Source organism: Bosea vestrisii (assembly GCF_030144325.1).
In the GTDB taxonomy this organism is placed as follows: domain Bacteria; phylum Pseudomonadota; class Alphaproteobacteria; order Rhizobiales; family Beijerinckiaceae; genus Allobosea; species Allobosea vestrisii_A.
Genome location: NZ_CP126307.1, coordinates 5545539 through 5601514, shown reverse-complemented (window position 1 = coordinate 5601514; position 55976 = coordinate 5545539). Strand labels below are relative to the sequence as shown.

Below are 55976 nucleotides of genomic sequence, written 5' to 3'. Positions count from 1 at the left end.
GCGCGAAGGGTTCGAGCGCGAAGCCCTGGAAGGCAAAGCCATAGCCGAGCTCGGCGAAGCCCTGCGCCACTGCGCCCGGGCGCTGCAGGCGCAGGCTGTCGCCAAAGCCGCGGATCTGGACCTGGCGGCGGATGTCGCTCTCGCTCCAGCTATAGGCCAGGCCGGCGTCGAGACGTAAGGCTCCGAAGCGGGCGCCGGCATAGAGCGCGGCATGGCCGCTCTCCAGCTTGCCGGATGAGCGGCGGGCGTCGAGGTCGAATCGCGACTGGCTGTAGCCGCCGGCGACGCCGACCTTCAGTGACGAGCCGGGCGCGTCGTAGAGCATCAGATCGGCGCCGAGCAGGGCGCCACCCGTGCGGCGCGACTGGCTCGCGGCATTGCCGTCGGCGTCGCTGTTGCCGGCGCCGCCGAACGCCTCGCCCCAGAGGGCGTAGCGCGGCTGCGGCGCGTTCATCAGCACCGCGCCCCTGCGGCCGGGCAGGTCGGCGCTGAAGGCGGCCGCGACCTGCCCTGCCGGAGCGGTCAGCAGCGGCCCGCGCAGGCGGTTGAGGATGGTCTCGCGCACCAGCCGGCTCTCGTCGATCATGACGCTGACGGCCTGAGCATGCGCCTCGCCCGAGAGCAGGTCGAAGCCGGCACGGGCCTCGGCCGCCGTGCCCGAGAGCAGCGTGTCGTAGACCGGATTGCCAGCACCGAGACGCTCAGCCGCATTGGCGATGAAGCCCTGGTTGCGGGTCGCGGCAACGGAATCGCCTGCCGCACCGCCTTCCGGACCGAAGCTGGTCGCGTTGCGGGTCATCGTCAGAACAACATTGTTGCTGTCATAGACGAGCGACGGCTCCAGGAAGACCAGATTCGAGGTCGCATCGGCGAAGCGGCCGGTCACGCCGCCCGCAGCGGTCAGAATGGTGTAGGTGGTCGAGGCCGCGTAGTTGCCGTTCTCGGCCAGGACCTCGACCCTCCCACCGTTGAGCGTCGCCGCGCCCGAAGCGACGATCCTGTCGCTCTGGCCGGCGGCGTTGACCTCGACCTGGTAGGTCGAGCCCGAGGCGAAAGCGACGTTGCCCGAGACCTTGAGTGTCCCGATCGAGTTGCCCGGCGCGACCGTCCCACCGCTCACGACCGCCAGCTCGCCGACTGTGCCGGAGCCGCCGAGCGCGCCGCCACTAAGCGTCACCGCGCCGGTGATCGAGCCGTTCACCACGAGCTTGCCACCCGACACTGTCGTACCGCCGGTGTAGGTGTTCGTGCCGGTCAGCGTCAGCGTGCCGGTGCCGGTCTTGTCGAGCGCGCCATTGCCGCTGATCACCCCGGAAAAGATGGTCGAGGCGTTGGTCGCGCCGGCCTTCAGCGTTGCGCCGGAGCCGAGCTGGACGGCGCCGGCGCCGGCGAGCGAGCCGACCGTGGCAACGATTCCCGGCACGTCACTGACTTCGAGCGTCGCGCCGGCTGAAACAATGAAATTCGAGCTCGCCGAGAACGCCGTCGACGAGCTGCCGACCAGCGTTCCGGCCTCGACCAGCGTATCGCCTGAGTAGGTGCTGGTGTTCTGCAGGGCGAGCGTACCACCGCCGCTCTTGCTCAGCCCGCCCGTGCCGGTGATGGCGCCGGTCCAGAGCACGCCGCGGCCGGCATCGACCTCGATCCCGCCGCCGCTGCCCGACAGCGTCACCGTCCGCGCCAGGGTGATGCTGTTCGTCACCTGCAGCGTACCACCAACCAGCGTCAGCCCGCCCGCCGCATCGCCGAGATTGCCGTTGGACGACACCGACAGCTTGCCGCCCAAAATCGTCGTGCCGCCCGTGTACGTGTTCGCGCCCGTCAGCGTCAGCGTGCCGGCACCCGACTTCTCGAAGGAACCGGAGCCGGAGAAGGACTGCGACACGATGAAGGTGTTGCCGGCATCGGCGATATCGAAGCCGCCGCCATTGGCGCCAAAGAAAATGCTCCGCGAGAGGCTGGTCAGCGCCGTGCCGGTCACCTGCAGCACACCGCCATTCAGGGTCAGTGCCCCCGAGACATCGCCGAGATTCGCGTCGGCTGAGATCGAGAGCTTGCCGTCGGAGATCGTCGTGCCACCGACATGGGTGTTGGCGCCCGACAGGGTCAGCTGGCCGGTTCCGGCCTTGTCGAGTCCGCCACTGCCGCTGATCACACCCGAGAAGGTCGTCGAGGCATTGCTGCTGCCGGCCTTCAACGTTGTCCCGGAACCGATCTGGACCGTGCCGGCGCCCGCGATCGACCCCGCTGTGACGGTGCCCAGCGTACCGTTGATCGCCAGCCCTGCGCCGCTCGCGATGGTGTAGTCGGACGCCGCCGACATCGCCTGCGAGCCGGCGATGTCGAGCGAACCAGCCGCGACCGTCGTCGCCCCGGAATAGGTGTTCGTACCCGACAAGCTCAATTGCCCGGCGCCCTGCTTGGTCAACCCGCCGCTGCCGTCGAAACTGGTCGCCACGCCGATGACGAAGCCGTTGGTGTCGAAAAAGGCGCCGTTCGCGCCAATGGTCAGCGCCGAAAAGCCGGACAGGAAATTACTCCGGTCGGCCCTCGCGCGCAGGATGCCGCCGTTCAGATTGAGGGTGGCGGTGCCGAGGCCCTTGGAGATCTGATTGGTTTCGAGCACGCCGCGACCGCTTGCGGCGTCGCCGAGCAGATTGAGTGTGCCGTTCGATGCGAGGGCGTTGGCCATCGATGTTGTTTGCGTCCTGACCTCACCGCCCGCGGCGATGGTCAGGCTGCCGGTCCCGCCATTGTTCGCGATACTGAGGGTGCCCGAATTGCGCCAGTTGGAGCCGGCGCCGGTCACCGTCACCGCGCCGTTGGCGCCAGCCGAACGGCCAATATAGCCGGAGACGCTGGTGACGCTGCCGCCAGCCGCGATGGTCAACGTCCCGGTGCCGGAACTCCCGACAGTGAGAATGCCGCTATTGGTCCAGGCTGAGCCGACGCCGGTCACTGTCACCGTGCCGACACCGCCAGCAACAAGCCCGACAGAGCCGTTCGCGCTGGAAACACCACCGCGATCGGCGACGATCAGGCTGCCTGTGCCCCAGAGCCCGATGAGGATGTCAGCCGCATTGGTCCAGCTGGAGCCGGCGCCGGTGACCGTCGCCGTGCCGTTGCTACCGGAAACGAAGCCGAGCGCGCCAGAGTTGCTGCTGACGCTGCCACCACTCGAAATGGTGATGCTGCCTGTGCCACCGTTCCCGACAAGGAGCGTACTGCCCGACAAATTCCAACTGGCAAGCGGCGGCGCTGGAATGCCCGGATTGAGATCGCCCGTTCCGGTCACCGACTGGGCGTCGGCCAGCGAAGTCGCGGCGACGAGCGCGAGCCCTGCCGCCAGTGTCAAGATTGCCGAACGCCGCCACGCGGCCCGCCCACCAACGAGCAGGACAGCGGCCGCGCGCACCTCGATGGAACCAGGGTACCGCAGCGCGAGCAACTCCCGACTCGCGCTTGTCCTCGATATGTCCTGCACGTTTTCCACCCCGGCCGTGGCGCAACTTACGTCACGGCGCTGCTGGCGCAATGAATCGCTTTTGAGACCGTGACGAACAGGCGCAGTGTTGCAGATCGGTCGCAGCATTCGGGCTCAGCCCGAAGATCGGACAAAATCCCGGATTGGAGGTCCTGCCCGATCGCTTCGGCTGCGGCCTGCCGAGCGCCGATCTTGCCCTCGCCGCATCAGCCTGATACCGCAGCGCAAGGGCCGGCGTAGCACAGCGGTAGTGCAGCGGTTTTGTAAACCGAAGGTCGGGAGTTCGATCCTCTCCGCCGGCACCACCCTGATCCCTGTGGCCTGTCGCTTGCTAAGGCATGCCGCCGCGACGGAGACGATCGGAGCCTGCCGAGCGATGACTTCTGCCGACCAGCGCGACCAATTGCTCGCCCTCGCGCAACGCTGCGAGCACACCGGTCGTCCCGACCGCAATCTCGACGCCGACATCTATGAGGCGCTCGGCTTCACCGTGCGCCGCAAGCCGACCAACCTGCTCGCCCCGCGCACCCCGCCCGGCGGCATTTACCAGCAGGGCTCGCTCTGGAAGGCGATCGGCCGGGTCAGCGCCGAGATCGACGTCGCGGTCAGCATCATCCGGCAGAAGGCACCGGAGTGGAACTGGAGCCTGCAATCGGTCGCCACCGAGGAGCAGACCTTCGAGGCGCTGGTCGCCGGTTGCTCGGGCCAGGGCGCCCTGGCCTCGCTCGCGCTCTGTGCCGCTCTGCTCAAGGCCTTTGCCAGGAGCCGCGCCGATCAGCCGAGCACGCAGACCGAGCGCTAAAAAGAGTTTCCATTTCAAAGGCGAAGCCGATTCACCGGACAACTTGAGTCAACCAGCCTGGCTGAAGCCCCGGCAGGAGCGGCAGGCTCACGGAAAGTTGACCCATGGCAACCACACGAGGGTTGAAGGCATTGTCGCGACAGCTAGTTTGACCCTGGGCCGAGCCGAGGCCCAGGGCATGATGCCGGCTGGCGGGGCGCCATCCGGGGGAGGTCGTGCCCTTCTCGTTGTTGGAGCCTGATCATGGCCCGTTTCGAACCCTCGCGCCGCACCGTGATGGCGGGGGCCGGTGTGCTCGCCACTGCAGCCGCGCTCGACCTGCCCGCCGGCATCGCGCCGGCCCACGCGCAAGGAGCTGCCTTGAACCAGAATCCGGGTTTCTATCGCTACAAGGTCGGCGACATCACCGTCACCGCCCTGAACGACGGCTTCGCCAAGCGCCCCCTGGAAGGCTTCGTCCGCAATGCCGAGCTCGCCGACGTCAAGAAGGCAATGGAGCAGGCCTATCTCCCGGCTGACGCGCTCTCGATCACCTTCACCACGCTGGCGCTGCAGATCGGCGACAAGCTCACCCTGATCGACACCGGCAACGGCGATTCCGGCGCGCCGACCTCGGGCGCCTGGATGAAGAACTTCCAGGCAGCCGGGCTCGACCCGAAGAACGTCTCGACCGTGGTCTTCAGCCATTTCCACGGCGACCACATCAACGGCTTCCGGCTGAAGGACGGCACCGCCGTGTTCCCGAACGCCGAGGTCATGGTGCCGGCGGCCGAATGGGCGTTCTGGATGGACGACGCCAAGATGAACGCCGCCCCCGAGGCGATGAAGGGGGCTTTCGCCGGCGTGCGCCGCGTCTTCGGCCCGGTTGCCAAGGATGTGAAGCAATACGAGGCCGGCAAGGAAATCCTGCCGGGCGTGACCGCGATCGCCGCGCCTGGCCATACGCCGGGCCACACCGTCTATGCCGTCTCCTCCGGCAGCGGCAAGCTGATGGTGATGTCGGACACCACCAATCACCCGGCCCTGTTCGTGCGCAATCCCGACTGGTCGGCCGTGTTCGACATGGACGGCCCTCAGGCAGCCGCGACCCGCCGCAAGCTGCTCGACATGGCCGTGGCCGACAAGATGCAGGTCTGCTTCTACCACGCCCCCTTCCCGGCCACGGGGCATATCGCCAAGGCGGGCAATGGTTTCGAGCTTGTACCGGTGCAGTGGAGCAGCGCGGTCTGAGACCCTCGCGCCATCTACTGGAGAAAGGCCGGGGCACGCGCCTCGGCCTTTCTTTTTTGCGCCCCGCTTCCGGGCGGCTCGCGATCAGCCCCACCAGCGTGCTAGACCGGTTCGCATCATGCCTATCGGATACCAGCGATGACCGAGCGCTTCGCCGCCATCTCCTTCGTCGCCAGCGACACCGCCGAGGCCCAAGCCGCGCGGCTGAAGCTGGTCGAGCGCTATGGCGACGCCGATCCGGCTGAGGCCGAGGTGGTCGTCGCGCTCGGCGGCGATGGGCTGATGCTGCAGACGCTGCATCGCTTCATGGGTACCGCCAAGCCGATCTACGGCATCAACCGCGGCTCGGTCGGCTTCCTGATGAACGAGTTCCGCGAGCGCGGCCTGCGCCAGCGGCTCGAGGCGGCGCACCGCAGCGTCGTCCACCCGCTGACGATGACGGCGGTCGACTGCAACGGCAAGCGGGTCGAGGCGCGCGCGATCAACGAGGTCTCGCTGTTCCGCCGTTCCTATCAGGCGGCGAAGCTGCGGCTCTCTGTCGATGGGCAGGTGCGCCTGTCCGAGCTCGTCGCCGATGGCGTGCTGCTCGCGACCCCAGCCGGCTCGACCGCCTACAATCTCTCGGCCAACGGCCCGATCCTGCCGCTCGACGCGCCGTTGCTGGCGCTGACCCCGCTTTCGCCCTTCCGGCCGCGGCGCTGGCGCGGGGGCGCTGCTGCCCGACCATGCCAAGGTGACGATCGCGGTCATGGAGGCCGACAAGCGCCCGGTCAGCGCCGTCGCCGACCATACCCAGATCGACAATGTCGTCTCGGTCTCGATCGCGATCGATCGCTCGCTCGACCTCGTCATGCTGCACGATCCCGGCCACAGCCTGGACGAACGCATCCTGCGCGAGCAGTTCGGCTATTGAGACCGCGCCGGTGGTCGTGCCTCGCAGCAAGCTCGGCCGACGGCCTATAGCCAACTCCGCTCACCGGCCTTCGAAGGGCTCGAATCTTTGTCGGGGACAAACCTCGGAAAGACCTTGAACAAAACATGAACATCATTGATAGTGCCCGCATGGCCGGCTAGGGTCCGGCTCCGGTCGATCGGCCGGGTTTGTAGTGAAGTGCGCAGGAAACGGAGCCTGTCATGGCTGGTAGCGTCAACAAGGTCATTCTGGTCGGCAATCTCGGGCGCGACCCCGAGGTGCGGCGCCTCGGCAGCGGCGAGCCGGTGGTCAATCTCAGGATCGCCACCTCGGAAACCTGGCGCGACAAGCAGTCGGGCGAGCGCAAGGAGCGCACCGAATGGCACTCCGTGGTGATCTTCAACGAGAACCTCGCCAAGGTCGCCGAGCAATATCTGAAGAAGGGCTCGAAGATTTACATCGAGGGCCAGCTGCAGACCCGCAAATGGCAGGACCAGCAGGGCGTCGAGAAGTACACCACCGAGATCGTGCTGCAGCGTTTCCGCGGCGAGCTCACCATCCTCGACAGCCGCGGCCAGGGCGGTGACGAGGCCGGTGGCGGTGGCGGCTATGGCGACGAAGGTTCGTCGGGCGGTAGCGGTTCCTTCGGCCGGTCGAGCCCGGTCGGCGGCGGCTCACGCCAGCCGGCGATGGCGAGCGGCGGCAGCAGCAGCGGCGGTTCGCGCTCGTCGAGCCATCTCGACGACGACATCCCGTTCTAGGACGACTGCCCGGCGAGACCGGGCGTCATTCCGGACGAGCCGCGAGAGCGGTGCGCGCCGGGATCCATCATGGGCTTCGTGCTCCATGATGGATCCCAGCGTTTGTTTTAGTCTGGCCCTACGGCACTTCGCCCTCGAAGCGCACGCCGAGCGAGCCGAGCGCGCGCCAGTAATCCGGATAGGTCTTCGCCACGCAGCCAGGGTCGAGGATGGTGATGCCACCGATCTTCAGCCCCGCCAGCGCGAAGCTCATGGCGATGCGGTGATCGGCGAAAGTATCGATCTCGGCGGGAAGCGTCTGGCCGGCCAGCGCCGGATCCGAGGCGACGAGGAGATCGTCGCCCTCCTCCACGCCTAGACCCGGACGGATACGTGACAGCCCCTGCGACAACGCCGCGACCCGGTCGCATTCCTTGACGCGCAGGTTGGCGATACCGGTGAAGCGTACCGGCGTCCGGTTGAAGGCGGCGAGCACGGCCAGCGTCGGCACCGCGTCCTGCATCTGCGAGCCGTCGATCTCAGCCGGCAGGTTCGGGAAGGCGGCGATCAGCGCATGCGCCTTGGCGTCGGGCTGGGTGAAGGCATCCGCCGGCACGCCGAGATCGATCGCGCCGCCGGTCAGCACTTCCGCCGCCCAGAGATAGGTCGCGGCCGAAGCGTCCGGCTCGATCAGGTAGTCGGTCGCAGTGTAGCCGGTCGGCGCGATCCGCCAGCCGCCGCCCGCCGGCTCGGACACCTCGGCCCCAAAGGCGCGCATCGTCGCCAGCGTCAGGTCGACATAGCCGCGCGCGCCGATCTCCTGGCCGGTCAGCACGACATCGACCGGATTTCGCGCGCAGGCGCCGGCCATCAGCAGCGCCGAGACGTATTGGCTTGAGAGGCCGCCATCGACCTCGACCAGCCCCCCATCGAAACCGCCCTGGCCCTCGATCGCGACCGGCGGACAGCCGCTCGGCGCGCTGATCGCGACGCCGAGCCGGGTAAGCGCTTCGACCAGCGGCAGGATCGGCCGCTTGCGCATATGCTCGTCGCCATCGACGACGACCGGGCCGTCGACCAGCGCCGCCGCCGCCGTCAGGAAGCGGGTCGCCGTGCCGGCATTGCCAAGGAAGAGCGGCGCTTTGGGCGCCCGCAGCCGGCCGTCGCTGGTGACGATGAAGCTGGTTTCGTCGGGCTCGGCGATCTCGACGCCCATGTCCCTGAGCGCCTGCGCCATATAGCGGGTGTCGTCGCTCTTCAGCGCGCCGCTGAGCCGGCTCGTGCCCTTCGCCAACGCCGCGACCAGCAACGCCCGGTTGGTGATCGATTTCGAGCCAGGCGGCATCACCCGGCCGGCCAGCGCCGCCGTCGTCGGCAGGATGGTGAGTTTGCTCAAGGCGGATTGGGTCATGGCAGGCTCTCGGCTCGGTCGCGAGGGTCTTAGACCGTGCGGCCGGCGAGCGGAAGGCGGCTGCTGGTGTGACCGCTGCCCTCAGCCCTTCACCAGCCCGAACCCGCCGACCGGCTCTGTGACGACATGGCTGTCGAAGCCGGCGATGATCGGCTTGGCCTTGGCGATCGCCGCCTGCACGGCCGGCAGAGCGAGCGAGGCCTTGTGGCTCTCCTCGCGATCCCAGACCTCGGTCACCCAGATCGCGTCGGCATCGTCCGGATCGCGGGCGACCACATAGCTCAGGCAGCCGGGCATGGTGCCGCTGCTCTCGAGGATGTAGCCGATCAGCGCGTCACGCTCGCCGGGCTTGGCTCGCATCTTCCCGATCAATCCGTACATGGCAGCGCCCTCTCGTTTCGGCCGGCACCGTGCCCAAGCGCCAAGCAGGGCGCAACCGGGCGACTGACCGAATCCGTCAGCAGCCTCCGCTCACGCTGGCGGCCGCCGTTCCCCCAGAATCGCCTGTGCCATGCGGTCGAGCAGGATCGCGAGCGCGACGATCGCAAGCCCGCCGACGAAACCAAGGCCCGGATCGGCACGCTGCAGGCCGAGCAGCACGACTTCACCCAGCCCTTTCGCCCCGATCATCGAGGCGACCACCACCATGGCGAGCGCCAGCATGATCGCCTGGTTGAGACCTTGCAGGATGACCGGCCGCGCCAGCGGCAATTCGATGAGCAGAAGCGTCTGCCGCGGGCGAAGGCCGAGTGCCTGGGCGGCCTGAACCATGCCGATATCGATGCCGCGCAAGCCGAGCTCGGTCAGGCGTGCGAAGGGCGGCAGGGCGTAGATCAAGGTCGCGAGCAGCGCCGGCGCACGTCCCAGCCCGAGCAGCATCGCCACCGGGATCAGGTAGACGAAGCTCGGAATGGTCTGCATCAGGTCGTAGACGGGCGCGAGCACCCGCCCGAGCCGTGGCAGGCGCGCCGCGGCGATGCCGAGCGGCAGGCCGAGGACGACGACCAGCACCACCGCGACGGTGACGAGGGCGAGCGACTGCATCGCTTCGGTCCAGAGGCCGAGGCCAGCGAGGACGAGTGGGAGGACCGCCATCGCGAGCGCGAAACCGACCTCGCGCCTCGAGAGCCAGGCACCTGCGGCCACAGCCAGAACGAAAACCGGCACGGGGATGTGAAGCAGAGCCGTCTCGACGGCGCGTACCGGCGCCGTCAGCAGCCTGCTGAAGCCGTCGAGATCGTCGCCATAGCCTGTGACGACGGCATTGACCGCCTGGTTGACCAGCCTTTGCAGTGCCTTGCCAAAATCCGGCAGCCAGTCCGGAGTCACAGGCCGGACGCGACCTTGCTGGCGACATCGGCCGGCAGCCACGCCTTCCAGACATCGGGCTGCGTCTTCAGGAAGACGAGCGCCTGCTGCTCCGGCGACTGGCCCTTCTCACGTGCCTCGGCGAGCATCCTGGAGGTCAGCTCGCTGGTTGTGGTGTACTTCCTGAAGAAGCCGGCGAGCTGCGGCGCCTTCTTCGCGAGCTCGATATTGGCGCCGATGACGACCCGGCTCACCGGATAGGCGCTGGCGCGCTTGGGCGCATCGCTGGCCTTGAGCTCGTCCCAGATCGCTTGATCGAAGGCCGGCTCGTCGAGCTTGACCAGATCATAGGCACCGAGCAGCCAGCTCGGCCCCCAATAATAGAACACGACCGGCCGCTTGCGCTTCAGGGCGGATTCGACGGCGGCGACGATCGCCTCGCCGGAGCCGCCGCGGAGATTGTTGAAATCCCCGGCCAGCCCATAGGCGACGAGCTTCTTGCTGTTGATGCCCTCGCAGACCCAGCCCGCCACGCAATTGTAGAAGCGCCCCTTGCCGGGCTCGTCGGGGTCGGCGAACAGGTCCTTGTAGCGCTTGAGGTCCTGCACCGATTTCAGCTCGGGCGCCTTGGCGTCAGCGCCGGAGACCAGATAGCGCGGCACGAACCAGCCTTCGTTGGCATCGGGGAATGTCGTGCCGAGCGGCTCGACCTTGCCGGCGGCGGCCTCCTTGACCCAGGCCTCGACCGGGTTCGCCAGCCATATCTCCATGACGATGTCGACATCGCCGCGGCCGAGGCCGTTGACCAGCGGCGCGATCACGCCCGGAACGCGTTCGACCTTGCAGCCGAAGCCCTTCTCGGCGATGGCGCTGGCGACGGCGGTGTGGAAGGCGGCAGAATCATAGTCGAGCCCCGCCATCTTCAGCGGGCGGTCGAGCTCGCAGGCGAAACCGGGAACGGCCAGGCCAAGGCCGAGCAGCAGCGCGGCCCCTCGCAGAACGGCTTTCATCGTGAGATCCCCCGCTGGCTGCAGTACCCGATCGTGCACCCGGACGATCGGTCATGTCCACGAACCGCAAAAGGCCGGGAAATGTTCCGCCCTGAAGGGCGTCTCGGACTCCGGCGATTGCACCGGAGAGCAGGCGGGTAGGCTCCTGCCCTGACCAGGCCTGTCAGCAGCGCAGTGAAGCCGAGCGCAATCACACACTGAGCCCTCATCCTGAGGAGCCGCGAAGCGGCGTCTCGAAGGATGGTCCAGCTGGTTCCGGAGCCTCCTGAAGCATCCTTCGAGACGCAGCCTGAAGGCTGCTCCTCAGGATGAGGATTTTGGTTCCGAATGGCGATCGGCCAACGTTCCGAGAGATCGCAGCGCCTTCAGCGTCTCGCGCAGGCCGCGATGCAATGGCTTGTCCTTGCGCAGGACGAGGCCGAGCGTGCGATGCACGCGCGGCGACAGGGAGCGCACGACCAGCCCGTCGCTTTCGCCGCGCACCGCCATGCCCGGCAGGATGGCGCAGCCGAGACCGGCACCGACCAGCCGCTTGATCGCCTCGACGCTGCCGAGCGACATCACCGGGCGCAGCGTCACGCCGGCGCGGGCGAACCATTCGTCGGCGATGCGCCGGGTGATGCCGCCCGGCTCGAACAGGAGCACGGGCAGCCGCGCCAGCGCCTCCGGCGTCAACCGCGCCGGCAATTCCATGTCCGGCGGCGCGATCACCGCGAACTCGTCCTCCAGCAGCGGCGTCACATCGAGGCTGCGGCCGGCGGCCGGCAGCGAGACCAGGCCGATATCGATCTGATTGTCCTCGATCGCCTTGACGATGTCGGAGGTGTTGCCGGTGCTGACGGTGATCTCCAGTGTCGGATGGCGCTGGCGCAGTTCGCGCAACACCGGCGGCAACAGGAAGATGCAGGCAGTCGCCCCGGTGCCGATCCGGACACGGCCCATGGCCCCGGTCGCGTGCCGCGCCATGGCTTCGCGCGCCGCCGCCACCGCCGCCGCGATCCGCCCGGCATGGTCGAGCAATTCGACGCCCGCCGCCGTTGGCTGGGCGCGGCGCCCGACCCGCTCGATCAGCAGCGTGCCGAGCCGGCGCTCGAGCTCGCGGATCTGCAGGCTGACCGCTGGCTGGCTGAGGCCCAGTCTCTCGGCCGCCGCCGAAAAGCTGCCGAGCGCGATGACCTGGCGGAAGCTGTCGAGCTGGTCAAGGCGGAGGTCACGCATCTCAAAGAATCTCTTATGCTCTGCATAATTCCGAGAAGCTTCATTTATGAGACGGCAAAGCGCAAGCTGGCCTCGCGGCTGAACCCGGCCGTGGCGAGACGCGGGGATATTTCGAGCCCGTTCCTCTAACCCTCATCCTGAGGAGCCGCGTAGCGGCGTCTCGAAGGATGGTTCAGATATTTCCAGAACCATCTGGAGCATCCTTCGAGACGCAGCCTGCGGCTGCTCCTCAGGATGAGGGCTGAAAGAGATTTTTGCCGTCACGCCGATATCGGCGTGACAAGATGGAAAGGCGGCCCTGCCGGGCCGGAGCGATGACGATGACGATCTCTGAATTCGCCGGCGTGGCGCCGCTCATCCTTGTCCGCGATGCGCAAGAGGCGGACATGGGCGCGATCCAGGCGATCTACACCCACCACGTCCTGCACGGCCTCGCCAGCTTCGAGGAGACACCGCCGAGCGTCGATGAAATGCTGGCACGCCGGCAGGCGGTGCTGGGGCTCGGCCTGCCCTATCTTGCGGCCGAGCTCGATGGCCGGATCGTCGGCTACAGCTATGCGACGGCCTATCGCCCTCGCCCGGCCTATCGCCACACCATCGAGGACTCGATCTATGTCGCCGACGGTCTTGGCGGCCGCAAGATCGGCTCGACCTTGCTCGGCGCACTGATCGACCGGTGCGAGGCCGGCCCCTGGCGCCAGATGCTCGCCAATATCGGGGACAGCGGCAATGCCGGCTCGATAGGCCTGCACCGCCGCTTCGGTTTCGAGCCCGTCGGTACCTTGCGCTCGACCGGCTTCAAGTTCGGCCGCTGGGTCGACGCTGTCCTGATGCAGCGCAGCCTCGGCCCCGGCGACGAGACGCTGCCCAGCGGGGCGAGGTAGTGCCATCGAGCCCCAAGCTCGGGTCATCCCGGACGCAGCGAAGCGGAGATCCGGGATCTATGCCTGATCCCCGGAGGAGGTTCCTCCGCGAAAGCATGCGAGACGCTAACCCCTCCCCCTTGTGGGGAGGGGTAGGGGTGGGGGCGAAAAGTCAAAGTGACCCGCTTACAGATCAATCCCGCCGGCCAGTACAAGCAGCGTTGTACCCGGTCGGCCGCCCCCATCCCCATACCCTTCCCCGCAAGGGGGGAAGGGAGGCGCCTCCCCTCCGCCGCGGTTGTCCAGGACCAACCGCCGATGAGCCCCACATGATCCCTCGCAGCACCGTCTTCTGCCTCGGGCTGGCGCAGCTCATCTCCTGGGGTATCTCCTATTATCTGGTCGGCGCCTTCGGCGAGCGGATCGCAGCCGAACTCGGCTGGTCGCAGGCGATCATCCATGGCGGACTCTCGGCCGGCCTGCTGGTGATGGGGCTGACCTCCGGCGCGGTCGGCCGATTGATCGACCGCCATGGCGGCAGGGCGGTGATGTGCGCCGGGTCGCTGCTCACCGCCGCCGGCTGCCTCGGCCTCGCCTTTGCGCAGACGATTCCTGCCTACTATGCCGCCTGGGTCTGCCTCGGCCTCGCCATGCGGCTCACGCTCTACGACGCCGCCTTCGCCGCGCTCGCCTATATCGGCGGCAGCGCGGCGCGACGGCCGATCGCGCAGATCACTTTGCTCGGAGGCCTCGCTTCGACGGTGTTCTGGCCCCTCGGCCATGCGCTCGCCGAGCAATTCGGCTGGCGCGGCGCGCTCATCGCCTATGCCGGCTTCGCGCTGCTCACTTTGCCCTTGCACCTGACGCTGCCGGCCGGCTCGGCACGGCCTTTGCCCAGTGCGGCCACAGCGAAACCCAGCACCACACTCAGCCCGGCGGATACCCGCTTCGCCGGCATCTTGTACGCGCTGATCGTCACCTTCGCCGGCATCCTCAACGCCGGCATGTCGGCGCATATGATCGGCATCCTCGCCGGGCTCGGCCTGCCCGCCGCTGCTGCGGTCTGGATCGGCGCGACGCGCGGCATCGGCCAGTCGCTGGCGCGGCTCGGCGAGGTGCTGTTCGGCTCCCGCACCAGCCCGTTCGACCTCAACCTCGTCGCCTGCCTGGTGCTGCCGCTCTGCTTCGTCGTCGGCCTCGCCGGCGGGGCGAGCGCCATCGCGGCACTCGCTTTCGCCTTTGCCTATGGTGCCGGCAATGGCGTGCTGACGATCACGCGCGGCACGCTGCCGCTGATGCTGTTCGATCCCAGGAGCTATGGCGCCTATGTCGGCCGCCTGCTGGCGCCGGGCTTCTTCCTCTCGGCCGCTGCGCCGCTCGGCTATGCGCTGCTTATCGAGCGTTACGGAGCCTCGGCGGCGCTGATCCTCTCCGGGGTGCTGGCGCTCGCCATGCTCGTCGCAGCGATCCTGCTCCGGCAGCGCTTCCGCAGCCTGCCACGCTCCTGACAACCGCTGTCAGCACACCGCACCGGAACAATGCGGCAACATCCGCGGTTGCGTGCTACTCATGCCGGCCTCCCGCCCGGCCGCACTGGCACGGCACGGCGATTGCCCTATCTGTACGGCTTAGCTCAATTCGGACACCACCATGGCTCGCAAGACCACGCTCGCCGAACAGGCCGCGACGCTGGAAGACATGTTCGACCGCAACCGTGCGGCCGATCCGAACGCCCGCGTCATCTCCGTGCGCGGCGCGCGCGAGCACAATCTGAAGAATGTCGATCTCGCGATTCCGCGCGACAAGCTGGTGGTATTCACCGGGCTGTCCGGCTCGGGCAAGTCCTCGCTCGCCTTCGACACGATCTATGCGGAGGGCCAGCGCCGTTATGTCGAGTCGCTCTCGGCCTATGCCCGCCAGTTCCTCGAGATGATGCAGAAGCCCGATGTCGACCAGATCGACGGGCTCTCGCCGGCGATCTCAATCGAGCAGAAGACGACCTCGAAGAACCCGCGCTCGACGGTCGGCACGGTCACCGAGATCCACGACTATATGCGCCTGCTCTGGGCGCGGACCGGCATCCCCTATTCGCCGGCGACCGGCCTGCCGATCGAGAGCCAGACCGTGCAGCAGATGGTCGACCGGCTGGTCGAACTACCGGAGAAGACCCGCGGCTACCTGCTGGCGCCCGTCGTCCGCGGCCGCAAGGGCGAGTTCCGCAAGGAGATGGCCGACTGGCTGAAGCGCGGCTTCCAGCGCGTCAAGGTCAATGGCGAGTTCTACGAGATCCCGGATGCGCCTGTTCTCGACAAGAAGTTCAAGCACGACATCGACGTGGTGGTCGACCGCATCGTCATCCGTCCCGATCTCGGCGCCCGCCTCGCCGACTCGCTGGAGCAGGCGCTCGACCTCGCCGACGGCATCGCCGTCTTCGAATATGCCGACGAGAAGCAGGAGAACGGCGAGGCTCGCCGCGTCACCTTCTCCTCCAAGTTCGCCTGCCCGGTCTCCGGCTTCACCATCCCCGAGATCGAGCCCCGGCTGTTCTCGTTCAACAACCCGTTCGGCGCCTGCCCGGTCTGCGACGGCCTCGGCCACGAGATGCGGATCGATCCCGAGATGATCGTCCCGGATCATGGGCTCAGCCTGAAGAAGGGCGCGATCGCGCCCTGGGCCAAGTCGACCTCGCCCTATTACGGCCAGACGCTCGATGCGCTTGCCAAGCATTTCGGCTTCTCGACCACCAAGCCCTGGAGCGAGCTGCCGCAGAGCGCCCGCGACGCGATCCTGTTCGGCACCGGCACCGAGGCGGTGCGCATGGCCTACAACGACGGCCTGCGTGCCTATGAGGTGAAGAAGCCCTTCGAGGGCGTGATCACCAATATGGAGCGGCGCTGGAAGGAGACCGAGAGCGACTGGGCCCGCGAGGAGATCGGCCGCTTCATGTCGGAGACGCCCTGCGCCGCCTGCGCCGGCTTCCGGCTCAAGCCCGAGGCGCTGGCGGTCAAGATCGACATGCGCCATATCGGCGAGATCTCGCAGCTCTCGGTCAAGGACGCGCTCGCCTGGGTCAGCGCCCTGCCCTCGCGCCTCTCGCACAAGCAGAACGAGATCGCCCCGCGCATCCTGAAAGAAATCCGCGACCGGCTGACCTTCCTGCTCGATGTCGGCCTCGAATACCTGACGCTGGCGCGGGGCTCGCGCACACTGTCGGGCGGCGAGAGCCAACGCATCCGGCTGGCGTCGCAGATCGGTTCGGGCCTCACCGGCGTGCTCTATGTGCTCGACGAGCCCTCGATCGGCCTGCACCAGCGCGACAATGAGCGCCTGCTCGGCACGCTGCGCCGCCTGCGCGACCTCGGCAACACCGTGATCGTCGTCGAGCATGACGAGGACGCGATCATGACCGCCGATTATGTCGTCGATGTCGGCCCCGGCGCCGGCATCCATGGCGGCGAGATCGTCGCCAAGGGCACGCCGCAGGACATTTTGGACGACCCGAACTCGCTCACCGGCAAATACCTCACCGGCGAGATGAGCGTCCCTGTCCCGCTGAAGCGCCGCAAGCCGCAGAAGGGCCGCTCGCTAAAGATCGTCGGCGCCCGCGGCAACAACCTCAAGGACGTCACGGTCGACATCCCGCTCGGCCTGTTCACCTGCATCACCGGCGTGTCGGGCGGCGGCAAGTCGACGCTGATCATCGACACGCTCTACAAGGCGATCGCGCGCAAGCTCAACGGCTCGATCGAGCATCCGGCGAGCCATGACCGCATCGAGGGCATGGAGCATCTCGACAAGGTCATCGACATCGACCAGTCGCCGATCGGCCGCACCCCGCGCTCGAATCCCGCGACCTATACCGGCGCCTTCACGCCGATCCGCGAATGGTTCGCCGGCCTGCCCGAGGCCAAGGCGCGCGGCTACCAGGCCGGCCGCTTCTCGTTCAACGTCAAGGGCGGTCGCTGCGAGGCCTGCCAGGGCGACGGCGTCATCAAGATCGAGATGCATTTCCTGCCCGACGTCTACGTCACCTGCGATGTCTGCAAGGGCAAGCGCTATGACCGCGAGACGCTCGAGGTGAAATACCGCGACAAGTCGATCGCCGACGTGCTCGACATGTCGGTCGAGGAGGCCAAGACGCTGTTCAAGGCCGTGCCCTCGATCCGCGAGAAGATGGTGACGCTCGCCCGCGTCGGCCTCGACTATGTCAAGGTCGGCCAGCAGGCGACGACGCTCTCGGGCGGCGAGGCGCAGCGCGTCAAGCTCTCCAAGGAGCTCAGCAAGCGCGCCACCGGCCGCACCCTCTACATCCTCGACGAGCCGACCACCGGCCTGCATTTCCACGACGTCGCCAAGCTGATGGAGGTGCTGCACGAGCTGGTCGAGCAGGGCAATTCCGTGGTGGTGATCGAGCACAATCTCGAAGTGATCAAGACCGCCGACTGGGTCCTCGACCTCGGCCCCGAAGGCGGCGATGGCGGCGGCACGGTCGTGGCGCAGGGCACGCCGGAGGACATCGTCCGGATCGGCAAGGGCCACACCGCGCGCTTCCTCAAGGAGGTGCTGGAGCGGCGGCCGTTGAAGGGCAAGGGGGCAAGGCAGGCGGCGGAGTGACATGAAAAGGCGGCACTGACAGACTTTGGCCCGTCCAAGCGGTCTGTTCGTGTCTCAGCCCAGCTACCTATAGCGCACTTCGTAGTCAGGCTCTAAGCTGGAGCGCTCACGTCTAAATCCGTCTATCTCAGAGCGAGAAGTTGATGCCGACCCGAATTCTCCTTTTTAACCACAAGGGCGGGGTCGGCAAGACGACGTCTGCCTATAACATCGGCTGGAAGTTAGCTCAGCGCGAACACCGTGTTCTCTTGGTTGATGGCGACTCGCAGGTCAATCTTACAGCACGATCGCTGGGTGACAGATTCGAAGACTATTACGATGAAGGAAGCCCTACTCGACTCAACAATATTTACGATGCCGTAAGGCCAGTATTCGAAGGCCGTCCGACGCCGATTGAAGCTTTCGACTGCCCTGAAGCTGAAAATGGGAGCAATCTATTTGTTCTTCCGGGCCACCCTGACCTGTCGTCTCTAGAAGGACAAATCAGCCTCGCGCAGGAAACGCGCGGCACGCTGTCCGTGACGAAGAATTTGCCGGGCGTCCTGCACCGATTGATCGCCCTTGAGGAAGAACGTCACGGTATCGATTTCAGCATCATCGACATCAACCCTGGCCTCGGCGCTCTGAATCAGAATTTCTTCATGATTAGCGACGCCTTCATCGTCCCGACCAACCCCGACCCCTTCTCGCTTATGTCACTCAAAACCTTGGGCCTTGAGATAGAACGATGGGTCAATTGGAAGGAGACATTTGGCTCAGCTTTCAAAGATGCAACTTATCCATTGCCAACAGGCGTCACGAAATTCCTCGGAGCGCTTCATTCCCGTTTTAACCGCCACAAGAGTAAGGCGGCCGGTCGCTACCACGATCGGATCAGCCAAATCGATAACCGTATCGAAGCCGAGCTCGTGCCCGCGCTCCGCATGTCTGGATGCCTTTTCCCTCTAGCGGCCTACGAAGCTGCCGCGAATGTTGCTCTGCCCGAGGCTGCGACCGACGCGGATAAGCGACGGCTCTATGCGCTTGCTCGAATCCCCGACTTTGCTCAGGTGAGCCACATCGCTGCAGAGTTTGGAAAGCCCGTCTTCAACATCGATGACGACGACCTTCGAGAAGCGGACTTGCGCGGTAACGTCAAAACTAGCGTGCAGGATAACATCGCGACATTTGACGCGATTTTCTCGGCCATCTGTCAAAAAATCGAGATCATTTCCGGATATGACGGAGGCTAAGGCGCGATTTGATCGACACGTGGCCGAGGCCCATGAGTGCCTCTCCACTTTCGACGCTACCGGCAATGTGTCTGCGCTCCGGCACGTATGGAGCCGACGGAACGACTTCTTTTCTTCAAGGACCGTATCTACGCGACGGTTCAATACAAGTCATTCTACAAACCTGACAAGGTGTCAGAGGCTCTAAGCTATATCTGGACATGCCCTCCAAAGGAAAAATGGGCAAGAATATTAGCTCGATTGAAAGAAACAGGCCGACACGTCGGGCGTACTGAAGAGAATGTGAGGGATGAGCTAACTCTGATTGGAGACCGGCGCGACCTGATTGCCCATTCGGTCGATACGCCTCCAGGTGCCGAAGGGCCAAATCCAGTCGAGCGCGCAGATGCGGTCAGTGTAATTGAGTTTATCGTCGATCTTGCGACGGGTGTTGACCTTGAAACAGAAGCGCAGTTCGCTTGATCCCACTCGTCCTCAGGACGTATCCAAACGCGGGCCTTCCGAAGGTCCGCGCCTGCGGGCAGGGGTTACGCCGCTCCGGGGAGGCTTCGGGGCACCGCACCTTCAGGATAAAGCGCCGGGAACCCCTCTCCCGAGTGGGCGAGGAGCAGGAGTGAGCGCCCGCCGCTGATTGCTAAGGGCGCAACGGAGCCCGCCGCGCCCTTCTACAGTAAGAACAGGCCCTCATCCGGCGCTCCGCGCCACCTTCTCCCATCCGGGAGAAGGCTAGGTCGTGGTTGCCTCGCCTTCCCGTCATGCTCGGGCTTGTCCCGAGCATCCACGTCTTGGGACGCGCATGGTCGGTGCAGCCCGCAAAGCGCCGCTCGCCCGGTCGCTCCGTCACGAAGACGTGGATGGTCGCCACAAGGGCGGCCATGGCGGAGGAGCGGCTATAAAGATAAGGAGCTGTCCGATTGGTCAGGCCAGCTCGTCGTAGAGGTCGTTCCAGTCGGGATTGCGAGCCATGATCGTGCGGGTCTTGTAGGCACGGTACCAGCGCTTCATGGAGGTCTCGCGCTGGATCGCGCCTTCGATCTCGTCGTGCCATTCGTACCAGACGAGACGTTTCAGCCCGTAATGCTTCGTAAAGCCGGCAATCAGGCCTTCGCGATGCTCGTGAACGCGCCGACCAAGGTCGCTCGTCACGCCGATATAGAGCGTGCCGTTCGGTCGGTTCGTCATGATGTAGACCCAGCCGCCCTTCTGCTTCATGGCGTCAGGATGCGGTGACGCCAAGGCATCGACAAGGGCTCCATCGTCATGGTCGGGCTTGTCCCGACCATCCACGTCTTGCGACGCAAACGGCAGGCGAGGCCCTGCGACGCGCCGCTCGCCCGGTCGTTCCAACGCGAAGACGTGGATGGTCGCCACAAGGGCGACCATGACGGGAGAGGCTAACTTATCCCCGCCGCCAAAACCTCCCGTATGATCCCCTCGCCCATCACCCATACGGGGCGGCCGTCCGGAGGTATGCCAGAGGCTGGGTGAGGGTCGGCGCCTGCGGGCGGGGGGTTACGCCCCGCTCCCGGGAGGCTTCGGGGCACCGCCCTGGGGACATTACGATCCCTGTGCGAGGAGCTCGCTAGATGGACGGCCCGCCAGGTGCCGCCCTGCTCAACCGCCGGCGCGACCACCCGTTGAGGGGCACTGGCGCCGGCAGGAACGGGACGGACGGGCGGGCCAACCGCAGAAGCGCGGCCCGGAGACTTGAAGAAGCCGAAGGCGGAGCGCCACGGGGCGTGCGGATGGGGACCATCCGCGCCGCTTCCTGGCTCAACGGAAGCGGATACGACAACGCGCCTCGCGGCGCTCCGCCAGCCCCGTATTGGTTAGCGCCCGCAGGCAGGCCTGCGGGCGGGGTTGGCGCGTGCGTGAAGCAAGGGCGCGGGATCCCCTCTCCTGTAAGGAGAGGGGGTAGGGGTGAGGTGTTCGGACTGGAATCGTTGGCCTGAACCCGACCGCGGTCGGCGCTCGCGGAACTGGTCCAACGGCCTACACCTCACCCTGCTTTCTCCTTACAGGAGAGGATTCCCCGCGGTTCGCTCGCCTTCTTTCATCGACGAGAAGGACGCCCCCGCGCCCTTCCGTCGCACGGCATTGTGAGGGTCTTGTTTACGCCTTGTTAAACCGCTCTTGGACATCCCTGCGATGCAAACAGGAGATGAACCGATGATCAGACTGGCGCTTCCCGCGGTCCTGAGCCTTCTCGCCGCCTCGGCCCCGGCTTTCGCCGCTCCGGCCCAGCCAATGGGCCAGTTCAAGCAGTGGAATGCGGCGGCCTATGACGGCAGCAATGGCAAGCGTTGCTATATCGTATCGTCACCTGGCACCGAGAAACCTGATACCTTGCGTCATGGCGACGTGTTCTTCTTCGTGCAGACCGCGCCGAGCGCCCAGAGCCGCACCGAGTCGAGCTTCCAGACCGGCTACGATTTCGCCAAGGATTCGACCGTCACCGTGACGATCGGCGACGACAGCTTCCGCATGCTGACCTCGGGCAACAATGCCTGGCTGCAGCGGCTGGAGCGCGAAAGCGAGCTGCTCGCGGCGATGAAGGCCGGCGACGAGATGGTGCTGGCGGCGCGCTCGGCCCGTGGCAACGAGACCAGCTACACCTTCTCGCTCGAAGGCGTGACCGCGGCGTCACGGCTGCTGGAGCGCTGCAGCTGACGCGTCGCTACAAGACGCCGTGGCGCTCGAAGACCGAGCGCAGGCTTTTCCCGGCTAGCAGCTCCTCGCGGGTCGAATCCTCGGCCTCGATCTTGGCCAGCGCCAGCCGGATCGCCTCGGGCGCGATCGCCCGCGGCACGATGACGACGCCGTCGACGTCGCCGAAGATGAAATCGCCCGGCGCGACGCGGGCGCCGCCGAGCTCGACCGGCTCGTCGGCGGCCATCATCTCGGCCCGGCCCTTGGTGTCGAGCGGGCCGATGCCGCCATGGAAGACCGGGAAGCCGAGCTCGCGGATGCGGCGGACATCGCGCACCAGCCCGTCGGTGAGGCAGCCGGCGGCGCCTCTCACTGTCGAGGCGGTGGTGAGCAGTTCGCCCCAGGGCGCGATCCGGTCGGTCGGCCCGTCGCAGGCGAGCACCGCGACCTCGCCGGCTTTGAGGCTGTCGATCAGGTCCATCTCCAGCGCATAGGGGTTGTGCCCCTCAGGGAGATGGTAGCGTTTCATGTAGAGCCCGGTGCGGGCGAAGCCGCAGAGCACCGAGGCGTCATCGAGCGGGCGCACGAAGGGCTTCACCGCCTGGTCGGGATAGCCGAGCTCGTCGAGCACATCGGAGAGCACGGCCGAATAGAGCCGGCCCTTCAGGCTGGCGAGATCAAGTTCCTGGGCCGGATCCGGCATGCGCGCTTCCCCTCTCTTTATTATAGGGGAGCTTCCGGGCGCATCGGCGGCGGGTCAAGCCATCGCCGCTGCGTGGGATGGAACGGCGCTCAGGGCGTCATGTCGTCGAGGCGGGCATAGCTCGCCTCCATGCCATGCTCCATGCCGCTCGCAAGCATGGCCTCGCGGGTGGCGGCGTCCGGCACAGTCATGCGCATGGTCATCAGCGTGCCCTCGCCATCGGCTTCGAAGCGGGTCTCGACGTGGTTATCCGGGCACGGATCGGGCAGGTGCATGCGCTCGACATGCTCGATGCGGCTGAACGGCTCGAGCAAGACATATTCGCCGGTGAGGTGGAAGCCGTTGCCCTGCCCGTCGCTCCATTCATAGCGGATCCTGCCGCCGGGCCTGGCTTCGTTGATGCAGACCGGCATGGTCCAGCCTTCGGGGCCGAGCAGCCACTTCTGGATCAACGCCGGTTCGGTATGGGCGCGGTAGACCGCCTGCGGCGAGGCCTTGAAGCGGCGGGTGACGACGACATGCGTATCGCCCTCGGTCTGCAGGGTGAGCCTGGTCATGTCTGGTCTGTCTCCTTGCCTGGTTCCATCTCGGCCAGAAGCTGGTCCAGCCGGTCGTAATTCGCTTCCAGGGCCCGCCTGAGCATGGCGAGCCATTTGTCGATCTCCTCGAGCGCGCCGGGCGCGAGCCGGCAGGGCCGCTTCGTCCCTTCGATCCGCCTTGCGATCAGCCCCGCCTCCTCTAGCACCTTGAGGTGCCGCGACACCGCCGGCTGCGACATCGCGAAGGGCTCGGCGAGTTCCATCACCGTGGTTTCGCCCAGCGCCAGCCGCGCCAGGATGGCCCGGCGCGTCGGATCGGCGAGAGCGGAGAAGGCTGAGTCCAATCTGTTCATGTCGATGTTCCTATATATCCTATATGTTATATAACTAAATAAACATGGTCAAGCGCCTTTTCCGACGCCCCCGCAAAACGGTGATGAGGTTTAGGCGCGCGGCGCGAGGATGGCTGCCCGCAGCAGTAGATAGAGCAACAGCCCGTTGAGCAGGTGCCAGCCCCAGTGTAGGCCCAACGGAACCGCGCCACACAGGACGGAATCGAGCGAACGGAAGCTCAGCGACACGGCAAAGACGAAGCCGGTGACGGCGATTCGCCTGCCCGCGATGACATCACCGCGCAGCCTTGCCGTAAGCGCGACGCCGGAGAGGCCGATGAGGAAGCCGGCATAACCGGCCGAGCCGCGCATGCCGGCCGGCAGCAGCGGAGCAAGGCCGGAGGCTAGACCGAAGCAGGCCGCGAGGAAGAGAAGCGCCCCTATTGAAGCCAATAAAGGCGACAGTCCCAGGAACCGGTTGAGCGCCAGGCCGAAATAGCAGAGCGCGAAGAGCTGGATTGGCACGACATCGGCCAGCAGCGTCCAGCGCTGCGGCATGGTGTGGAACAGGAAGGAGCCGACGCCGATGATCGCGACCAGCGCCGTCAGCGCTTCGGCCGGCCAGTCTCGGCGTCCCTGCCAGCGCAGCAGGAGGAATGCCGTCAGCGCCGCCAGCAGGAAGGCGGCATTGCTGACCGCATTGAGCGGCTCGGCCCAGAAGGCGCCGCTCAACCGCTCGCAATAGCCCGCGCCCTGCATGCCCTGCTCCGCCTCGCCGGAATCATCGAATCATGCCGCTTGCGGCGCTGCAGCCGCGTGACAGCCTCATCGATGAAACGGACCCAATTTTCCGCGAATCCACGCATGGTGAACAGCCCGTTACACCCCGCTTCGGCCCGGCAACCAATGTTGCGGTGCAAACCGCATGGCAAACTGCATCGATTCTGCACGAAATCGCGGCATTTAATGAAGCCACACGAGAGCGAAGCTTCAATCGCCTAAAATTTAGGCCAAATTTTCACTGTTCTGACAAAATCGTTAAGCGCTCTGCGCGGGGCAGCGGCTCTTTCCAAACGATCTCTTAATTTGTCATGCGCAAGAAGCATAACAGAACTGACGCCGCGCCCCTGTGATAGGCACTATGGTCGCTCTATATGCAGTGCACAACGAATTCATCGCTGTCGGGGCCAAACCCCGAAAAACCAAAAGGTTATCGCCATGTTCCTGTCCATGATCGCTTCCAAGATTCGCTCCTATCTTCGCTATCGCGAGACCGTCCGCGAGCTGTCCCGCCTCACCGACCGTGAGCTTGACGATCTCGGCCTGTCGCGCTCGGACATCCAGTACGTCGCCCGCACCCACGCGACTGCCTGATTTCTGCTCGACTAGTTTCTCCTAGGCCCTGTGTTCCTCCCCTCAGGGTCTGGTCGAAGAGCGAATGCCCGCTTTCGAGCGGGCATTTTGCGTTTCTGGAGCTGGATTAGCGTTGCACCCTTGACCTTGGGCGCTGCCGCGGACACATCGCGGCCATGACAATCGCACCCATCCACATCGTCGGCGGCGGCCTCGCCGGGTCGGAAGCCGCCTGGCAGATCGCCGAGGCCGGCGTTCCGGTCGTCCTGCACGAGATGCGCCCCGAGCGCGGCACCGACGCGCACAAGACCGAGAGCCTCGCCGAGTTGGTCTGCTCGAACTCATTCCGCTCGGACGATTCCTCCTCCAACGCCGTCGGCCAACTGCATTGGGAGATGCGCCAGCTCGGCTCGCTGATCATGGCCAAGGGCGATGCACACCAGGTTCCGGCAGGCGGCGCGCTCGCGGTCGACCGAGACGGCTTCGCGGCCGCGGTCACCGCCGCGCTCGAAGCCCATCCCAACGTCACAATCGAACGCGGCGAGATCGCCGGACTGCCGCCGGCCGATTGGGACAAGGTCATCGTCGCGACCGGCCCTCTCACCTCGCCAGCGCTGGCCGAGGGCATCCGTTCGCTGACCGGGGCGGGCGAGCTCGCCTTCTTCGATGCGATCGCACCGATCGTCCATTTCGATTCGGTCGACATGGACGTCGCCTGGTTCCAGTCGCGCTACGACAAGGCCGGGCCCGGCGGCACAGGCGCCGACTACATCAACTGCCCGCTCGATCGCGACCAATACGAGGCCTTCATCGACGCGCTGCTGGCGGCGGAGAAGACCGAGTTCAAGGAATGGGAAGGCACGCCCTATTTCGATGGTTGCCTGCCGATCGAGGTGATGGCCGAGCGCGGCCGCGAGACGCTGCGCTGGGGGCCGATGAAGCCGGTCGGGCTGACCAACAAGCACAATCCGACGGTGAAGGCCTATGCCGTCGTCCAGCTCCGGCAGGACAATGCGCTGGGCACGTTGTTCAACATGACGGGCTTCCAGACCAAGCTGAAATATGGCGAGCAGGCCGCGATCTTCAGGATGATCCCGGGCCTGCAGAACGCCGAGTTCGCCCGGCTCGGCGGCATCCACCGCAACACCTATCTCAACTCGCCGGAGCTGCTCGATCCGCAGCTGCGGCTGAAGGCCGATCCACGCCTGCGCTTCGCCGGGCAGATCACCGGCTGCGAGGGCTATGTCGAGAGCGCCGCGATCGGATTGCTGACCGGCCGCCTTGCCGCGGCGGAGCGGCTTGGCCGGCCGATCGAACTTCCGCCGGCGGCGACGGCGCTGGGCGCGCTGGTCAACCACATCACCGGCGGGCACATCGTCACCATCGACGAGGGGCCGCGCTCCTTCCAGCCGATGAACATCAATTTCGGCCTGTTCCCGCCTATCGAGGGCGTCGCGACGCAAGGGCCGGACGGCAAGCGCCTCAAGGGCCCGGCCAAGAGTCTCGCCCGCAAGCAGGCGCTGACGGCGCGGGCGAAGGTTGAACTCGATGGCTGGATTGGCGAGGCGAACGCGCAGGCGGCGGAGTAATCCGCGGGATTCCCTCTCCTGGAAGGAGAGGGGTAGGGGTGAGGTGTTCGGGGGAAATCATAAGCCTGAATCTGGCCGCGTGGTGAGCGCCCGCGGAACTGGTCAAACGGCCGACACCTCACCCTGCCCTCTCCTTACAGGAGAGGGTTTCCCGCGCCTTATTCCATCACGGTGAGGCCTACCGCCCTGCCATCCGAGCCGCTCGCCACAGCGTCCATTGCCGCTTGAGCGGCGACAGGCCGATGATCGTGCGATAGGGGTCGTAGCCACGTCGCTCCATCTGCCCGAGATAGGGCTCGACCAGCGCAGCCGGGAGGAAAGCTGGCCTGATTGCCGCCGGCACGGTGGCGCTGAGATCGTTGAGCTTGCGCAGATGGATGCGGGCCAGCGCCCGCATCTCCTTCAGCGAATAGATCAGGCCCGGCCCGCCGCGCCCACGCACAATGTCCTCGCGGGTGACGCCGTTGCGGGCGAGCAGATCGGCCGGCAGATAGACTTGGCCACGGGCCGCATGCCAGGGGAAGGCGCGCATCAGCCCCGACAGCGCATAGGCGACGCCAGCATGGCCGGCAGCGGTGGCGCCGCCCGGATCGCGGCCTTGTGCCAGCACCAGACAGGCGAGGCGGATCAGCGCGCTCGAGGTCTCGCCGACATAACCTTCAAGGTCGGAGAGCGACGGCATCGGATCGTCGTAGAGATCGAAGACGCGCGCCTCGATCAGACCAGAAAGCGGGGCGATGGGCAGACGAAAGCGCCTGACGGTATCGAGCAGCGCCTGCGCGACCGGATGGCCCGGCGCGGGCGCGTCCGGCCCGGTCTCGAGCACGTCGCGCCACCATTGCAGGCGGACTTCGCCCGGCAGCGGCTCGCTGACCTGCTCGCGCACGCGCGCGACCTCATGGCTGAAGGCATAGAGCGCGAAGAGTCCGGGCCGCAGCGCCTCGGGTGCATAGAGCGAAGCGATATAGCGGTCGGGATCGTGCTCGCGCACCAGCGCCAGGCAATGGCCATAGGCCTGCGAGAGCGGGCCCGGCGCAGTGCCGGCGCGGTGCTCGGTTTTCGTGGTCATGCGTCCTCCCCGCTCCCGTCGTCACACGGGCCGAAGCGCCGGCAGTCTAGGCCGGGTCGGCAGCCTTGGCTACGCGGGAGCGACATGGGTGATGGGATTTGATCGACGCTAGTCGACCGCGATCAGCGCCGCGGCGACCCGCCGCTCTTCGCCGACGAGGACGTTGTAGGTGCGCGCTGCGGCCGGCGTCGCCATCGCCTCGACGGTAATGCCCACGGCCTTGAACGGGTCACGCAAGGCAGCCGGCAGGAAAGCGATCTCGCGGCCGATGCCGAGGATCAGGAAGTCGATCGCCTCGGCTTCGTCGAGAACGGGTTGCAGGCTGGCGAGGCTCACCTCGGCGAAGGACGCAACCGGCCAGATTCTGACACCCGAGGGCGTCGCGAGGATCGAGCCGCGATGGCTCATCTCGGCGAAGCGAAAGCCGCCGGCGCCAAAGGCATCGATCTGGTGCCGGCCAGGGACGAAGCCGTCGAAGCGCCTCTCGACCATCAGCGCATGGCTCGGAAAAGTGGAAACCGGTTTTCCGACAAAGCCATGCGAAAAACCAAGAGCCCTAAACCCGTGCCTTGGCCTCGGCCAGTTCCTCGCTCTGGTCGAGGCGGCCGGCACGGACGTCGAGATAGAGCAGCACCGGCGTCGAGACGAACATCGCCGAATAGGTGCAGACCACCACGCCGAACAGCATGACGAGCGCGAAGCCTTCGATCGCCGAGCCGCCGAAGAAGACCAGCGCGATCAGCGCCAGCACGGTCGTGGTCGAGGTGATCGCGGTGCGCGACAGGGTCGAGTTGACCGAGAGGTCGAGCAGTTCCGGGATCGGCATGGTCTTGTAGCGGCGGAGCAGTTCGCGTGTGCGATCGAATACCACCACCGTCTCGTTCAACGAGTAGCCGACGATTGTCAGGATCGCCGCGATCGAGGTCAGGTTGAATTCGAGCTGCGTGATCAGGAAGAAGCCGAGCGTCAGTACGATGTCGTGCATCGTGCCGACGATCGCGCCGATGGCAAGCTGCACCTCGAAGCGGAACCAGAGATAGACCAGCACGCCAATGATCGCGAGCACGACGCCGAGCGTGCCGGCCTGGACCAGTTCGCCCGAAACGCGCGGGCCGACCGTCTCAACCCGGCGGAATTCATAAGCCTCGGAGAAGGTCTCGCGCGCCTTGGTCACCACGCCCTGCTGGGCGATCTCGCCGCCCGGCTGAACAGCAAAACGCATGGAGAGCTCGCCGGCACTGCCGAACTCCTGGACCTCGACCTCGCCGAAGCCGAAGCCATTGGCGGTCTGGCGCACCTGAGCGATGTCGGGCTTGCCGCTCTTGGCCTGCATCTCCATCAGCGTGCCGCCGCGGAAATCGATGCCGAAATTGAGGCCGACCGTCAGGAACAGCACCAGCACCAGCACGGAGTAGGCGGCCGAGAACGGATAGGCGAGACGCCGCCAATGAACGATGCGGAAGCGGGTGTTGTCGGGAACGATGCGAAGCAGGCGCATGGTCTGTTATCTCCTGGCCTGCGGCCTTAGCATGTTCCGCAAAAGTGGAAACCACTTTTGCGACAAGAACATGCTCAGCTTTTTAGTTGCGCGAATTCTTATCGTTCGGCCGATTCCGGCCGAACGGAAAGCGCGCTAGAAAGGGAGGGCCTTCGGCCGCGCCCAGCGATACCAAAGCGCGATCAGCATCCGCGTCAGTGTCACCGCGGTGATGACCGTGGTCAGGATACCCAGGATGAAGACCACTGCGAAGCCGCGCACCGGACCGGAGCCGAGCGTGAACAGGGCGACCGCCGCGATCAGCATGGTGGCGTTGGAGTCGATGATCGTGGCGAAAGCCCGCTGGAAGCCGGCCTCCAGTGCCGAGACCAGCGATCGTCCCATGTGGGATTCCTCGCGCATGCGTTCGTAGATCAGCACGTTCGAGTCGACAGCCGTGCCGATGGTGAGCACGATGCCGGCGATGCCCGGCAGGGTCATGGTCGCGCCCAGGAGCGACATCAGCCCGAGGATCAGGCAGACGTGCACGAGCAGCGCGATGCTGGCGATGATGCCGAACAGCCCGTAATTGCCGATCATGTAGAGGATGACCAGCACGGTCGCGATGATGGTCGCCATCTTGCCGGCCTGGATCGAATCCTGGCCGAGGCCGGGACCGATCGTGCGCTCCTCGACGATCGTCATCTTCGCCGGCAACGCGCCGGCACGCAGCAGGACGGCAAGATCGTTGACCGACTGGACCGTGAAATTGCCCGAGATCTGACCCGAGCCGCCGGTGATCGGCGACTGGATCACCGGAGCGGAGATCACCTTGTTGTCGAGAACGATGGCGAGCTGGCGGCCGAGATTCTCGGTTGTCGCCTGGCCGAAGCGCTGGGCACCGCGGATGTTGAAGCGGAAATTGACGATCGGCTGGCTGGTGCGTTGATCGAAGGCAGCCTGAGCATCGACGAGATCTGCGCCTTCGACGATGACCTGCCGGCTGATCGGGATCGGCTGGCCGCCCTGATCCTGCGAGGGCAGCATCTCGACATCGCTGGCGTTCTGGTCGGCCACCAGGCGGAACTGCAGCTTGGCGGTTTGACCAAGAAGGCGCTTGATCTCGTCCGGATTGCCTCCTGGTACCTGCACCAGGATGCGATCCAGGCCCTGGCGCTGGATATTGGGTTCGACGGTGCCGCCTGGATCGATGCGTCGGCGAACGACTTCAATCGCCTGACCGGAAACGCGGCTGATCCGATCGTTGATCCCCGCTTCGCTGATCGACACCTGGACGAGCCCGTTGGGCTGCTCGGAAATATCCATCGTCGAGCCGCCGGTACCGCCCAAGGCACCAAGCGCGCTCAAGGGCTGCGCGAGTTCCCGCAGTTTCGGCAGAAGTTTGACGCGATCTGCCTCGTCCGGCACCCGCACCTGCACACCACGCGCCGTTGTCGCAATGCCACCCTGAATATTGATGCGCTCATCGCGCAGAATGCGGCGAACATCGTCGCGCAATTGCGTCACCTGGCTGCGCAGCAAATCGGCTCGATCGATCTCGAGCAGAATATGCACGCCGCCCTGCAAATCGAGGCCGAGCGTCATCGCATGGATCGGCAGCAGGAAGCGCGGAATCCAGGCCGGGGCGCCCTGCTCGATCGCCTTGCGGGTCTCGGGCGAGAACAGGTTCGGCACGGCGAGCCCGCAGCCGAAGACCAGCACGAGCAGAACGAGAATGACCTTGCGGGCCTGGAGACGAAGCATCTTTATGGACAGCCTTGTTGGCGGGCGCGGGCGCGTTCAAGCCCCCGCGCCTCACGGCCTTCAGCTCTTGACCGGCTCGCCCTTGGCGCGCACGTCCTGGACCATGCCCTTGACGATGCGCACGCGCACGCCGTCGGCGATCTCGGCCTCGATCTCAGTGTCGTCGATCACCTTCGAGACCTTGGCGATGAGGCCGCCCGAGGTGACGATCGTGTCGCCGCGGCGCACGTTCTTGATCAGCTCCTGATGCGATTTCACCCGCTTCTGCTGCGGCCTGATAATCAGGAACCACATGATGATGAAGATCAGGACGAACGGGACCAGCGACATCAGGATGTCGTTGGTGCCGCCGCCTCCAAGGCCCTGGGCGAAAGCGGGGGTGATCACGGGAAGGCTCCTTCACGTCGCCGCCGATTGACGGCCGGCCGGCGCGGGGGTTGGTAAAATCGCGCGGACTATAGCCAGCGATGTCGTGAAATCAATCGAAAGCGGCCGGTTTCCCGACCGCCTCCCCCAGCTAAGCTGTCCCTGCCCCGCGCGCAATGGCCTTGCCTTCGCATAGGCAGCGGCGTTATGAGCGTACCGTACCGTTCGGTACACCATTATCATGCGGACATGCCTGCGATGACCGACACCGCCCCCGATCCGACGCTCGCCACCCTGCTGCGCATCGCCGACGCGCTGGAGCGCCTTGCTCCGCCGGCCCGGCGCGCTGCCGATCTCACTGCCGCAGACGCCTTCGTCTGGCACGCCGCCGGCCACGAGCTTGCGCCGGTCGCCAAGGTGAACCGCGTGGCGCTCTCGCTGCTGCGCGGCGTCGACCGCGTCCGCGATACGCTGGCCGAGAACACCGAGCGCTTCGCCCGTGGCCTGCCGGCCAACAACGTCCTGCTCTGGGGCGCGCGCGGCATGGGCAAATCGTCGCTGGTCAAGGCGGTGCATGCCGATACCAACCAGCGTCTGGCGGCCGGGGCCCTGCCCCTCAAGCTGATCGAGATCCATCGCGAGGACATCGAGAGCCTGCCCGTGCTGATGGGGCTGCTCAAGGCCGATCCGCACCCTGCCATCGTCTTCTGCGACGATCTGTCCTTCGACGGCCAGGACACTTCCTACAAGTCGCTGAAGGCTGCGCTCGACGGCGGCGTCGAGGGCCGGCCGGACAACGTCGTGTTCTACGCCACCTCGAATCGCCGGCATCTGCTGCCGCGCGACATGATGGACAACGAGCGCTCGACCGCGATCAACCCCGGCGAGGCGATCGAGGAAAAGGTTTCGCTCTCGGACCGCTTCGGCCTCTGGCTCGGCTTCCACAAATGCAGCCAGGACGAGTATCTTTCGATGATCGACGGCTATGTCGGCCATTTCGGGCTGGCAATCGAGCCCGAACAGCTTCGTCGCGAGGCACTGGAATGGGCGACGACACGCGGCTCGCGCTCAGGCCGTACGGCGTGGCAGTACATTCAGGACCTGGCCGGGCGGCTGGAAAAGCGGCTCGAGGGGTGAGTCGTCCTTCTCCCCCGAGGGGAGAAGGAAAAACAGAAAAACGGGGCGGCCTTTCCTGGGACCGCCCCGCCTGGTTCGACCGGTGGGGTCTCGCGATTGCCGGTCGAAGTCTGACCGGGATCAGTTGCTGCTGAGGTAGGGCATCGGGTCGACCGGGGTCGAACCCTTGCGCAGTTCGAAGTGCAGCTGGGGTGAATTCACGTTACCGGACTGGCCGGACTTGGCGACGACCTGGCCACGCTTGACCTGCTCGCCGCGCTTGACGCTGAGCTCGCCGTTATGGGCGTAGGCCGAGACATAGCCGTTCGGATGACGGATCAGCACGAGATTGCCGTAGCCCTTGAGCTCGCTGCCGGCATAGGCGACGACGCCGCCCTCGGCCGCCTTGACCGGCGTGCCTTCCGGCACCGCGATGTTGATGCCCTCATTGCCGCCCTTGCCGGCATAGCCGGTGATGACGCGGCCGCGGGCCGGCCAGCGGAACTCGGCGCCGGACGATGCCGGCTCCTCGGCCTTGGGCAGGCTCGCCGTGGTCTGCGGCTCGGGCGCCTTCGGCTCCGGAGCGACAGCTTTCGGCTGCGCGGTGATCTTGTCGGCCGGAGCGCTGGCGACGAGCGGGGCGGCAGCTTTCGGCTTGGCCGCAGCGGGGGCTGGAGCCGGCAGCGCCGCGATCTTGGTCTCCGTGCCGGCCTTGGCGGCCGCCTTGGCCTTAGCCTCGGCAGCAAAGCGGGCTCGCGCCTCGCCCATGCGCTTGGCGTCGGCGGTGGCCTTCTCTTTGGCGTCGGCGGCCTGCGTCCTGGGATCGACAGCCGCGACCTTCGGAGCGACGCCAGGCTTGGCCGGCACAGACGCGACCGGACGCGAGACCGGCGGCGGCGTGAGGCGCGGCTGCTCGAAGCGGTTGTCGGTCGGCGCCGGCTGGCGCGCGGCGGTCTGGGCGCCAGCGCCATTGTAGACTGGAACGACGATGCGGGAGCCCGGGGTGGCCTCACCCGACAAACCATTGGCCTGCATCAGCGCTGCGCGCGGCACACCGTAGCGGCCGGAGATCACCTCGAGCGTCTCGCCCTGGGCGACCACGATCGGCGTGCCGCCCTGAGCGCTCCAGCCCGAGGCCGAGCCACCGACGGACGGGGCTGGTGCCGCAGGCGGCGTGGAGCGGAGCGCGACAGAGGAGGTCGGCGGCGGCAACGGCTGACTGCGCACACCCGGATTGCCGGTGGCGGAGGCCGTCTCGTAGGACTGGCGCGGCGCCCCGCGCCCGATCGAGCCGGTGGTCGCCGGATCGCGCTGGGAAGCCGGGGCCTCGGCGGTCTTGAAGGGGCTGCTGAAGGGCGCTTCGGTGAAGCGCAGCGCCTCCGAGGAGCAGGCGCCCAGGCCCGCCGCAAGGGCGCAGACCGACACGACGCGAACCACGGATTTCGGCACGGCCAACTCGACTTGCTTACGCATGGATTCAGCACTCGCGAACAACGCAACTTAACTGTCAGCATTAAAGAGCCGGTTAGGTTAAGAAGGCGTTGCGCTGCTGACAGGTCAGGTGAATTTCCTGCGTGGCCGAAAACGTCATTCTCGGACGGAGCGCAGCGGAGATCCGAGAATCTCAGGACGAGTGCATGGTGACCGGAGCTCATTCGGCCTGAGATGCTCGGGTCAAGCCCGAGCATGACGGCAGCGGCAGCCGCCTACAGCGCCTGCGACAGGCCCGGCGCCAGCGGCGGGATGCGCACGACCCCGCCGAGCGCATGGTCGAAGCCGTCCTCGTTGCGTGTCACCACGACCAGCCGCCCTGCCCCTTCGACGCGCAGCGCTCCCACCAGCCGGCCGCCAGCCTCGAGCCGGGCGAGCAACGCCTCCGGCACCGCCTGCATCACGCCGTTGACCAGGATGCGCTCGAAGCGGCCAAGCGTGCGGTCGGGCTGTAGGCCGTCGGCATGGCGCAATTCGACCAGCTTGGCGAAGCCGCCTCCGGTCAGCCGCTCATGCGCGGCGAGCGCGAGCGTGCGGTAGCGCTCCAGCGAGACGACCTTGCCACCCATCGCGGCGAGCAGGGCCGCGACATAGCCGGAGCCGGAACCGACTTCGAGCACGCGGCAATCCGGCTTCATTTCGAGCGCGCCGACGAGCGCCGCCACAGTGTGCGGCGCCGTCATGGTCTGGCCGCAGGGCAAGGGCACCGAAACATCCTGCCGGGCAAGGTCGGCGAAGCGGGACGGCGCGAAATGCTCGCGCGGAACGCGCTCCATGGCCCGCAGCAGCGCGATGTCACGCACGCCGCGCGCCCGCAGCGACAGCAGGAAGGCGACGGTGCGCTCGCTCTCGCTGCTGCTGGCGCCCTCCTCGGTCATGGAACTCCCCGATCACAATCCACAGCCCTCATCCTGAGGAGCGACTGCAGATTGCGCCTCGAAGGATGATCCAGAACGCGCTGGAGCATCCTTCGAGACGCCGCTGCGCGGCTCCTCAGGATGAGGGCTGCAGGAGACATAACGCTCAGGCAAACAGCTGCGCAAAGCGGGTCATCGTCGGCTCATGCGTCAGGTCGAGCTCGAGCGGCGTCACAGAGATCTTCTTCTCGGCGAGCGCGCGCAGGTCGGTGCCGTTGGCCGGCTCGTGCTTTCCGCGCTGGAAGGCAATCCAGTAATAGGGATTGCCGCGCCCGTCGCGCCGCGGCTCCAGCCGCATCAGCTCCTGGTCACGCCGGCCCTGCGCGGTGACGGCGACGCCGGCGACCTCGCTGGGAGCCACGTTCGGGAAGTTGAGGTTGAACAGGATGCCGTCCGGGATCCCCTCCTCCAGCAGGCGGCGGATGATGCCGGGCGCATGCTGCAGGGCGCAGTCCCAGATGATGCTGGTGCGGTCTCCCGCCATATAGGCCTGGCTCACCGCGATCGAGGGGATGCCGAGCAGCGTGCCTTCCATGGCGGCGGCGATGGTGCCGGAATAGGTCACGTCCTCAGCGACGTTCTGGCCGCGATTGACGCCGGAGAGCACGAGATCGGGCTTCATCTCGGCCATGACGGAGCGCACCGCCATGATCACGCAATCGGTCGGCGTGCCCTGCACGGCGAAGCGCTTCTCCTCGATCTGGCGCAGGCGCAGCGGGTTCGACAGCGACAGCGAATGCGCCACGCCCGATTGATCGGTCTCGGGCGCGACCACCCAGACATCGTCCGAGAGCTGGGCGGCAATCTGCTCGAGGATGCCGAGCCCCTCGGCATGGATGCCGTCGTCATTGGTCACCAGGATGCGCATGGGCTCAAGCCGCCTTCTCGATGCGGGCCAGCCCGCGCATGTACGGAACCAGCGCATCCGGCACGGTGATCGAGCCGTCGGCGTTCTGGTAGTTCTCCATCACCGCGATCAGCGCGCGGCCGACCGCCGTGCCCGAGCCGTTCAAGGTGTGGACGAAGAACGGGCCCTTGCCGTCCTTCGTCTTGTAGCGGGCGTTCATGCGCCTAGCCTGGAAATCGCCGCAGACCGAGCAGGACGAGATCTCACGATAGGTCTTCTGGCCCGGCAGCCAGACCTCGATGTCGTAGGTCTTCTGCGAGGCGAAGCCCATGTCGCCGGTGCAGAGCGTCATGACGCGATAATGCAGATCGAGCTTCTTCAGCACGTTCTCGGCGCAGGCGAGCATGCGCTCATGCTCCTCCCGCGATTTTTCGGGCGCAGTGATCGAAACGAGCTCGACCTTCTCGAACTGGTGCTGGCGCAGCATGCCGCGCGTATCGCGTCCAGCCGAGCCGGCCTCGGCCCGGAAGCAGGGTGTGAGCGCGGTAAAGCGGCGCGGCAATTCCTCCTCGGAGAGGATGGATTCGCGCACGAGGTTGGTCAGCGGGACTTCAGCGGTGGGGATGAGCCAGCTAGTTGCGGCGCTCCGCGCTTCGTTCTCTGCAAAGAAATTCATAATAGTAAGGGTCGCCCTGTCGGAAAACTCCGACATTGGGTTAGCTTGCCGCTCAGGATTGCGTAGATCGTCAATCAGTTGGCGCGCGAAACCATCCGGAGCTGATGAAAATACCTTTTCAACAGCACCCAACATTGAACGCTTCATAGCGTCGAAGTTTGTGACGCCAAACTGATCCTCCCGGAACTTCGGCAGCTGCGCCGTGCCGAACATGGCATCGTCGCGCACCATCAGCGGCGGATTGACCTCGGTATAGCCGTGCTCGTCGACATGGGTGTCGAGCATGAACTGGCCGATAGCGCGGTTGAGACGAGCGATCTGCCGGTCGAGCACGACGAAGCGCGAGCCGGAGAGCTTGGCCGCCGTCTCGAAATCCATCTGGCCGAGCGCCTCGCCGAGCTCGTAATGCTCCTTGATCTGATTGAAGCCGAACAGCCGACCACCCGTCTTCTCCGGCGGCTGGCCATTGGTATGACCTTCGAGCACGACATTGCCGTGCTCATCGGCGCCGTCCGGCACCTCGTCGAAGGGCTTGTTCGGGATCGCGGCGAGCTGATCGCTGAGCGTCTCAACGGCGGCCTTCTCCTCGGCCTCCAGCGCCGGCACCTGCTCCTTCAGCGCGGCGACCTCGGCCTTGAGCTTTTCAGCCAAAGCGAGGTCCTTCTGGCCCATCGCCTTGCCGATTTCCTTGGAGAGGGCATTGCGCCGCTCCTGCGCGGCTTGCGACTTGCTGATGGCGGCCCGGCGCTGATCATCGAGCGCCAGCAGCGACGACGACAGTTTCTCAAGCCCGCGCCGCTGCAAGCCCCGATCGAACGCGTCAGCGTTCTCGCGAATCCATCTGATGTCGTACATCGCTCAAGCCGATCCGTTGTGGAATCGGCTGATCCTCTAGAGCATGCCGCGCCGGCACGGAAGCGTTCCGTCGGCGTGGCGCGGCTGCGGGTACGGCAGGGCTCCAGCCGTCATGCTCGCCCTTGTGGCGAGCATCCACGTCTTGAACACCGCACGCGACCAAAGAAGGCGTGGACGGTCGGGACAAGCCCGACCATGACGGGGAGGCTTTGCCTCAGTAAGGCGGCTCCTGATGGACGAGCTTGCCGTCGATCAGCAGGCGCTTGATCGCCGCCTGTCCCGAGCTCGACACGGCGGCGACGATCTCGAGACGCGCCCTCTCGGTGGTCTCGATGGCGCGGCCAGTGCCCTGCGGCACGAAATAGCTCTCGAGCCCATAGGTGACGCGGATGGCGCGGCGGCCGGCATTGCAGTCGGGATCGCCGTCCGCATTGGCGACGCAGGCGCCGGCCGAGGCAACCTTGCCCTCGATCACGGTCTCGCCGGCGCCGGCGGCCGGACGAGCGAGATAGACGCCTTTCGCCTCGGCCAACCCGTCGGGGCCGGGCGCGACGCGGACGAAGACCGGCTGGTTTCGCTCGAAAGTCTTGTCGCCGTCGAGCTTGGAGAGATCGAGCGTACTGATCTTGTAGCCGAGGATGACATAGTCGCCGCGGAAGAGGTCGCGCGGGTCGACTGGGGCGGTCGCCAGCCGGACCTCAGTGCCCGAGCGCAGGATGCGGGCACGCGACTCGACCAGAACAAGAGTGAGTCCGCAGAGCAGCAGGATGGCGGCGAGCCCGCGCCAGAGCGGCGAGGCGCGGCCGGTGAAGGCGTCGGCGGACGGTACGCGGATCATGGCGCCACCTCCGCAGGCTTGCTGAATTTGGCGAGGAGCCGGCGCATCCCGCTGGCGAGGCCGATCAGGAGCGCGCCGCCGACCAGGAAGAACAGCGACTGGTCGAGCAGCGTGCCGATGGTCTGCCAGAGCAGGATGACGATCGCGATCGCGAACAGAATCGAGCCGGCGATGCTGAGCCGGCGGACGCCGCCACCCGCACCGGCGGTGACGATGCCGATCGCGACCGCCAGGATCAGCGCCGCGACGACGATCTTGCCGGCCATGCTGACCGCGCCGCCGCTCCAGAACAGCACCGGCACCAACAGCGACATGAAGAGCGCAAGCCCGAGCGGTAAGGCGAAGCGGCGCTCGCGCGCCAGCAGGCCGAGCCCGATAACCGCCGGCAGCGCCAGCGCATAGGCGAAATAGTTCAGCCAGAGCGCCGTGCCCGCCTTCGCCTCATTGGCATCGAGAATGCGTGCGAGCTCGACATTGAGCGACAGGATCAAGCCTATCAGCCCCCAGGGCAGGCAGGCGGTGAGCAGGCCGGGGCCGCCGCGGTCGAGCGCCAGCGCGCCGAGGGCGACGAACAGCGCGGAGACCGCGAGCCAATAGGCGAGCAGCCCGTAATCGAAGCGGAAAAAGGCGTATTGGCCGGGCAAGGTCGCAAACCAGCCGAGCAGCACCAGCACCGCAAGGTGATGGACGAGGCGGTTGTGCCGGGTCGCGGCCAGCCAGAGCGCCGGCAGGAAGGGAAGCCAGAACAGGAGATGGGCGTTCGCCTCGCGCTCTTCCCAGCGGCCGCCGGCCCAGGCACCGATCGCGACGAGCGCGACGATGAGAGCCCCGTTCGAGCGCAGCAGGACGGCGACGATCAGCGCGCCGATCGCGATCAGCAACGCACCGCCTGGCCAATCGGTCGGCAGATGGTACATCTGGCCGACGAGCGCGACGCCGGCGGCGAAGATCAGCGTGCCACAGGTCGCGGCGGCATCGGCGCCCCCGGTCGAGCCGCGGCTTTCCAGCCGGGCCGCGATGCCGAGCGCACCGGCGAGACCGAGCAGGATCATGGCGAGCTTCACGAGGCGGGGGATTTCTTCCCAGTTCGCCGCCACGAAGGCGGAGACACTGGAGGCGATCAGCAATCCGCCGAACAGGCCGAGCAGAGCCGGCAGCTTGAAGCCGCCACCCTCCTGCGCCAGCGAGCGGCGGATGGTCGTAGCGCTCTCGGGGCTGACCAGCCCCTTCCCCACCCAGCGACCGAGATCGGCTTCAAGCCGTTTGCGATAGGAACCCGTCAGCATCGCGCCTATTTGGCACGGGCTGACGGGTTTTGGCGAGATGGCCGCTTCAGGCCGCCTTCAGCTTCTTCTTCCGGGCGAGATCGGGCGGCGTCGCCTCTTCGGTCAGCGCCGCGATCACCGCGTCGAGGCTCATCACGGTCTGGGCCTGGCTGCCGAGCCGGCGCACGGTCACCGTCTTCTCCTCGGCCTCGCGCTTGCCGACGGCGAGGATGACCGGGACCTTGGCCAGCGAGTGCTCGCGCACCTTGTAGCTGATCTTCTCGTTGCGCAGGTCGGCGCGGGCGCGCAGACCTTCAGAGAGCAGCGCCATGGTGACCTCCTCGCCATAGGCGTCGGCCTCGGAGGTGATCGGGCAGACGACGATCTGCTCGGGTGCCAGCCAGAGCGGGAAATGCCCGGCATGGTGCTCGATCAGGATGCCGACGAAGCGCTCCAGCGAGCCGCAGATCGCCCGGTGGACCATCACCGGCTGCTTCTTCTCGCCGTCCGAGCCGATATAGAAGGCCCCGAAGCGCTCCGGCAGGTTGAAGTCGACCTGCGTCGTACCGCACTGCCAGTCGCGGCCGATGGCGTCGCGCAGGACGTATTCGAACTTCGGCCCGTAGAAGGCGCCCTCGCCCGGATTGATCTCGGTCCTGATCCGGTTGCCGGACTGCTTCGCGATCGTCTCCAGCACATTGGTCATGACGTCTTCGGCATGGTCCCAGACCGCGTCGGAACCGACGCGCTTCTCCGGTCGCGTCGAGAGCTTGATCACGAGCTCCTCGGTGAAGCCGAAATCCTCATAGACCGAGAGGATCAGGTCGTTGATCGCCAGGCACTCGGCCGCGAGCTGCTCTTCCGTGCAGAAGACATGCGCGTCGTCCTGGGTGAAGCCGCGCACGCGCATCAGCCCATGCAGCGCACCCGACGGCTCGTAGCGATGGACATTGCCGAACTCGGCCAGCCGGATCGGCAGGTCGCGATAGCTCTTCAGCCCGTGCTTGAAGATCTGGACATGGCCCGGGCAGTTCATCGGCTTCAGGGCGAAGACCTTCTGGTCGCGCGTCGGATCGTTCGGGTTCTCAAAGGCCGAGGCCGACTTCACCGCGAACATGTTGTCCTGGTACCAGCCCCAGTGGCCCGAGGTCTCCCAGAGCGATTTGTCGAGCACCTGCGGGGCGTTGACCTCCTCATAGTCGGCGGCGAGGCGCCGGCGCATATAGGTCAGCACCTCCTGGAACAGCCGCCAGCCCTTGGAGTGCCAGAAAACGACGCCCGGCCCCTCCTCCTGGAAGTGGAACAGGTCCATCTCGCGGCCGATCCGGCGGTGGTCGCGCTTCTCGGCCTCTTCGATCTGCTTGAGGTGGGCGTCGAGCTCCTCCTGCCGGGCGAAGGCGGTGCCGTAGATGCGCGTCAGCATCGGGTTCTTGCTATCGCCGCGCCAATAGGCGCCGGCCACCTTCATCAGCTTGAAGGCGGTACCGACCTTGCCGACCGAGGTCATGTGCGGGCCACGGCAGAGGTCGATCCAGTCGCCCTGCGCATACATTTTCAGCGTCTGGTCGGCGGGAATCGCATCGACCAGCTCGACCTTGTAGGCCTCCCCCTTGTTGGCAAAGAAATCCTTGGCCTTGTCGCGGCTCCAGACCTCCTTGGTGAAGGGTTTGTCGCGCGCGATGATCTCGCGCATCTTCTTCTCGATCGGCGCGAAATCCTCCGGCGAGAACGGCTCGTTGCGGAAGAAGTCGTAGAAGAAGCCGTTCTCGATGACCGGGCCGATCGTCACCTGCGTGCCGGGATAGAGTTCCTGCACCGCTTCGGCGAGGACGTGGGCGCAGTCGTGCCGGATCAGCTCCAGCGCGCGCGGATCCTCGCGATTGAGGAACTCGACCTTCGCATCGGCGGTGATCGGATCGGCAAGGTCGACGACCGTGCCGTCGAGCGCCATCGCGACGGTGCGCTTCAGCAGCGAGGGGAAATGCCGCCGGCAAGCTCCTTGCCGGTGATGCCGGAGGGGAATTCGCGCTTCGCGCCATCGGGAAATGTCAGGGAGATCGTCATCGATCGGCTCCTGCTCACTCGGGGATACAAGCCCCGTAAGCCAAGGCCGGCTGCATGAATGAGCGGGGCGACGCGGTCTGCAGCCGGTTCGGCACGCGCGCCGGCCCCGCCTATACGAGCCGGGCGATGCAGGCAATCGCGGAATGGATTGGCGATGCGGCGCTCAGTGCTCGCCCTGAGGGTCCGGCTTGACCGGCGGCGCGTTGACCCCGCGCCAGCGGCCATACGCCCACGGCTTGTACCAGGCGCCGTCGGGGGGCAGCTCCTCGCAGACCAGGTCGATGCCGGAGGTGCCGAGCGGGGTGCAGCGGCAGATACGGGAAAAGCCGACCCAGCCGCCGGCCCAGAGGCCGTGACGCTGGATCGCCTCGTCGGTGTATTCCGAGCAGGACGGCCAGTGCCGGCACTGGCGGCCGATCAGCAGGGAGAGGCTGAGCTGGTAGCCGCGGATCAGGAGGTGAGCACCCCGGCGCGGAGCGAGCGCGACACCCTGCCACCAAGAAAGGCTTTTTCAGCATGTTTAGGCAAGTATGACTCGGCTGAACTCTGCCGACCCCCTCCTGCGGACTGTCCATCCCCCTCTTCGGTTCCGCCTTCCCAGATCCCGGTCATGATGCGCACACGCTTCCTTGCCTCCGCCACCGCCCTTTGCGGGCCGCTGCTTGCGCTCGCCCTGGCTACGCCAGCGGCGGCGCAGCAGAGATCGTATATGATCTGGCTCGACGCCGCCAAAATCGACGTCGCCAAGGTGATGGGCCTGCCGCCAGCACAGAACTCACCGGAGCACCGCGCCGAGTTCGAGAAGGTCCTCGCCATCTCCGCGGCCCGCACGCCCGAACGCGAAAAGCAGGCGATTGCCGACCAGTACCAGACGCTCAATGCGTTCCTGAACGGCATCGACCACGCCTATGTCGAGGGCACTCATCGCGAGACGCGGCTCCTGATGCGCGAGGCGCAAGTCGAGCTCGCCATCCTCCTGAAGAGCGTCAATCGCCTGACCAGCCGCATCCGTCCGTTCCAGATGTGGAACAAGGTCAGGGTCAAGCCCTGCCCCGGCGGGCGGCCGGAAGGCACGTCATTCCCTTCGGCTCATGCCGCGACGGCGGCGCTCTATGCCACGCTGCTCTCCGAAGTCGTGCCTGAGCTCGCCGACAAGTTCGAGGAGCGGGTCAAGAGCTATGACGAGAGCCGCCTCGTCTGCGGCTTCCACTACCCCACCGATCTGGAGGCCGGCGACAAGATCGGCCGCGTCGTCGCCAAGGCGCTGCTTGCCGACAAGACGTTCCGGGTCCGCTTCGACGAGACACGGGTCGAAACCCGGCAGGCCTTCGGGCTGAAATAGCGCTCAGCCTGCGAGCGTCTCACCCCGCTTCGCCTCGATCTGGCCGATCGCGTCGAGGACCGCGTCGAAGGTCAGCATCGTCGAGGCGTGGCGCGCCTTGAAGTCCCGGACCGGGACGAGCACGGACAGCTCGGCCCATTTACCGGTCGGCGGCTCGGCTCCCTCCTTCAGGATCGCCCGGGCCTGTTCGCGTACCTGGCGCAGTTCGGCCGCGGTCGCGCCGATGACATGGCGCGCCATGATCGAGGACGAGGCCTGGCCGAGCGCGCAGGCGCGGACATCGTGGCCGAAGCCGGTCACGACATCGGCATCCATGGTGAGATCGATGGTGACCGTCGAGCCGCACAGGCGCGAATGGGCGGTCGCCGTCGCATCCGGTGCCGGCAGGCGTTCGAGCAGCGGGATGTTTCCTGCCAATTCCAGGATTCGCTTATTGTAGACGTCGTTCAGCATGGGTTGCCCCGCCGGGTCTGGAGTTGCCGGCTTCCGCAACCAATATATAGAGGCTGTCAGGGACCTTGGACATGGCTTGGGTGAGGTCAAACCGTCCGAATGCAAGGAGCATTGCGCAACCGATACCGCTGGTATCGGTAAGCGATGCGACACCGCAGTCGGTCGGTTTCACCTCACCGCGCAGCGGCGTGGCGCTTTTGTCCGATTACGGCGTCGCTCGTCACGGCCAAGCCGGAAGGCTTGGCCGCACCAAGCTCCTAGCACTCGGGCAAAATCGCCGACGCCCAAGCTATGTCCAAGGTCCCTGACAGCCTCTAATGTGCCGGCGCGCTCTTAGGGAGAGCGCGTCATTCGCTGGACGAGCGGGCGAACTTGTCTGACCTGCCGGTCGTGAGGCCGGCGAAACCGAAACGGGAGGCTCCACATGGATAATGTGGTTAAGTCCTTGTCCGTAGAGCGGGCGCGCAGCCCCTCCGCAGACAAGTTCATCATTACCCAACCGACGCAGAACGAGGCCGAGGAGGCCGTGCGTACGCTGATCCGGTGGGCCGGCGACGATCCGTCGCGGGAAGGACTGCTCGATACGCCGCAGCGCGTCGCCAAGGCCTATCGCGAGTTCTACAAGGGCTATCGTGAGGATGCGCACGACATGCTCGAGCGCGTCTTCGAGGAGGTCGATGGCTACAAGGACATGGTCCTCGTCCGCGACATCCCGTTCTATTCGCATTGCGAGCACCACATGGTGCCGTTCGTCGGCAAGGTCCATATCGGCTACTATCCGAGCGGCGGCGTGGTCGGCCTGTCGAAGCTCGCCCGCGTCGTCGAAGTCTATGCCCGTCGTTTGCAGACACAGGAGACGATGACGGCGCAGATCGCCCAGGCGATCGAACGGACGCTGAAGCCCGGCGGCGTAGCCGTCCTCGTCGAGGCCGAGCACATGTGCATGTCGATGCGCGGTGTGCAGAAGCAGGGCTCGTCGACGATGACCACGCAGTACACCGGCCGCTTCCGCGACCCGACCGAGCAGGTTCGCTTCTTCACCATGGTGAAGTCGCCGGGGCTGTGATCCTGTCCATTGAAGCGCGTCATGCTCGGGCTTGACCCGAGCATCTCGGAAACCAGTGCCATCTGGTCATGAGATTTTCGGGTCAGCGCTTCGCGCCGCCCGAGAATGACGCCAAGGCACTGCCGCCATGACGGCGAGCCTCCCGTCTCCTATATGGCAAGGCACCAGCCCTTCAGGATCCTCACATGACCGCCTTTCCCACCCTCTCCAGCAAGGTCGAGATCGAGGAAGGCGCGGTGCTTGCGCCGAAATTCGATCGCGACGGCCTCGTCACCTGCGTCACCACCGATGCCGCAACCGGCGAAGTGCTGATGGTGGCGCATATGAATGCGGAATCGCTGCGCCTCAGCATCGAAACCGGCGAGGCTTGGTACTGGTCGCGTTCTCGCCAGGCGCTCTGGCGCAAGGGCGAGACCTCCGGCCAGCTCCAGAGCATCGCCGAGATGTGGGTCGACTGCGATCAGGATGCGATCTGGATCAAGGTCAATGTCGGTGGCGACGGTGGCTGCTGCCATACGGGCCGCCACAGCTGCTTCTATCGGATTAAGCCTGTCGGAGTGGCCGCCGACGGACCATTGGAGCCCGTTCCGACCAGCTTGCACCGCAAGCTGGTCGGTAAAACGGTCTCCAAACCCTAGATGAGAGACGGATTCACCGATCAGGTTGAATAACCTGATCGGATCCGGCTCTAGCCCTTCTGAACCGGGAATGCCTGCTTCGTTGGCAATCCTTTCACCAAGCTTTCATGTTTCCTTCAAAAGCAACTGATAGCCGCCTAGGGTCCCGGCGCCGTTCACCTTTCACTCATCGGCTGGCGCGATCCTGATTCTCCCGCGGAGGGATCGCGCCGATGATGCTGGAGAACATCGCTAGACGGGCTTTCGGATTGGGCGGCAGCGGAGCTGCGATGAACCATCTCGTTTCCGAACCGGCACCGCGCTTCAGCCGGCCGAGGATCGGCCTGGCGCTCGGCGGTGGCGCTGCGCGCGGCTGGGCCCATATCGGTGTCCTGGATGTCCTGACCGAGGCCGGCTACGCGCCGGAGGTCATCGCCGGCACGTCGATCGGTGCGGTTGTCGGCGGCTGCTACGCCGCCGGCAAGATGGAGCCGCTGCGTGAGTTCGCGCTCGGCCTGACCAAGCGCCGAGTCGTCGGCCTGATGGACTTCCATATCGGCGGCGCCGGGCTGATTTCAGGCGGCCGTCTGAAGCGCCTGCTCGAGCGCGACCTCGCCGGGCTGCAGATCAACGAGCTGAAGCAGACCTATGCCGCCGTCGCCACCGAGCTCGGCACCGGCCACGAGATCTGGCTGACCCGCGGCTCGCTGGTCGATGCATTGCGCGCCTCCTATGCGCTGCCGGGCGTATTCGATCCGGTGAAGCTGGGCGGCCGCTGGCTGATGGACGGTGCGCTGGTCAATCCGGTGCCGGTCACGGTGGCCCGCGCGCTTGGCGCCGATGTCGTGCTCTGCGTCAATTTGAACAGCGACATGACCGGCCGCGGTACGGTGATCCAGTCCTATGGCGCCGACCCGGACCCGGACCCCGTGGCCGAACAGCGCCCAGCCACCGGCTGGTTCGGCGGCATGCGCGACCGCATGCGTGGCATCGTCGGCAAGGCCAATCACGACCAGCAGCCGGGGCTGGCCGGCGTGATGGTCGACGCCTTCAATATCACCCAGGACCGGATCTCGCGCTCGCGTCTCGCCGGCGATCCGCCCGATGTGATGATCGGCCCCAAGCTCGGCCGCGTCGGCCTGTTCGACTTTCATCGCGCGGACGAGGCGATCGCGCTCGGCCGGCAGGCGGCCGAACGTGCACTCGACGAGATCGGTGCGATCGTCGCCGCCAATCACCTGCCGCTGAACTAGGCGGTCGCGCCGCCACGAAGGGAGCCGTCATGCCGGGGCAGGCCGAAGGTCTGAGTCCGGAAACCCAGAACCGATGCCGGTTCTGGGTGATTCCCCTCATGCGCCTCGATGAGCAGGCGCATCGGTTCTGGGTTCCAGGCTCTTCGCTACGCGAAGCCCGGAAAGACGATGCTGCTCACGCCATCGCGATGTAGTCGCGCATCGCCCGGCTTTCGGCCTCGATCTCGGCGACGCGATGCTTGACGACGTCGCCGATCGAGACGATGCCGGCGATGCGGCCGCCATCCACCACCGGCACATGCCGGAAGCGGCCCGAGGTCATGATTTCCATCAGTTCGTCGACGCTGGTGTCCGACCGGCAGGTCACGACCTTGGCGGTCATCGCCCGCGACACCGGAGTCTCCAGCGCTGCGGCGCCTTCCGTGCCCAGGGCCTTGATGATGTCACGCTCGGACAGGATGCCGAGCAGGCCGCCATCCGCGCCGGTCACGACGACGGCACCGATCCGCTTCTCGGCCAGGGTCCGCGTCGCCTCGCCGAGCGTCCGGTGCGGCTGCACGGAAACGACATCTCCGCCCTTGTTGCCGAGAATATGAGCGACGTTCATCGACTTCTCCTCCGACGGTAGCGGCGCCGTTGGCCGGCGCACGTTTATGAGTTGCGACGAGAGCAGCACCGGGGGCCAACGGACTATTTAGTCCGCGGCGCGACGCCACGCTGGACTTAAGTCCAATGTGAGCGAAGTCTGAGGCGACGGCAAGGCGATTGCAGGCCGAGGCCTGCTCGCTCCGGTTGCGGTCAGCGCCGGACCGGTCCGCGATCGAACAGCGGGAACAGCAGCAGCCCGGCGAGGAAGCCGCCGATATGCGCCTCCCAGGCGATGCTCGTCTCTTCGCCGAGGATCGGCACCAGGCCGGCCCCGAACAGGATATTGGTGACGAACCAGATCACCACGAAGATCATCGCCCGCGAATTGCGCCAGAGGCCGCCGAGCGGCTCGGCGGGTATCGCGCGCACCACCTCGTCATGGCCGAGCCCACCGAAATGCACGCCGGGCGAGAAGACGAAACGGATCGCCGCCGCTGTCGCGCCCGAAACACCGGCGGAGGCCCCGACCAGCGGCAGCACGTCGAGCTCGCGCGACCACCAGTGCAGCAAGGCGCCCGCAATGGTCGAGAGCGCCATCAGCACCAGGAAGCGCCCCGCCCCGAGGCGACGCGCGACCGGACTGCCGAACGCCGCCAGCCAGACGACATTCGAGATCAGATGCAGCCAGGAGCCGTGCAGCAGCCCATAGCTGAGCAGGGTCCAGAGCTGGCCGCCGCCATCGGCCAGCAGGAGCCGCACCAATTGCAGGCGCTGGACGAAGTCAGGTGTTCCGGTGGTCCCCAGGCTCCGGGCAACCTCCTCAAGACGCTCGGGCGCGAACCAGAGCGTCAGCCGCGCCGGCACAAACGATAGCCAGGAGACGAGGAGAAAATCGTCGCGATCGCTGAGTAGCTCGCGCGCACCCTGGATCAGCGCCAGAGCGGCGATCAGCCAGATGACGGCGCCGGGCAGGTTGAAGACCGGCTCGCGTGCCGGAGGACCGTGGGGATCGTCTGAATGTTCCGCCATCACGCCCTCAGTCGCGCATTGGTCGTCGGCAGGCAACAGAAAAGGGGAGAGCTGACGCTCTCCCCTCTCCTCCCCGGCCGGTCACGCCCCAGCGCCCCCGCCTTTTCCGGTCAAGTCCGACGCTTCGGACGGACTCGAATTCGACGCCCGATTTATCCGGCATTTTACCGATCTTCCACAAGCTTAACCCTTGCTTAACCTTAACAACCCCTGCCGCCTCCTCCTGTCCGAGCCGCGTGGCAAGACGGCATGCGTGCTGCGTCCTGCCGATTCGCAAGGACCCGACCGTCCCCGCCTCGAACGAATGCGCTCCGATTTGGCACGCCTTCGCACGACCGGGGACAGCACAGATCGGACTGGACAGGATATGAAAAACCCGAGCACCCGCCTGGTTTTCGACTACTGGGACACATTGCGCGGCGAACGGAGCGCGCCCGAACGGGGGAAATCGAGCCGGGCGCGCTACGTCATGCGCTCGCCGACACCTTCGTGCTCGAGAACGAGCCGATCGGACCAGTCTTCCGCCTGGCCGGAACGCGGCTCTGCGCCCTGTTTGGACGCGAATTGCGTGGACGCGCGCTCGTCGCGCTCTGGCCGGATGTCGAGGCGCAAGGCGACATCCGCCGCCTCGTCCAGACCGTGATGGACGAGACCGCGGGCGCTGTCGCCGGCCTCTCGGCGCAGACGCAGAACGGCGCCACCGTCCACCTCGAGCTGTTGCTGCTGCCCTTGCGCTATCGCGGGCGCACCCATGCCCGCATCCTTGGCGCGCTCTCGCCGACCCTGTCGCCGGAATGGCTCGGCCTCGACACGCTCGATTCGATGCGGATGATCTCGCTCCGGATGATCTGGCCGGATGCACGTGCGCTGCGTCAGGCGGAGCCTTCGGGCCAGGACAAGCGGCCGAAGCTGATGCTTCTGCCGGGTGGGCGTGTTTGACACTACTAACCGCCTCTTAACCGGCGGACCGCTAGCATGACCCTGTTAGGAACAAGGTTTGCAATGCTGACGGCGCCCCAAAATCCGAAAACGGGCTCGGTCCCGGTCGAGCGCCGGCGGCATCAACGCATGAAAGTCGTCCTGCTTGGGCGCTACATGCTGCCCAATCGCATGGAGTATCCATGCCAGACGACCGACATCTCGCCGGGCGGCCTGCACATGGTCGCCCCGGCGAAGGCCGCGATCGGCGACCGCGTCATCGTCTATCTCGAACATCTGGGACGTATCGAGGGCACGGCCGTGCGGACCACCCCCGCCGGCTTTGCGATGACGATCACCGCAACGAGCCGCAAGCGCGAAAAGTTCACGGCACAGCTGACCTGGCTCGCCAATCGCGAGGAGCTCGGCCTGCCCGAGGACCGTCGCCATGAGCGGATCGTGCCGCGCAATCCGCGCTGCGTCCTGATCCTGGACGACGGAACGGAGCATTCCGTGCGGCTGATCGACTTCTCGCTGTCGGGGGTAGCCTTCGCCAGCGATCACCAGTTCGAGATGGGCACGGCGGTCCGGCTCGGCAGCACCGCGGCGATGATCGTGCGCCGCTTCGACGGAGGCTACGCGGCCCAGTTCCGCATGCCGCTCTCCGCCGACCTGCTCGACGAGAATCTGGAGCTCTGAGCATAGGCTCGGGCGCCATCCACCCGACCTGAAGCGCATCGTCACCGCTGGTAGGGCTTGTTCGCATAGCCAGCGGACCCGCCTCATTTGGCGATGCACACCTTCGTGGCACAGTCGCCCGCCTGATTTCAGCGCCGCACAAGGAACATGTGCGGGGTCCTTCTCCCGGGTGGATTCCTCTGCGAAAGGCTGATCGCTGGTCTCCTCCCTTCCCCCTCGTGGGGAAGGGTTTGGGATGGGGGGCGAACGACTGGGTGATCGGGGGTCCGTAGAGGCGGATCGGCTCGATTTCCGGCGAATTCGCTTCGACTTTTCGCCCCCCACCCCTGCCCCTCCCCACAAGGGGGAGGGGTTCTCCGCGCCCAATCCGGTTTCGCAGAGGAATCCGGGTGGGAGAGAGGTAGGGGTGAGGGACCGCCGCCGATTATCCGAACGCAACGGCGCCGTTGCGCCTTCTGCGGATGGACAGGGCCCTCATCCCTGCCCTTCTCCCACACGGGAGAAGGGTTCCCGCGCCCTTTATTAGTTCTGCAGCAGTTCGGCGATACAGCCCGACTGCCCCGGCCCCGCCATGGTTAAGAGACTGGATGGTTAAGCAAACCTATAGTTAACACTCTCTGACGCGAGCGCTGAAAATTCTTACTCTCGATTTTGTACACGATTTTCTCTAAGTACTTTTGCGTTCTATAGGCTCGATTTCAGTAAAATTGTTCGCTTTCATTTCAAGCGATCTCTACAGCGCACAAGCATGGTCGTTCCCGGGACAGGAAAGGGGACGTCATGTTTTCGAGCTTCCGGGGATTTCGCGGCCTTGCCGCCGCTACCGTCATCACTCTTGCCGGCGTGACCGGCGCCGAGGCTCAGCAGAGCGCCGGCCTGCCGGTCGCCAGCGCACCCATCGTCGCCGGCGGCGAGGCCCGCGCGCCCTACGCCTGGACGGATTTCTGCAAGCGCATGCCGAGCGAATGCGCCGTCGACACCCGCGAAGCCGAGTCGGCCGAGCTCACGCCGAAGCTGTGGAAGCTGATCGTCGCAAACAACGTCAAGGCCAATCGTGAGATCGAGGCGATCACCGATCAGGACCATTGGGGCGTGGTCGACCGCTGGGACATCCCGACCGACGGCAAGGGCGACTGCGAGGATTATGTCCTTCTGAAGCGCCAGCGCCTGGCCGAGGCCGGCGTGTCGCGCCGGGCCATGCGCGTCACCGTCGTGATCGACGAGGAGAATGCCGGTCACGCCGTGCTGATGATCCGTACCGACCGCGGCGACTTCATCCTCGACAACAAGCGCAACGCGATCCTGCCATGGAGCCAGACCGGCTACACTTATGTGAAGCGTGAATCCCAGGCCCGGACCGGATGGGCCTCGCTCGGCGGCCTCTCGACCGCGACGGTGGCTTCGCTACGCTGAACGACAAGGCGCGCCGGGCGGGGACGAAACCCGGCGCGACACGACATCGGCGAAGTCTCGAAGGCTTCGCTACCAGACGACGAGTCCGGTCACGTCCCCACCCACCCGTCCCCGACCGGGCATCGTCCAGGGCCGGCTCCTTCCCCGGGAGCCGGCCCGCTTCTTTTTCAGGAAGGGATGGAACGGTGCGGAGCGATCAGTCGATCCGCTTCATGCCCTTGGCGAACAGCTTCCAGCGCTCGGAATAGCCGGCGGCCGTGCGGGCAATGCCGGCGGCAGCCGCCTCGTCCAGCGTGCGGATCGCGCGCGCCGGCGATCCGACGATCAGCGAATTGTCGGGGAATTCCTTGCCCTCGGTCACCAGCGCATTGGCGCCGACCAGGCAGTTGCGGCCGATCTTCACATGGTTGAGCACGGTCGCGCCCATGCCTATCAGGCTATTATCGCCGATGATGCAGCCATGCAGGATAGCGCGGTGGCCGATGGTGCAGCCGGCGCCGACCCTGAGCGGCGCGCCGGGATCGGTGTGGAACACGCAGCCTTCCTGGATGTTGGTGGCCTCGCCGATCTCGATCCACTCATTGTCGCCGCGCAGCACCGCGCCGAACCAGATCCCGACATCCTTCGCCAGCCTGACGCGGCCGATCACATGGGCGTCGGGCGCGAGCCACCATTGCCCTTCCGGCGGCGTCTCCGGCGCGGTCCCGTCGAGCGAATAAAGTGGCATGGTCTATCCTCCGGAGCTTTTCAGCCCGAGGATTGCAGGGCGGCCGGCCCTGTCGTCAAGCCGCGCCGAACATCATCAGGAGATCGAGTACGACCCGGCCGCTGATCAGGCTCCAGAGCGAGGCGATCATGCTCGCGGCCATGACGAAGAAGAAGGGTCGCCCTTCGATCCGCCGGCCGCGCACGGTGTTGCGCAGGATCAGGAAGGGCGCGCTGAACACCACCACCGGCACGCTCGCCACCGCTCCGACACCGCCGCCCTGCAGCAACTCGAAGCCGACGCGCTTTTGCGTGAACAGTTCGAAGGCGCTCGCCAGCAGCCCGGCGAAGGCGAAGCCGAGGACTAGCGATTTCAGGGCCTCGATGGCGGATGGTTCGAGCGTCACGGGGCACGGCTTCCAGCGGCTGCTAGCAAACCATGGCGCAAGGTCGCTCGACGGGGAAGCAAAGCTTTAACCGATGGTTAACCACGCCGGCGCGGACATGGTTTACGGGACGTTAAGACGGCTCTGGTTGAGTTCCCTGACAGGGCGGCGCGCCGACCCCCAGGGACGAATCCGATGAGCCTCTACGCCGGGCCCGACCAGGGCCAACCGCTCAGCAGCGCCACCGATGTCGCAACGCTGATCCGCAATCATCTGAAGCGTCGCCCAGCGCCGGTCCTGCCGCGCGGCGACCGGGCGTTGCTGCGACTTGCGGCCGCCATCGTCCTCCTCGGATTGGCAGGCACCGGCCTTGCCCTGTTCGCCACCCGCCCCAACCCCGATGCCGGGACCGAGCTGCACCCGACGAGGGTCGGCGATGTCGTGCTGGCGATTCCTGCCAACCTGACCGGCGCCGACAGCGACGAAGGGCGCCTCGTCGGGATGGCGCGCCTGCGCCTCGACTGGCCGAGCCTCGGCCCGGTTACGCCGGAGAACCGGCAGCGCCTGCTGGTGACATTGAGCCCGCCGGACAAGGTCAACGAGCCGGCGACGCAGCTCTCGGTCTATGCCCGCTTCCTGACGCCGACGGTCTGGTCGAATCCGGGCGGGCTGGTCGTGCGCGGCTTCCGCAAGGGCTCGCCCTATGAGGGCGACGAGCTCTATGTCTCGGTGCCGGATGGGCGCGGCTTTGCGGCACGCTGCCCGGTCGAGACCGCACAGACCGGCCTCGACGAGCCCTGCCGCGTGACCTTCCGCCATCGTGGCGTCGATGTGAACATCCGCTTTCCGCGCGCCATCGTCGCCGACTGGCAGGTGATGATCGGCGGCGTCCGCCGCACCATCGACGGGCTGATGCGCTGAGCGAACCCTGAGCCCTCATCCTGAGGAGCGGACGACAGTCCGCGTCTCGAAGGACGTTTCAGGAAGCTCAGGAGACATCTGGACCACCCTTCGAGACGGCCTTGCGGCCTCCTCAGGATGAGGGCTGAGAATGCCCCAAGCCTAGCCTCAGTCTTCGAGATCGACGTCGAGGATCGCCATGGTGAAGTTGAACGAGCGGTCGCCGTCCTCGTCGTCGACATGGATGATGCCGATGAACTCGTCGGCGAGATAGACCTCAGCCGAGTCAGTCTTCTTCAGCCGCGCACGCACGCTGATGTTGTGGTTGGCGAAGGTGCGGCGCAGATACGCTTCGAGCTTGGCGAGTTCGGTCTTGTCCACGGTAACGATCCTTATGTGTTGCCCGGACGGATGCCACGCGTCGGCGCTAAGGGCAAGGACGAAGGCGATCCGGCCACAACGCATGGCTCCCGCGCTTTGCGGCGCTGACGCAGCGCTATCACCCGTGCCAAGCTGCGTTTCCCGACCCGCTCGACGATGGATTCCCCGATGAAGCCCTGGCTGCCCGCCGCGCTCGACTATGTCGCAAGCTGGCTCGAATTCCAGCGCCGTTTCCATGACCAGCCCGGCTGCGCGGTCGCGATCGCCGATGGCGATAAGATCGTGCTCGAGGCCGCCTTCGGCAGCGCCGATCTGGCGACCGGCGAAGCGCTGACGCCGCGCCACGGCTTCCGCATCGCCTCGCATTCGAAGAGCTTTACCTCAGCCGGCATCCTTCGCCTCGCCGAAACCGGGCGCCTGCGGCTCGACGACAAGGCCGGCGCCTATGTCGAGGGCCTGCACCCCGAGGTCGCGGCGGTAACGCTGACCCAGCTTCTCTCCAACAGCGCCGGCCTGACCCGCGATGGCGTCGACTGCGGCCAGTTCTTCGATCGCAAGCCCTATCTGCGCAAGGATGAGCTGCTCGCCGACCTCGCCAGGGCCCCAGTCTTCCCGGCCTCGCAGCGCTTCAAATACTCCAATCACGGCTTCGCCTTGCTCGGCCTCGTGATCGAAGCGGTGACGGGAGAGCCTTACGCCGACTGGATCGCCCGCGAGATCGTCGCGCCGGCCGGGCTGAAGGAGACCAGGCCCGACATCACGCTCTGGTCCGGACCGATGGCGAAGGGTCATAGCGGCAAGCTGCCGCTCGGCCGGCGCTTGGTGATTCCGGCCGACAATCCCGGCAACGCCATGACCTCGGCCGCCGGCTTCGTCGCGACCGCGGGCGATATCGCCCGCTACATCGCCCAGCTCTCGCCGAAGGCTGAAGCCAGCGTCCTCTCAGCCCTCAGCCGTCGCGAGATGACGCGCCGGCTCTGGCCCGACGCCGAGAGCAGCCTCGGCCGCCATTATGGGCTCGGCACCATCTCGGGCGGCGGCGATGGCTGGGACTGGGTCGGCCATTCCGGCGGGTTCCAGGGCTTCATCACCCGCACCGCCACCGTTCCCGAGCAGGGTCTCACCGTCTCGGTCCTGACCAACGCCATCGACGGCCTCGCTCATCCCTGGCTCGACGGGGTGATCCAGATCTTCAGGAGCTTCGCCGAGCACGGCGCGCCGACGCCCGCGACCGAGCGCTGGCGCAAGCGGCTCTGGACGGTCTGGGGCGCCGGCGACCTCGTTCCGGTCGACGGCAAGGTGCTGATGGCCAATCCGGCGCTGTTCAACCCATTCCTGGATGCCGGCGAGATCGTGCCCGACGCCGAGGATCGCGGCCGCATCGTCAAAGCTTCGGGTTTTGCCAGCCCCGGCGAGCCGGCCCGCCTCGTCCGCAATGCAGCGGGCGAGATCGAGTCGGCCTGGCTCGGCGCAGCGCATGTCATCAGCGAAGAGGCGCTGCAGACGGAGATGCTGGAGCGTTATGACGACTAAAGGGCGTCATGCTCGGGCTTGACCCGAGCATCTCTTGCCGGAGGAGGCCCTGATGGCGCCTTCTCGTCGCGAGATTCTCGGGTCTGCGCTCCGCTCCGCCCGAGAATGACGTGAGGTGGCCTCACCTCACATAATGCAGCCTGCTGAAACGCCGCCGGAAGGCGGTGACATCGCGGGCGATCGCCTCGTCCGGACGCGCGCCCGAAAGCCCGTCGGCGATGTAGCCGGCGAGCTCCGGCATGTGCTCGGGCTTCATGCCGAAGCGGACGATCTCGGGCGTGCCGAGCCTTAGTCCATTGACGTCACCGGGGACCTCCGCGATCGGCAGGCCGATGCCGCAGCTCAATATGTTGACGGCGCGCAGCCGCTTCGCCGCCGCCTGCCCGCCGCCATAGGGAGCGGCCTCGATGGCGAACTGGTGCGAGGTCGTCATGCCGCGATCGCGGGCGAAGACCGGGACCTGCCGCTCCGTGAGAGCCTCGGCCAGCGCCTTGGCCGTCGCCGCCATCATCGCCGCGTAGTCACGGCCGAACTCCTGCCAGTCCATCATGGTGATCGCCAGCGCCGCCGACTTCGCCGCGTCGAAATTGGCGGTGAGGCCGGGATAGGCGATGGCGTCGAGCTTCTCGGCGATCCCGGCGTCATTGCTGACGATCAGTCCCGAGGGCGGCCCGCCCAGGCTCTTATAAGTGCTCATCGTCATGACGTGAGCACCTGCCTCCAGCGGCTGCTGCCAGCCATGGCCAGCGATCATGCCGGAAAGATGGGCCGCGTCGAACAGCACGATCGCGCCGACCTCGTCGGCGATGGCGCGGATCTCGCGGATCGGATGCGGGAACAAATTGAGGCTGCCGCCGATGCTGATCACTTTTGGCCTCAGCCGCAGCGCATCCTCGCGCAGCTTTGCAACATCGACCGTGTAGCCGTCGGCATCGACCGGGGCCGGATGGCTGACGAGGCCATAAAGCCCGGCCGCGCCGGCGCCGTGATGGGTGACATGGCCACCGATCGCGGGCGGCGGCGCGATCACGGTATCGCCGGGCTTCGCCGCCGCCATGAAGACATAGAGATTGGCGATCGCGCCGGAGGGCACGCGGATCTCGGCATAGGACGCGCCGAAGACCTGCGCCGCGAGCTCGGCCGCCATCACTTCGATCTGCTCGATCGCTTCCAGCCCCATCTCGTATTTGTCGCCGGGATAACCGAGCGAGGGCCGCGAACCGAGCCCCTGCCCCAGCACCGCCTCGGCCCGCGGGTTCATCACATTGGTTGCCGGATTGAGGTTGACGCAGTCGCGCTCGTGGATGGTGCGGTTCTCGGCGATGAGGTCGGCAAGCCTGGTCTCGCGCGCCGCGCGGTCCTGGCCGGCGATCTCGCCGGCGATCCTGAGCACATAGTCCTCGCTCGCCGCCGGCACCCAGCCACGCCGCGCCAGTTTCATCGTCATCGCCATCCCCGCTGAGTTATGTTCCGTGCGGCTATTGCAGCGATTTGCCGGCGCGGATGCAAACCAGTTATCGTCGCCGGCAGGGCTAGAAAATCTAGGCCTTCCGGACCGCCGACATGCCCGTCAGACCGCCCCGCCCACCCTTGCCGCCACTCAATGCGCTGCGTGCGTTCGAGGCCGCGGCGCGGCTGGGGAGCTTTTCACGGGCGGCCGAGGAGATCGGGGTGACGCAAGGCGCCATCGCCCAGCAGGTGCGCCATCTTGAAGCCTTTCTGGGGCTGCAATTGTTCCTGCGCCTGCCGCAGGGTGTCGCGCTGACGCAAGCTGCGCAGGAGGCCAGGCCACGGCTCAGCGCCGCCTTCGACGCGCTGGCCATGACCGTGCAGGAGCTCAAGGCCAGCCACGCCGGCCGGGCGCTCGCCATCGCCGCCCTGCCCAGCATCGCCCAGCTCTGGCTGTCACCGCGCCTGCCGGCGCTGCAGCGGGCTTTCCCCGGTCTGCCGATCTCGGT

The 55976-nt window shown here is 66.3% G+C and carries 53 protein-coding genes, 1 tRNA gene and 2 pseudogenes (2 of these 56 cut by a window edge); 25 read left to right on the top strand and 31 right to left on the bottom strand.

The window, feature by feature from the left end:
• Positions 1-3355, bottom strand: partial view of an autotransporter outer membrane beta-barrel domain-containing protein gene (locus tag QO058_RS27645; protein ID WP_284169416.1) — the 5' portion only. 395 nt of this gene lie to the left of the window's left edge; only the first 3355 of its 3750 coding nucleotides appear in the window; it begins with the start codon at positions 3353-3355; its stop codon lies beyond the left edge, outside the window.
• A 359-nt stretch (positions 3356-3714) separates the two neighbouring features.
• On the opposite strand from QO058_RS27645, the gene QO058_RS27640 reads away from it, so the two are divergent.
• The 5 genes and pseudogenes from QO058_RS27640 to ssb all read left to right on the top strand — a co-directional run bounded on the left by QO058_RS27640 (position 3715) and on the right by ssb (position 7190).
• Positions 3715-3789, top strand: a tRNA-Thr gene (locus QO058_RS27640).
• A 71-nt stretch (positions 3790-3860) separates the two neighbouring features.
• Positions 3861-4286, top strand: a complete 426-nt coding sequence (locus QO058_RS27635; RefSeq protein WP_284169415.1) for a hypothetical protein — start codon at positions 3861-3863, stop codon at positions 4284-4286.
• A gap of 243 nt (positions 4287-4529) precedes the next feature.
• Positions 4530-5516 carry an MBL fold metallo-hydrolase gene (locus QO058_RS27630; RefSeq protein ID WP_284169414.1) on the top strand — a complete coding sequence of 329 codons (987 nt, stop codon included), beginning with the start codon at positions 4530-4532 and terminating at the stop codon, positions 5514-5516.
• Between the two features lie 138 nt (positions 5517-5654).
• Positions 5655-6429, top strand: a pseudogene (locus QO058_RS27625) (NAD kinase).
• A 221-nt stretch (positions 6430-6650) separates the two neighbouring features.
• Positions 6651-7190 (top strand): single-stranded DNA-binding protein, encoded by a 540-nt coding sequence (gene ssb, locus QO058_RS27620; RefSeq protein WP_284169413.1) that lies wholly within the window; start codon positions 6651-6653, stop codon positions 7188-7190.
• 118 nt (positions 7191-7308) lie between these two features.
• On the opposite strand, the gene QO058_RS27615 is transcribed toward ssb, so the two are convergent.
• The 5 genes from QO058_RS27615 to QO058_RS27595 form a co-directional block, all read right to left on the bottom strand.
• On the bottom strand, positions 7309-8580 hold the full coding sequence (locus QO058_RS27615) for a 3-phosphoshikimate 1-carboxyvinyltransferase (protein WP_284169412.1): 1272 nt from the start codon (positions 8578-8580) through the stop codon (positions 7309-7311).
• Positions 8581-8661: 81 nt separating this feature from the next.
• The gene (locus QO058_RS27610) at positions 8662-8961 is read right to left on the bottom strand and encodes a putative quinol monooxygenase (protein WP_284169411.1); all 300 of its coding nucleotides are present in this window, start codon (positions 8959-8961) and stop codon (positions 8662-8664) included.
• Between the two features lie 90 nt (positions 8962-9051).
• On the bottom strand, positions 9052-9909 hold the full coding sequence (locus tag QO058_RS27605; RefSeq protein WP_284169410.1) for an ABC transporter permease: 858 nt from the start codon (positions 9907-9909) through the stop codon (positions 9052-9054).
• Positions 9906-10898 carry an ABC transporter substrate-binding protein gene (locus tag QO058_RS27600; RefSeq protein ID WP_284169409.1) on the bottom strand — a complete coding sequence of 331 codons (993 nt, stop codon included), beginning with the start codon at positions 10896-10898 and terminating at the stop codon, positions 9906-9908. Before QO058_RS27600 ends, QO058_RS27605 begins: the two co-directional genes overlap by 4 nt.
• 303 nt (positions 10899-11201) lie before the next feature.
• A complete protein-coding gene (locus tag QO058_RS27595) occupies positions 11202-12116 on the bottom strand; it encodes a LysR family transcriptional regulator (RefSeq protein ID WP_284169407.1) in 915 nt (304 codons plus the stop codon).
• Between the two features lie 320 nt (positions 12117-12436).
• Between QO058_RS27595 and QO058_RS27590 the strand changes: the two genes are divergently transcribed.
• From QO058_RS27590 to QO058_RS27570, 5 genes are all read left to right on the top strand, one after another.
• A complete protein-coding gene (locus QO058_RS27590) occupies positions 12437-13000 on the top strand; it encodes a GNAT family N-acetyltransferase (RefSeq protein WP_284169406.1) in 564 nt (187 codons plus the stop codon).
• A 308-nt stretch (positions 13001-13308) separates the two neighbouring features.
• Positions 13309-14487 (top strand): MFS transporter, encoded by a 1179-nt coding sequence (locus QO058_RS27585; RefSeq protein WP_284169405.1) that lies wholly within the window; start codon positions 13309-13311, stop codon positions 14485-14487.
• A 142-nt stretch (positions 14488-14629) separates the two neighbouring features.
• Positions 14630-17593: an excinuclease ABC subunit UvrA gene (uvrA, locus tag QO058_RS27580; protein WP_432211987.1), complete on the top strand. Its 2964-nt coding sequence runs from the start codon at positions 14630-14632 to the stop codon at positions 17591-17593.
• A gap of 143 nt (positions 17594-17736) precedes the next feature.
• Positions 17737-18825, top strand: coding sequence for a ParA family protein (locus QO058_RS27575; RefSeq protein WP_284169404.1), 1089 nt, complete (start codon positions 17737-17739; stop codon positions 18823-18825).
• Positions 18826-18912: 87 nt separating this feature from the next.
• On the top strand, positions 18913-19287 hold the full coding sequence (locus tag QO058_RS27570; protein WP_284169403.1) for a hypothetical protein: 375 nt from the start codon (positions 18913-18915) through the stop codon (positions 19285-19287).
• Between the two features lie 456 nt (positions 19288-19743).
• Here the strand turns inward: QO058_RS27570 and QO058_RS27565 are convergent, their stop codons facing one another.
• Positions 19744-20037 carry a GIY-YIG nuclease family protein gene (locus QO058_RS27565; protein WP_284169402.1) on the bottom strand — a complete coding sequence of 98 codons (294 nt, stop codon included), beginning with the start codon at positions 20035-20037 and terminating at the stop codon, positions 19744-19746.
• 957 nt (positions 20038-20994) lie between these two features.
• On the opposite strand from QO058_RS27565, the gene QO058_RS27560 reads away from it, so the two are divergent.
• Positions 20995-21495, top strand: a complete 501-nt coding sequence (locus QO058_RS27560; RefSeq protein WP_284169401.1) for an invasion associated locus B family protein — start codon at positions 20995-20997, stop codon at positions 21493-21495.
• A 7-nt stretch (positions 21496-21502) separates the two neighbouring features.
• Here QO058_RS27560 and QO058_RS27555 read toward each other — a convergent pair whose 3' ends face one another.
• The 4 genes from QO058_RS27555 to QO058_RS27540 all read right to left on the bottom strand — a co-directional run bounded on the left by QO058_RS27555 (position 21503) and on the right by QO058_RS27540 (position 23807).
• Positions 21503-22177, bottom strand: coding sequence for an RraA family protein (locus QO058_RS27555; RefSeq protein WP_284169399.1), 675 nt, complete (start codon positions 22175-22177; stop codon positions 21503-21505).
• A gap of 89 nt (positions 22178-22266) precedes the next feature.
• Positions 22267-22734 (bottom strand): SRPBCC domain-containing protein, encoded by a 468-nt coding sequence (locus QO058_RS27550; protein WP_284169398.1) that lies wholly within the window; start codon positions 22732-22734, stop codon positions 22267-22269.
• The gene (locus tag QO058_RS27545) at positions 22731-23069 is read right to left on the bottom strand and encodes an ArsR/SmtB family transcription factor (RefSeq protein WP_284169397.1); all 339 of its coding nucleotides are present in this window, start codon (positions 23067-23069) and stop codon (positions 22731-22733) included. Before QO058_RS27545 ends, QO058_RS27550 begins: the two co-directional genes overlap by 4 nt.
• A gap of 90 nt (positions 23070-23159) precedes the next feature.
• On the bottom strand, positions 23160-23807 hold the full coding sequence (locus tag QO058_RS27540; protein ID WP_284169396.1) for a hypothetical protein: 648 nt from the start codon (positions 23805-23807) through the stop codon (positions 23160-23162).
• A gap of 32 nt (positions 23808-23839) precedes the next feature.
• Here QO058_RS27540 and QO058_RS27535 point away from each other — a divergent pair, with 32 nt between their 5' ends.
• The 3 genes from QO058_RS27535 to trmFO all read left to right on the top strand — a co-directional run bounded on the left by QO058_RS27535 (position 23840) and on the right by trmFO (position 25990).
• On the top strand, positions 23840-24133 hold the full coding sequence (locus QO058_RS27535; protein ID WP_284169395.1) for a hypothetical protein: 294 nt from the start codon (positions 23840-23842) through the stop codon (positions 24131-24133).
• Positions 24134-24266: 133 nt separating this feature from the next.
• Positions 24267-24422 carry a DUF1127 domain-containing protein gene (locus QO058_RS27530; RefSeq protein ID WP_110492672.1) on the top strand — a complete coding sequence of 52 codons (156 nt, stop codon included), beginning with the start codon at positions 24267-24269 and terminating at the stop codon, positions 24420-24422.
• 155 nt (positions 24423-24577) lie between these two features.
• A complete protein-coding gene (gene trmFO, locus QO058_RS27525) occupies positions 24578-25990 on the top strand; it encodes a methylenetetrahydrofolate--tRNA-(uracil(54)-C(5))-methyltransferase (FADH(2)-oxidizing) TrmFO (protein ID WP_284169393.1) in 1413 nt (470 codons plus the stop codon).
• 178 nt (positions 25991-26168) lie between these two features.
• On the opposite strand, the gene QO058_RS27520 is transcribed toward trmFO, so the two are convergent.
• The 5 genes from QO058_RS27520 to yajC form a co-directional block, all read right to left on the bottom strand.
• Positions 26169-27059 (bottom strand): phytoene/squalene synthase family protein, encoded by an 891-nt coding sequence (locus QO058_RS27520; protein WP_284169392.1) that lies wholly within the window; start codon positions 27057-27059, stop codon positions 26169-26171.
• Positions 27060-27167: 108 nt separating this feature from the next.
• Positions 27168-27551 carry an Mth938-like domain-containing protein gene (locus QO058_RS27515; protein WP_284169390.1) on the bottom strand — a complete coding sequence of 128 codons (384 nt, stop codon included), beginning with the start codon at positions 27549-27551 and terminating at the stop codon, positions 27168-27170.
• 64 nt (positions 27552-27615) lie between these two features.
• Positions 27616-28557 (bottom strand): protein translocase subunit SecF, encoded by a 942-nt coding sequence (gene secF, locus QO058_RS27510; protein ID WP_284169389.1) that lies wholly within the window; start codon positions 28555-28557, stop codon positions 27616-27618.
• Between the two features lie 135 nt (positions 28558-28692).
• Positions 28693-30300: a protein translocase subunit SecD gene (secD, locus tag QO058_RS27505; RefSeq protein ID WP_284169388.1), complete on the bottom strand. Its 1608-nt coding sequence runs from the start codon at positions 30298-30300 to the stop codon at positions 28693-28695.
• A gap of 60 nt (positions 30301-30360) precedes the next feature.
• A complete protein-coding gene (yajC, locus tag QO058_RS27500) occupies positions 30361-30630 on the bottom strand; it encodes a preprotein translocase subunit YajC (protein WP_284173043.1) in 270 nt (89 codons plus the stop codon).
• Between the two features lie 294 nt (positions 30631-30924).
• On the opposite strand from yajC, the gene QO058_RS27495 reads away from it, so the two are divergent.
• On the top strand, positions 30925-31803 hold the full coding sequence (locus QO058_RS27495) for an ATP-binding protein (RefSeq protein ID WP_284169387.1): 879 nt from the start codon (positions 30925-30927) through the stop codon (positions 31801-31803).
• A 120-nt stretch (positions 31804-31923) separates the two neighbouring features.
• On the opposite strand, the gene QO058_RS27490 is transcribed toward QO058_RS27495, so the two are convergent.
• From QO058_RS27490 to yidD, 8 genes and pseudogenes are all read right to left on the bottom strand, one after another.
• The gene (locus QO058_RS27490; RefSeq protein ID WP_284169386.1) at positions 31924-33255 is read right to left on the bottom strand and encodes a peptidoglycan DD-metalloendopeptidase family protein; all 1332 of its coding nucleotides are present in this window, start codon (positions 33253-33255) and stop codon (positions 31924-31926) included.
• Between the two features lie 233 nt (positions 33256-33488).
• The gene (locus QO058_RS27485; RefSeq protein WP_284169385.1) at positions 33489-34151 is read right to left on the bottom strand and encodes a protein-L-isoaspartate O-methyltransferase family protein; all 663 of its coding nucleotides are present in this window, start codon (positions 34149-34151) and stop codon (positions 33489-33491) included.
• Between the two features lie 145 nt (positions 34152-34296).
• Entirely contained in the window at positions 34297-35058 is a 762-nt protein-coding gene (gene surE, locus QO058_RS27480) for a 5'/3'-nucleotidase SurE (protein ID WP_284169384.1), read from the bottom strand.
• Positions 35059-35062: 4 nt separating this feature from the next.
• Positions 35063-36568: a serine--tRNA ligase gene (serS, locus tag QO058_RS27475; RefSeq protein ID WP_284169383.1), complete on the bottom strand. Its 1506-nt coding sequence runs from the start codon at positions 36566-36568 to the stop codon at positions 35063-35065.
• Between the two features lie 214 nt (positions 36569-36782).
• Positions 36783-37406: a GDYXXLXY domain-containing protein gene (locus QO058_RS27470; RefSeq protein ID WP_284169382.1), complete on the bottom strand. Its 624-nt coding sequence runs from the start codon at positions 37404-37406 to the stop codon at positions 36783-36785.
• Positions 37403-38692: a DUF2157 domain-containing protein gene (locus QO058_RS27465; protein ID WP_284169381.1), complete on the bottom strand. Its 1290-nt coding sequence runs from the start codon at positions 38690-38692 to the stop codon at positions 37403-37405. Before QO058_RS27465 ends, QO058_RS27470 begins: the two co-directional genes overlap by 4 nt.
• Positions 38693-38738: 46 nt before the next feature.
• Positions 38739-40735, bottom strand: a pseudogene (gene thrS, locus QO058_RS27460) (threonine--tRNA ligase).
• A gap of 163 nt (positions 40736-40898) precedes the next feature.
• The gene (yidD, locus tag QO058_RS27455) at positions 40899-41189 is read right to left on the bottom strand and encodes a membrane protein insertion efficiency factor YidD (RefSeq protein WP_284173042.1); all 291 of its coding nucleotides are present in this window, start codon (positions 41187-41189) and stop codon (positions 40899-40901) included.
• Positions 41190-41444: 255 nt separating this feature from the next.
• Between yidD and QO058_RS27450 the strand changes: the two genes are divergently transcribed.
• A complete protein-coding gene (locus QO058_RS27450; RefSeq protein WP_284169380.1) occupies positions 41445-42077 on the top strand; it encodes a phosphatase PAP2 family protein in 633 nt (210 codons plus the stop codon).
• A gap of 3 nt (positions 42078-42080) precedes the next feature.
• On the opposite strand, the gene QO058_RS27445 is transcribed toward QO058_RS27450, so the two are convergent.
• Positions 42081-42530, bottom strand: coding sequence for an iron-sulfur cluster assembly scaffold protein (locus tag QO058_RS27445; protein ID WP_284169378.1), 450 nt, complete (start codon positions 42528-42530; stop codon positions 42081-42083).
• Positions 42531-42954: 424 nt separating this feature from the next.
• Here QO058_RS27445 and folE point away from each other — a divergent pair, with 424 nt between their 5' ends.
• The 3 genes from folE to QO058_RS27430 all read left to right on the top strand — a co-directional run bounded on the left by folE (position 42955) and on the right by QO058_RS27430 (position 45466).
• Complete coding sequence (folE, locus tag QO058_RS27440; RefSeq protein WP_284169377.1) at positions 42955-43596, top strand: GTP cyclohydrolase I FolE; 642 nt, start codon at positions 42955-42957, stop codon at positions 43594-43596.
• A 185-nt stretch (positions 43597-43781) separates the two neighbouring features.
• The gene (gene hisI / locus QO058_RS27435) at positions 43782-44234 is read left to right on the top strand and encodes a phosphoribosyl-AMP cyclohydrolase (protein ID WP_284169376.1); all 453 of its coding nucleotides are present in this window, start codon (positions 43782-43784) and stop codon (positions 44232-44234) included.
• A gap of 269 nt (positions 44235-44503) precedes the next feature.
• Positions 44504-45466 carry a patatin-like phospholipase family protein gene (locus tag QO058_RS27430; RefSeq protein ID WP_284169375.1) on the top strand — a complete coding sequence of 321 codons (963 nt, stop codon included), beginning with the start codon at positions 44504-44506 and terminating at the stop codon, positions 45464-45466.
• A gap of 175 nt (positions 45467-45641) precedes the next feature.
• Here the strand turns inward: QO058_RS27430 and QO058_RS27425 are convergent, their stop codons facing one another.
• The gene (locus QO058_RS27425) at positions 45642-46073 is read right to left on the bottom strand and encodes a CBS domain-containing protein (RefSeq protein ID WP_129155814.1); all 432 of its coding nucleotides are present in this window, start codon (positions 46071-46073) and stop codon (positions 45642-45644) included.
• Positions 46074-46264: 191 nt separating this feature from the next.
• Complete coding sequence (locus QO058_RS27420) at positions 46265-47083, bottom strand: rhomboid family intramembrane serine protease (protein ID WP_284169374.1); 819 nt, start codon at positions 47081-47083, stop codon at positions 46265-46267.
• A 489-nt stretch (positions 47084-47572) separates the two neighbouring features.
• Between QO058_RS27420 and QO058_RS27415 the strand changes: the two genes are divergently transcribed.
• The 3 genes from QO058_RS27415 (at position 47573) to QO058_RS27405 (ending at position 50113) form a co-directional block, all read left to right on the top strand.
• Positions 47573-48022, top strand: a complete 450-nt coding sequence (locus QO058_RS27415) for a PAS domain-containing protein (RefSeq protein ID WP_284169373.1) — start codon at positions 47573-47575, stop codon at positions 48020-48022.
• A gap of 63 nt (positions 48023-48085) precedes the next feature.
• Positions 48086-48700, top strand: coding sequence for a PilZ domain-containing protein (locus tag QO058_RS27410; protein ID WP_284169372.1), 615 nt, complete (start codon positions 48086-48088; stop codon positions 48698-48700).
• 780 nt (positions 48701-49480) lie between these two features.
• Positions 49481-50113, top strand: coding sequence for a transglutaminase-like cysteine peptidase (locus tag QO058_RS27405; protein WP_284169370.1), 633 nt, complete (start codon positions 49481-49483; stop codon positions 50111-50113).
• 196 nt (positions 50114-50309) lie between these two features.
• Here QO058_RS27405 and QO058_RS27400 read toward each other — a convergent pair whose 3' ends face one another.
• Positions 50310-50840, bottom strand: a complete 531-nt coding sequence (locus QO058_RS27400; protein WP_284169368.1) for a gamma carbonic anhydrase family protein — start codon at positions 50838-50840, stop codon at positions 50310-50312.
• Between the two features lie 55 nt (positions 50841-50895).
• Entirely contained in the window at positions 50896-51225 is a 330-nt protein-coding gene (locus QO058_RS27395; RefSeq protein WP_284169367.1) for a DUF6949 family protein, read from the bottom strand.
• 174 nt (positions 51226-51399) lie between these two features.
• On the opposite strand from QO058_RS27395, the gene QO058_RS27390 reads away from it, so the two are divergent.
• Positions 51400-52125, top strand: a complete 726-nt coding sequence (locus tag QO058_RS27390) for a hypothetical protein (RefSeq protein WP_284169366.1) — start codon at positions 51400-51402, stop codon at positions 52123-52125.
• A 147-nt stretch (positions 52126-52272) separates the two neighbouring features.
• Here QO058_RS27390 and QO058_RS27385 read toward each other — a convergent pair whose 3' ends face one another.
• On the bottom strand, positions 52273-52485 hold the full coding sequence (locus QO058_RS27385) for a DUF3126 family protein (protein WP_057192263.1): 213 nt from the start codon (positions 52483-52485) through the stop codon (positions 52273-52275).
• 168 nt (positions 52486-52653) lie between these two features.
• Here QO058_RS27385 and QO058_RS27380 point away from each other — a divergent pair, with 168 nt between their 5' ends.
• Entirely contained in the window at positions 52654-54018 is a 1365-nt protein-coding gene (locus QO058_RS27380; protein WP_284169365.1) for a serine hydrolase domain-containing protein, read from the top strand.
• 121 nt (positions 54019-54139) lie between these two features.
• Here QO058_RS27380 and QO058_RS27375 read toward each other — a convergent pair whose 3' ends face one another.
• Positions 54140-55465: a serine hydroxymethyltransferase gene (locus QO058_RS27375; RefSeq protein ID WP_347975525.1), complete on the bottom strand. Its 1326-nt coding sequence runs from the start codon at positions 55463-55465 to the stop codon at positions 54140-54142.
• 116 nt (positions 55466-55581) lie between these two features.
• Here QO058_RS27375 and QO058_RS27370 point away from each other — a divergent pair, with 116 nt between their 5' ends.
• Positions 55582-55976, top strand: partial view of a LysR substrate-binding domain-containing protein gene (locus QO058_RS27370; protein ID WP_284169364.1) — the start only. 487 nt of this gene lie beyond the right edge of the window; 395 of the gene's 882 nt are visible here — the first part of the coding sequence; it begins with the start codon at positions 55582-55584; its stop codon lies beyond the right edge, outside the window.

Coding starts and splice junctions, on each gene's coding strand:
- QO058_RS27635 (WP_284169415.1), top strand. CDS start 3,861: ATGACTTCTGCCGACCAGCGCGACCAATTGCTCGCCCTCGCGCAACGC.
- QO058_RS27630 (WP_284169414.1), top strand. CDS start 4,530: ATGGCCCGTTTCGAACCCTCGCGCCGCACCGTGATGGCGGGGGCCGGT.
- ssb (WP_284169413.1), top strand. CDS start 6,651: ATGGCTGGTAGCGTCAACAAGGTCATTCTGGTCGGCAATCTCGGGCGC.
- QO058_RS27615 (WP_284169412.1), bottom strand. CDS start 8,580: ATGACCCAATCCGCCTTGAGCAAACTCACCATCCTGCCGACGACGGCG.
- QO058_RS27610 (WP_284169411.1), bottom strand. CDS start 8,961: ATGTACGGATTGATCGGGAAGATGCGAGCCAAGCCCGGCGAGCGTGAC.
- QO058_RS27600 (WP_284169409.1), bottom strand. CDS start 10,898: ATGAAAGCCGTTCTGCGAGGGGCCGCGCTGCTGCTCGGCCTTGGCCTG.
- QO058_RS27595 (WP_284169407.1), bottom strand. CDS start 12,116: ATGCGTGACCTCCGCCTTGACCAGCTCGACAGCTTCCGCCAGGTCATC.
- QO058_RS27590 (WP_284169406.1), top strand. CDS start 12,437: ATGACGATCTCTGAATTCGCCGGCGTGGCGCCGCTCATCCTTGTCCGC.
- QO058_RS27585 (WP_284169405.1), top strand. CDS start 13,309: ATGATCCCTCGCAGCACCGTCTTCTGCCTCGGGCTGGCGCAGCTCATC.
- uvrA (WP_432211987.1), top strand. CDS start 14,630: ATGGCTCGCAAGACCACGCTCGCCGAACAGGCCGCGACGCTGGAAGAC.
- QO058_RS27575 (WP_284169404.1), top strand. CDS start 17,737: ATGCCGACCCGAATTCTCCTTTTTAACCACAAGGGCGGGGTCGGCAAG.
- QO058_RS27570 (WP_284169403.1), top strand. CDS start 18,913: ATGGAGCCGACGGAACGACTTCTTTTCTTCAAGGACCGTATCTACGCG.
- QO058_RS27565 (WP_284169402.1), bottom strand. CDS start 20,037: ATGAAGCAGAAGGGCGGCTGGGTCTACATCATGACGAACCGACCGAAC.
- QO058_RS27560 (WP_284169401.1), top strand. CDS start 20,995: ATGATCAGACTGGCGCTTCCCGCGGTCCTGAGCCTTCTCGCCGCCTCG.
- QO058_RS27555 (WP_284169399.1), bottom strand. CDS start 22,177: ATGCCGGATCCGGCCCAGGAACTTGATCTCGCCAGCCTGAAGGGCCGG.
- QO058_RS27550 (WP_284169398.1), bottom strand. CDS start 22,734: ATGACCAGGCTCACCCTGCAGACCGAGGGCGATACGCATGTCGTCGTC.
- QO058_RS27545 (WP_284169397.1), bottom strand. CDS start 23,069: ATGAACAGATTGGACTCAGCCTTCTCCGCTCTCGCCGATCCGACGCGC.
- QO058_RS27540 (WP_284169396.1), bottom strand. CDS start 23,807: ATGCAGGGCGCGGGCTATTGCGAGCGGTTGAGCGGCGCCTTCTGGGCC.
- QO058_RS27535 (WP_284169395.1), top strand. CDS start 23,840: ATGCCGCTTGCGGCGCTGCAGCCGCGTGACAGCCTCATCGATGAAACG.
- QO058_RS27530 (WP_110492672.1), top strand. CDS start 24,267: ATGTTCCTGTCCATGATCGCTTCCAAGATTCGCTCCTATCTTCGCTAT.
- trmFO (WP_284169393.1), top strand. CDS start 24,578: ATGACAATCGCACCCATCCACATCGTCGGCGGCGGCCTCGCCGGGTCG.
- QO058_RS27520 (WP_284169392.1), bottom strand. CDS start 27,059: ATGACCACGAAAACCGAGCACCGCGCCGGCACTGCGCCGGGCCCGCTC.
- QO058_RS27515 (WP_284169390.1), bottom strand. CDS start 27,551: ATGGTCGAGAGGCGCTTCGACGGCTTCGTCCCTGGCCGGCACCAGATC.
- secF (WP_284169389.1), bottom strand. CDS start 28,557: ATGCGCCTGCTTCGCATCGTTCCCGACAACACCCGCTTCCGCATCGTT.
- secD (WP_284169388.1), bottom strand. CDS start 30,300: ATGCTTCGTCTCCAGGCCCGCAAGGTCATTCTCGTTCTGCTCGTGCTG.
- yajC (WP_284173043.1), bottom strand. CDS start 30,630: ATGTCGCTGGTCCCGTTCGTCCTGATCTTCATCATCATGTGGTTCCTG.
- QO058_RS27495 (WP_284169387.1), top strand. CDS start 30,925: ATGACCGACACCGCCCCCGATCCGACGCTCGCCACCCTGCTGCGCATC.
- QO058_RS27490 (WP_284169386.1), bottom strand. CDS start 33,255: ATGCGTAAGCAAGTCGAGTTGGCCGTGCCGAAATCCGTGGTTCGCGTC.
- QO058_RS27485 (WP_284169385.1), bottom strand. CDS start 34,151: ATGACCGAGGAGGGCGCCAGCAGCAGCGAGAGCGAGCGCACCGTCGCC.
- surE (WP_284169384.1), bottom strand. CDS start 35,058: ATGCGCATCCTGGTGACCAATGACGACGGCATCCATGCCGAGGGGCTC.
- serS (WP_284169383.1), bottom strand. CDS start 36,568: ATGTACGACATCAGATGGATTCGCGAGAACGCTGACGCGTTCGATCGG.
- QO058_RS27470 (WP_284169382.1), bottom strand. CDS start 37,406: ATGATCCGCGTACCGTCCGCCGACGCCTTCACCGGCCGCGCCTCGCCG.
- QO058_RS27465 (WP_284169381.1), bottom strand. CDS start 38,692: ATGCTGACGGGTTCCTATCGCAAACGGCTTGAAGCCGATCTCGGTCGC.
- QO058_RS27450 (WP_284169380.1), top strand. CDS start 41,445: ATGATCTGGCTCGACGCCGCCAAAATCGACGTCGCCAAGGTGATGGGC.
- QO058_RS27445 (WP_284169378.1), bottom strand. CDS start 42,530: ATGCTGAACGACGTCTACAATAAGCGAATCCTGGAATTGGCAGGAAAC.
- folE (WP_284169377.1), top strand. CDS start 42,955: ATGGATAATGTGGTTAAGTCCTTGTCCGTAGAGCGGGCGCGCAGCCCC.
- hisI (WP_284169376.1), top strand. CDS start 43,782: ATGACCGCCTTTCCCACCCTCTCCAGCAAGGTCGAGATCGAGGAAGGC.
- QO058_RS27430 (WP_284169375.1), top strand. CDS start 44,504: ATGAACCATCTCGTTTCCGAACCGGCACCGCGCTTCAGCCGGCCGAGG.
- QO058_RS27425 (WP_129155814.1), bottom strand. CDS start 46,073: ATGAACGTCGCTCATATTCTCGGCAACAAGGGCGGAGATGTCGTTTCC.
- QO058_RS27420 (WP_284169374.1), bottom strand. CDS start 47,083: ATGGCGGAACATTCAGACGATCCCCACGGTCCTCCGGCACGCGAGCCG.
- QO058_RS27410 (WP_284169372.1), top strand. CDS start 48,086: ATGCTGACGGCGCCCCAAAATCCGAAAACGGGCTCGGTCCCGGTCGAG.
- QO058_RS27405 (WP_284169370.1), top strand. CDS start 49,481: ATGTTTTCGAGCTTCCGGGGATTTCGCGGCCTTGCCGCCGCTACCGTC.
- QO058_RS27400 (WP_284169368.1), bottom strand. CDS start 50,840: ATGCCACTTTATTCGCTCGACGGGACCGCGCCGGAGACGCCGCCGGAA.
- QO058_RS27390 (WP_284169366.1), top strand. CDS start 51,400: ATGAGCCTCTACGCCGGGCCCGACCAGGGCCAACCGCTCAGCAGCGCC.
- QO058_RS27380 (WP_284169365.1), top strand. CDS start 52,654: ATGAAGCCCTGGCTGCCCGCCGCGCTCGACTATGTCGCAAGCTGGCTC.
- QO058_RS27375 (WP_347975525.1), bottom strand. CDS start 55,465: ATGACGATGAAACTGGCGCGGCGTGGCTGGGTGCCGGCGGCGAGCGAG.